Source organism: Polaromonas sp. P1_H6, assembly GCF_056405195.1.
Genome location: NZ_JBFUCN010000001.1, coordinates 281561 through 336080, shown reverse-complemented (window position 1 = coordinate 336080; position 54520 = coordinate 281561). Strand labels below are relative to the sequence as shown.

Here is a 54520-nt window from a genome sequence, read left to right as displayed (position 1 = left end):
GCCACTATGCCGAAAACTTTCTCACTGCGTGACCTGAAACCATGCCTTCCCGCACCGGTTTCAGGCCACGTTTTTTAATGACCAGGGCGCACCACGTCACAAATGTGGTGCAAACTGGCCGCAAGCCCCGCTGCGAAGCAGCATCAACCTCCAAAGGGATCGTCAAATGATTCAGACCAAACCAAGTGCAAGCCGGCTCCGTCCGGTCCAGCGCGCATTGCTGTGCGCCGTCGCCCTGCCAGCGCTGCTGGCACTTTCACCCGTCTCCGCGAAGACGCTGGTGTTCTGCTCTGAAGGCAGCCCCGAAAACTTCTACCCCGGCGTCAACACCACGGGTACGTCGTTTGATGCCAACGAACCCGTCTACAACCGCCTCGTCGAGTTCGAATACGGTGGCACCAAGGTCGTTCCCGGCCTGGCCGAGAAGTGGGACATTTCCGCCGACGGCAAGGAATACACCTTCACGCTGCGCAAGGGCGTGAAATGGCATGCCAGCAACAAGGCCTTCAAGCCGACGCGCGACCTAAACGCCGACGACGTGCTGTTCATGTTCGAGCGCCAGTGGAAGGAAGACAACGCCTTCTTCAAGGTCACCAGCCCCAACCACTCCTACTTCAGCGACATGGGCATGCCCAAGCTGATCAAATCGGTGGAAAAGGTCAACGACCTCACCGTCAAGATCACGCTGAACCAGCCTGAAGCGCCGTTCCTCGCCAACCTGGCCATGCCTTACGCGGCCGTCCAGTCCAAGGAATACGCCGACGCCATGCTGAAAGCCGGCACGCCGGAAAAAATCGACCAGGACCCGGTCGGCACCGGCCCCTTCTACCTGGTGCAGTACCAGAAAGACGCGGTCATCCGCTACAAGGCCTTCCCGCAGTACTGGGGCGGCAAAGCCAAGATCGACGACCTCGTGTACTCGATCACGCCTGACGCATCGGTCCGCTGGGCCAAGCTGCAGAAGAACGAATGCCAGGTCATGCCTTACCCCAACCCCGCCGACCTGGACGCGATCCGCAAGGACTCCAACGTCACGATCGTCGAGCAGGCCGGCCTGAACGTCGGCTACCTCGCCTACAACACGACCAAGAAGCCGTTTGACGACGTGCGCGTGCGCAAGGCCATCAACATGGCCATCAACAAGAAAGCCATTGTTGACGGCGTGTACCTGAGCACCGGCGTCGCCGCCAAGAACCCGATCCCGCCGACCATGGCCGCGTACAACAACGCCATCAAGGACGACGAGTACAACCCCGAAGCCGCCAAGAAATTGCTGGCCCAGGCCGGTTTCCCCAACGGCTTCACCACCGACCTGTGGGCCATGCCCGTGCAGCGCCCGTACAACCCGAATGCCAAGCGCATTGCCGAGTTGATGCAGGCCGACCTGGTCAAGGTCGGTGTGACCGCCGAGATCAAGAGCTTCGAATGGGGCGAGTACCGCAAGCGCCTGCAGGCCGGCGAACACCAGATGGGCATGCTGGGCTGGACCGGCGACAACGGCGATCCTGACAACTTCATGTACACCCTGCTCGGCTGCGCTTCGGCCCAATCGGCCAGCGGTTCCAACATCGCCAAGTTCTGCTACCAGCCGTATGAGGACCTGGTCCTGAAGGCCAAGACCGTGACCAACCCCGCCGAGCGCATCAAGCTCTACCAGCAGGCCCAGGTCATCTTCAAGGAACAGGCTCCCTGGTTCACCATCGCCCACGCGGTGCAGCTCAAGCCCATCCGCAAGAGCGTGATCGGCTACAAGAACAGCCCGTTCGGCCGCCACAACTTCTACGCTGTGGACATCAAGGAGTAATCCTTCATGGCTTGAGGCCGCCTTGTCATGAGGCTGCTTCCCATAAAAAAGGCCGGGTCACCCCGGCCTTTTTTTATGGGAGCTCAGGCAGGTAACAGTGCCGCCACCTGGGCCGGCAAGCCGGCGGGCGCCGTGCAGTGGATGGTCTGCCAGCCCAGTTGCCGGGCCGCGGCGACATTGGCGGCAAGATCGTCGATGAACAGCGTGTCGGCCGGCACCAGCCCATAGCGCCCGGCCAGCAGCTCGAAGATCGCCGGGTCGGGTTTGGCCAATTTCACGTCGCCGGAGAAGATGCCACCGTCGAAATGGCGCAGGAAGTCGTGCCGGCTTTCCAGGACTCGCGCAAAAGGCGATGGCATGTTGGAAAGGTAATAGAGATGCACGTCGCCCCGGCCGCGGCGGCGGCGCTGCAACTGCTCCAGCAAAGCCACAGTGCTGTCAATCGGTAGCAGGCGCTCCCCGATGGGTGCGAGAAACCCATGCAGCAAATCGGCCGGCAGGGCCAGCCGCCGCGCCATGGATGCCACCACATCGGGCAACTCACGCGTACCGCGGTCGAAGGCCGCCCAGTCCTCATGGTGGAACATCTCCGCCGCCAGCTTCCGGGCCGCCTCGGCCGTCGGCGTGACATGGCTCAAGTGGGTGCGTAAAAGCTCAGCCGGTTGCCACTCGAACAGCACCGCGCCAAAATCGAAGACCACGTTCATACCGGTGCTCTTTGCAGTTCGTGGACCAAATCCGCCGGATCAAAGACCCGAGCCGCCGGCGAGCCGCGCAGCGGCCGCAGTGCTGATCGCCGACAGCGTGCCGCGGGTCGTGATGACTTCCGGGTCCAGCGTCACTTCGATCACCGTGCCCTCTTTGCGTTCCAGGGCCGCCAGAAGTTCCGTCTCGAACTCATCCGTGCGCGTGATCCGCACGCCGACATAGCCGTAGGCGCGCGCCAGGCCCGCGAAGTCCGGGTTGTTCAGGCGCGAACCACTTTCGTGCGTCGGGTACTCCCTTTCCTGGTGCATGCGTATGGTGCCGTACATGCCGTTGTTGAGCAGCACGATGATGCTTTTCGCGCCATGCTGCACGGCCGTGGCCAGCTCCTGGCCGTTCATCAAAAAGTCGCCGTCGCCGGCAATCGTAAAAGCCGTGCGGCCCGTCGTGATGGCTGCGGCGATGCCCGCCGGCACGCCATAGCCCATGGCGCCCACCGTAGGCGCCAGCTGCGTCTTGTGGCCCTTGACCAGGCCGTGGTGTTTGAAGAAGCGGTGCACCCAGCTGGCGAAGTTGCCCGCGCCATTGGTCAGCACCGCATCAGCCGGCAAATGTTTTTGCAGCAGGCCGACGATGGCCGGCATGTCGATGTCGCCGGGCAGGTTGGCTGTGGGTGTGGGCTGGAGGTTCTCCAGATAGTCCTCGTTGGCCGATGCCGTCCAGGCCTCCCAGGCCACGTTCACCGGCGCCGTCAGCACCTCCAGCGAACGCGCGGCGGCGTTCATGGTGGCGTTGATGGCCAGGTCGGCCTGGTAGACGCGGTTGAGTTCTTCGGCGCTGGCATGGATGTGCACCAGTTTTTGTTTCGGCCGCGGCGCTTCGAGCAGCGTGTAGTTGCCGGTCGTCATTTCGCCCAGGCGCGGGCCTATGGCGATGATCAGGTCGCTGGCCTTCACGCGCGCGGCCAGCTTGGGGTTCAAGCCTATGCCCACGTCGCCGGCGTAAAGCGGGTGGTGGTTGTCAAAGGTGTCCTGGAAGCGGAAGGCATTGCCCACCGGCAGCTTCCAGTTTTCAGCGAAACGCTGCAGCGCCTGCGCCGACTGCGGTGTCCAGCCCCCGCCACCGGCGATGATCAGCGGGCGCTCGGACTTGAGCAGCATCTCGCGCAAGGTGCGCAGCGATCCCGGGTCGCTCCAGGCCTGCACAGCCTCCACGCGCGGCAGCGGCTGCGCGGCCGTCATGCGGGTCAGCATGTCTTCCGGCAGCACCAGCACCACCGGGCCCGGGCGGCCGTTCATCGCGGTGGCGAAGGCTCGCGCGACGTATTCGGGAATGCGGTCGGCGTGGTCGATGCGTTCCACGCGCTTGGCGAAACCCTTGGTGCTGGGGCCGAAGAAGTTGAAGTAGTCCACCTCCTGGAAGGCCTCGCGGTCGCGGCAGTCGCTGGCTACGTCGCCCACCAGCAGCACCATGGGGGTGGAATCCTGGAAGGCCGTGTGCACGCCGATGGAGGCATTCGTGGCGCCCGGCCCGCGCGTCACCATGCAAACGCCCGGCCGGCCGGTGAGCTTGCCATGGGCCTCGGCCATAAAGGCCGCGCCGCCCTCCTGCCGGCAGGTGACAAACTGGATCTTGCCCCGGCGCGCATGCAGGCCGTCGAGCACGGCCAGGTAGCTTTCACCGGGCACGCCGAATGCGTGGGTAACGCCCTGGGCCAGAAGGCAATCAACGAGAAGGTGGCCGGCAAGTTGAGATGTCATGAGCCTATTGTGCCGTTGGAATAGAGCCCCCACGTTCGCTCACTTCGTGTAACTCTCTGCCCCCCGAGGGGGGTCGCTGCGCCTGCGGCCCGGCAAAGCCGGTTCCGCGGCCCCGGCTTGCATTGAAGAGGGCCCAGCTTCGAGCGCTGTGCTTATTCAGGTGTGGCCGCGTCGCCATCGCTGCCGCCGGCTGCCAGGGCTTGGCGATCGAGCTCTTCATCGCTGAGCGGTGGGGCCGCTTCGAGGGCGGCCAGTTCGTCGAGAAACTCCTGTGTCGGCTCTTCGTGCTCCAGCAGCACCTCCTCGAGCTTTTGCCGGCCGGTTTCCGCGTGCACCGAGGGTGAGACAAGGATGGTGGGCGGAACGGGGAATTTTTCGCCAAGCTCAAACCTGAGTGCTTCAGATTTTTCTTCAACCCAGTGCGCGAAGTCACCGTCTTTGGGGGTGTTCGAATTGCTCATGGTGGGCCTCCTTGGCTTGCGTTGCGGCCTGGGCGCGAATGGCCAAAGCCTGTTTTGATTATGCGGCGATAGCGGTTGCGACGATAGTGTCCATGGCGCGGCCTTCGGCAATTTGGCCCACGGGACTTGCAATAATTCACCAAACAGTTAAATTTGCAACATGGCAGCCACATCCTCCTCCACGCCGGAACCCCGCCCACGCGACGCCGACCGCTCGCAGCAGACCATACTCCTGGCCGCGCGCGACGAGTTCGCGCTCTACGGCCTGGCCGGCGCCCGGGTGGACCGCATCGCCGAGCGCGCCGACATCAACAAGCGCCTGATCTACTACTATTTCAAGAGCAAGGACGACCTCTTCCTCGCGGTGCTGGAGAACACCTACGCCGACATACGCGCGGCCGAGCAGAAGCTGCATCTCGATGAAATGGACCCGGTCGAGGCGATACGCGAACTGGTCTCCTTCACCTGGCACTACTACCTCGAACATCCCGAGTTCATCTCGCTGCTCAACAGTGAAAACCAGCACAATGCGGCGCACCTGAAGAAGTCCTCGCGCATCCAGGAAATGAACTCGCCGCTGGTGCAGATGCTGGACACGGTGCTCGAGCGCGGGCGCCGCCAGGCGCTGTTCCGTGCCGGCATAGACCCCATCCAGCTCTACATCTCGATTGCGTCGATTTGTTACTTCTACCTCTCGAACAACCAGACGCTCTCGACCATCTTCGGGCGTGATCTGCGCGCTCCCAAAGCCATGGCCCAGCGCCTGTCGCACATGACGGACATGGTGCTCGGCTACGTGATGCACTGAGCGCTGGCCTGCCCACCCCCGGAGTTTCCCTAGGGGCCGTTGACAGCCTTCGGCCCAGCCCCAACAATTCACCATATAGTTACATACGGACGTGCCGGCCCGCGGCGCCATGCCGCATGGGCAACCAGGAGACTTATCCGATGCTGCGCAAGTTGCTGCTGTTACCGGCACTTAGGCCCTTCCTGCTGATCATCCTGCTGCTGGTGCTGTGGGACCTGGCCATACGCGGCTTCAAGATCCCGGCCTACCTGATCCCGCGTCCCGAGCAGGTCGTGGAGCAGTTGGTGTCCGAATGGAGCCGCCTGCTGCGCGAAAGCTGGAAGACCACCCAGGCCACGCTGGGCGGCTTCGCGCTCACCATCCTCATCGGCATCCCGCTGGCCATGGTGATCGCCTACTCCCGCGTCGTCGAGTCCTATGTCTACCCCTTGCTGGTGTTTTCGCAAAGCATCCCCAAGGTCGCGATTGCGCCGCTGTTTGTCGTGTGGTTCGGCTTCGGCATCTTTCCCAAGATCATCTCGGCTTTCCTGCTGGGCTTTTTCCCGGTCGTGGTGTCCACCGTCATGGGTTTCAAGTCGGTCGAGCCGGACATGCTGGACCTGGCGCGCTCCATGGGCGCCAGCCGCCTGCAGACCTTTTTCAAGATCAGCCTGCCGCAGGCCCTTCCCGCCATCTTCAGCGGCCTCAAGGTCTCCATCACGCTGGCCGTGGTGGGCGCCGTGGTCGGCGAATTCGTCGGATCGAATTCCGGTATCGGCTACGTGCTGCAAGTGGCCAACGGCAACTTCGACCTGCCCCTGATGTTCGCCGCGCTGGTGGTGCTGTCCTCCATCGGCGTGCTGCTCTTCGCGGCCATAGACCTGGTCGAGCGGCTGATGATTCCCTGGCATGCCTCGCAGCGCCAGGTGTTTTAGGCCGCCGCGCCTCCCCCTCCCTTTTTTTGTTTTTCGTTCCCCTCGTCACTTTCCATCACCGGCAACCCCAGGAGACACATCATGAAGAACCTCATATCCCCTTTGCTCACCGCCATCGCCGGCGCACTGATGCTGGCCATGTCGCCCGCCCAGGCGCAGACCAAGGCCCCCGAAAAAGTCACGCTGATGCTCAACTGGTACCTCTACAGCGAGCACGCGCCCTTCTTCCTCGGCAAGGAACGCGGCTTCTACGCAGAGGAAGGCATAGACCTGGACATCCAGGAGGGCCGCGGCTCGGCCGTCACCGCCCAGGCCGTAGCGGCCAAGTCCGCCACCTTCGGCTACATCGACGTCACCACCATGATCAAGGCTGCCGCCAAGGGCGCGCCGCTCAAGTCCACCGGCGTGCTGTTCCAGCTGAGCCCCATGTCGGTCATGGGCTTTGCCGACAAGAACATCAAGACGCCCAAAGACATCATCGGCAAGACCGTGGCCACCACGCCGGGCGATTCGATGTCGCAGATGTGGCCGCTGTTCCTCAAGGTCAACAACATCCAGGCCGACCAGGTCAAGATCGTCTCGGGCGACGGCCAGACCAAGCTCAATGCCGTGATGAACGGCCAGGCCGACCTGCTGCTCGGTTATGTGATGGACCAGGCCATCAAGCTGCAGGATGCCACCGGCAAGCAGGTCTACCCGATACGCTTCGCCGATTCGGGCATCAACCAGATCAGCTCCGGCATCATCGCCAACAAAAACCTGCTGACAGAGAACCCCGACCTGGTCAAACGCTTTATGCGCGCCTCCACGCGCGCCGCCGAGGCTGCAGAGAAAAGCCCTGAAGCGGCCGTCGACGCGATGCTCAAGGCCAACCCCAAGGCCGGCGTGCGCGACACGCTGATCGTCGGCATGAAACAAAGCGTGGCGCTGTACCACACCAAGGAAACCGCCAGCCAGCGCCCATTCCGCGTCAGCATGAAAAACGTCAGCGACTCGCTGGACCTGCTGGTGCAGTACGGCGGCATGGATGCCTCCACGCGCGGCAAGCCGGAGGACTATGTGAGCCTGGACTTTCTCCCCACGAACTGAAGAAGGCGCGCCGCATCCATGCCCAACGACCACCTGATAGAAGCCCGTGGGGTCTCCAAGATCTACCAGACCAAGGACGGCCCGGTCGAGTCGCTCAAGCCCCTGGATTTTTCGATACGCGAAGGCGAATTCATCTCCGTCGTCGGGCCTTCGGGCTGCGGCAAAAGCACGCTGCTGAAAATGGTGGCCGGCCTGCTGCCCATCTCGGGCGGCACGCTGACCCTGGCGGGCAAGCCCATCAACGGGCCGCAGAAGGACGTGGGCATCGTGTTCCAGAGCGCGGTGCTGCTGGCCTGGCGCACGGTGCTCAAGAACATCCTGCTGCAGGCCGAAATGCGCCATATGCCCAAAGAACAATCGCTGGCCAAGGCAATGCAGCTGATCGAGATGGCCGGCCTCAAGGGCTTTGAGAACAAATACCCCTGGCAGCTGTCGGGCGGCATGCAGCAGCGCGCCTCGATCTGCCGAGCACTGCTGCACGATCCTTCGGTGCTGCTGATGGACGAGCCCTTCGGCGCGCTGGACGCGATGACGCGCGAGAAGATGAACCTGGAGCTGCAGCGCATCTGGTCGGCCTCGAAAAAGACCGTGCTGCTGATCACCCACAGCATTCCCGAGGCCGTGTTCCTGTCCGACCGCGTCATCGTGATGAGCGAGCGGCCGGGATCCATTGCCGCGATCTACGACATAGACCTGCCGCGCCCGCGCACACTGGACATGATGGGCTCGCCCGAGTTCGCGGTCTATGCCAAAAAGGTGCGCGCGCATTTTTATTCGCAGGGCACGCTGGACCACTGAAGCCGCACGCCATGGACGAGCCACTTCGTTTCCGTATCGACGACATCCGCTTTTCCGAGCGCGACGTGGTGCTGCGCCTGCCCTTCCGCTTTGGCGCGGCCACCGTGACTTCCTGCCCCCAGGTCTATGTGCGGGCCCGCATACGCTTCCCCGACGGGTCGACCTCAGAGGGATGCGCGGCGGAAATGATGATCCCGAAGTGGTTCGACAAAAACCCGGCCCTGTCGAACGAAGACAACTTCCAGCAGTTGCGCGATGCGCTCACGGCCGCCCGCGCCGCCTACAGCGCCGATACCTCGGCCCGGACCGCCTGGCAGCACTTCGCGCACCATTACCCCGCGCTGATGGCCAGCGGCGCGGCCGCGGGCCTGAACCCGCTGGCTGCCAGCTACGGCCCCGCCTTGCTGGACCGCGCGATCCTGGACGCACTGCTGCTCAAGCTCAATTGCAGCTTTGCCGCCGGCATGAGCGCCAATGCGGCCGGCATGGACCTGCGCGACAGCGGCCTGGCCGCCGACCTGCGCGATTTCGACATGGCGCGCTTCCTGTCGCTGCAAATGCCGCGCAAACAGATCGCGGCGCGGCATACCGTCGGGCTGGCCGACGCGATCACCCAAGTGGACAAATCGGTCCATGAGCCCACCGACGGCCTGCCGACCTCGCTGGAGTCGGCCGTCACGCGTTACGGCCACCGTCATTTCAAGATCAAGCTCAGCGGCGACACCGAAACCGACATGGCGCGCCTGACGGCCATCAGCCATGTGCTGGAAGGCGTGGCGCGCGTCGTCACGCTGGACGGTAATGAGCAATACGCCAGCGCGGGCGCCTTCGCCGACTTTTTCGCGCAATTCACCGCTGCCCCCCAGCTCGCGCCGTTGCTGGCCTGCACCGCCTTCGTGGAGCAGCCGCTGCGCCGCGACCAGGCGCTGGTGCAGGACGTGTCGGTGCTGGCCAAACACATTCCCCTGCTGGTGGATGAATCCGATGCCACGCTGGATGCCTTCGTCCAGGCCAGGGCGCTGGGCTACACCGGTGTGTCCAGCAAAAGCTGCAAGGGTTTCTACAAGTCGGTCATCAACGCCGCGCGCTGCGCCATGTGGAACCAGGCAACGCCCGGTGCACCCTACTTTCTCTCGGGCGAGGACCTCACCATGCAGGCAGGCCTGGGCGTGCAGCAGGACTTGGCGCTGGTCGGCTGGCTGGGCCTGGCGCACGTGGAGCGCAACGGCCACCACTACGTCAACGGGCTGATGGCCGCCCCCGAGGCCGAGCAGCAAAACCTGCTGCTGGGGCACGACACGCTGTACGAGTACAGCTTTGACGCCGTGCGGCTGCGCATCAAGGGCGGGCAGATTTCGCTGGGCTCACTCGACAGTCCCGGCTTCGCCACCGGCCAGGCCGGCGGCCATATTTCCTGGGACGCGATGCGTTCCGATTACTAAACCTCCGCAACAAGGAAACACACATGAGCACACAACGACTCGGCATCATCATGCACGGCGTGACCGGGCGCATGGGCATGAACCAGCACCTGATCCGCTCCATCGTGGCGATCCGCAAACAGGGCGGCGTCACGCTGTCCAACGGCGGCAAGGCCATGCCCGACCCTATCCTGATAGGCCGCAACGCTGAAAAGATCGAAGCCCTGGCCAAGGCCCACGGCATCTCGCGCTGGGGAACCGACCTCGACGAGGCCTTGAAGAACAAGGACGACACGATCTTCTTCGATGCCGGCACCACGCAGATGCGCCCCACCTTGCTGGCCAAGGCCATCCGCGCCGGCAAACACGTCTACTGCGAAAAACCGATCGCCACCAACCTCAACGAAGCCGTCGAGATCGCCCGCCTGGCTGAAAAGTCCGGCCTGAAACACGGCGCCGTGCAAGACAAACTTTTCCTGCCCGGCCTGCGCAAGCTCGACATGCTGCGCCGCGCCGGCTTCTTCGGCAAGATGCTGTCGGTGCGCCTGGAGTTCGGCTACTGGGTGTTCGAAGGTGACCTGCAGCCGATCCAGCGCCCAAGCTGGAACTACCGCACCGAAGACGGCGGCGGCATGATCCTGGACATGATGTGCCACTGGCGCTACGTGCTGGACAACCTGTTCGGTGAGGTCAAGTCCATCTCCTGCATAGGCGCCACCCACATCCCCCAGCGCTGGGACGAAACCGGCAAGCCTTACAAGGCCACCGCCGACGATGCGGCCTATGCCACGGCCGAACTCACAGGCCACAGCGGCGAGGCAGTGATCGCCCAGATGAACATGTCCTGGGCCACCCGCGTGAACCGCGAAGACCTGGTCACCTTCCACGTCGACGGCACACACGGCTCAGCCGTTGCCGGCCTCTCCTCTTGCAAGGCCCAGTCGCGCGTCAACACGCCACGCCCGGTCTGGAACCCGGACGAGAAGCAGACGATGAATTTCTCTGACCAGTGGCAGGAAGTGCCGGACACCCAGACCTACGACAACGGCTTCAAGATCCAGTGGGAACACTTCATCCGCCACGTGGTGGAAAACGAGCCTTACAAATGGACCTTGCCCGAAGGCGCCAAGGGCGTGCAGCTGGTCGAGGCGGCCCTGCAAAGCTGGAAAGAACGGCGCTGGATCGACGTGCCGCCGCTCAAAGTCTGAAGGAAATTCCCATGGCACTGACACTCTCCTTGCCCGCGGCCGGCGGCGGCCTGCAGCCCTATACCTTGCGCGGCAAAGCGCCGGCCGCGCCCGCGCCCGGCACGCGTTTCAACCGCATCGCCTATTCCGCCGCGCACGTAGTCGCCGACCCGCTGGCGGCGGTAGACCCATGGCTGGCCTGCGCGGTCGACTGGGACGCCACCATCGCCTACCGCCGCCACCTGTGGTCGCTGGGCCTGGGGGTGGCCGAAGCCATGGACACCGCCCAGCGCGGCATGGGCCTGGACTGGCCGACCTCGCTGGAGCTGATACGTCGCTCGCTGGACGCAGCCAAAGACATGCCGGGCGCATTGGTGGCTTCCGGCTGCGGCACCGACCACCTGGTGCTGGAAAACGTCAAGAACGTCGACGAAGTCATCGCCGGCTATGAAGAGCAGATGGCCGCGATTGAAAAACTCGGCGGCAAGCTCATCGTCATGGCCAGCCGCGCACTGGCCCGCGTCGCCAGAAGCCCGGCGGATTACGAACGTGTCTACGACCGCATCCTGAGCCAGGCCAAACAACCGGTCGTGCTGCACTGGCTGGGCGACATGTTCGACCCGGCGCTGGCCGGCTACTGGGGCAGCCCCGATACCGACCGCGCCATGGACACGGCGCTCGGCATCATCGCGGCGCACGCCGGAAAGGTCGACGGCATCAAGATCTCGCTGCTCGACAAGGACAAGGAAATCGCCATGCGCCGAAAGCTGCCCACCGGCGTGCGCATGTACACCGGTGACGACTTCAACTACGCCGAGCTGATCGCCGGTGACGGCTTCGGCAAGGAAGCGACGCACGGCCAGAGCGATGCCTTGCTGGGCATCTTTGATGCCATCGCGCCGGCCGCGAGCGCGGCGCTCGGTGAACTGGCGCAAGGCAATGTGGAGAAATTCCACGCCATCCTCGGCCCCACCGTGCCGCTGTCGCGCCACATCTTCGCCGCGCCCACGCGCTTTTACAAAACCGGCGTGGTCTTCATGGCCTGGCTCAACGGCCACCAGAAGCACTTCACGATGGTGGGTGGACAGCAGAGCACGCGTTCACTGCAGCATTTCGCCGAACTGTTCCGCCTCGCCGATGCGGCCAACCTGCTGGAGCAGCCCGAGTTGGCGGTGCGGCGCATGAAGACTTTACTGGCGCTGCACGGCGTCGAGTAAGCAAGAAGAAGTCGCAAGAGCTTCCCGAGTCTATTTTTACGACCTCTGGAGACAACCATGAAGACACGCTTTTTCCTCAAGGCCAGCCTGGCCGCCGGCCTCGCAGCCGCAGCCTTCGGCGCCGCGGCGCAGGCCTATCCCAGCCGCCCAGTCAAGGTCATCATTCCCTTCCCGCCCGGCGGCACGCTGGATGCGGTGGGCCGGCAGCTGGCGCAGAAACTCGGTGAGCAGATGGGCCAGCCCTTTGTGGTGGAAAACCGTGCGGGCGGCAACGGCACCATCGGTGCGCATGTGGTCGCGCAGGCGCCTGCAGACGGCTACACCCTGCTCTTCAACGCTTCCACTTTCACCACCGCACCCATGACCATGAAGTCCGTGCCCTACGGTGTGGTGAAAGACTTCACGCCCGTCTCGCTCGTTGCCAAGGCGCCCTTGTCGATTGCCATCAACAAGAACCTGCCGATCACCGACGTGAAGTCGCTGATTGCCCACGCCAAGGCCAACCCCGGCAAGATGACGTTTGCGGTCGGCTCCATCGGCTCGGCCGGCCACCTGTCAACCGAATTGCTCAAGCGCGCCGGCGGCATCGAATACACCGTGGTGCCCTACAAGGGTACGGCGCCGGCTTTCCAGGATTTGATTGGCGGCCAGATCGACGGCTTTATCGACCCCATCCTCGGCTCGCTGCAGTACCACAAGAGCGGCCTGTTGCGCGTCGTTGCCATCACCGGCGACAAGCGCGTGCCCAACCTGCCTGATGTGCCGACCGTGGCAGAGACGATTCCCGGCTATGAGTTTTACAGCTGGTACGGCCTGTGGGGCCCGGCAAAATTGCCGGCGGACATCACGCAGAAACTCAACGCCGAAACCAACAAGGCGCTGGCAAGCGACATGCGCGAGAAACTCCTCCAGCAAGGCCTGGTGCTGACGCCCGGTACGCCCGACGATTTCGCGAAATTCCAGAACGCCGATATGGCGCGCTCACAGAAGATCATCACGGAGGGCAACATCCGTGTTGAGTAACAGACACAACCATGGCCACTGAAGACGTGAAACGCGCCCTGGTCACGGGCAGCAGTTCGGGCATAGGCCAGGCCATCGCCCAGGCCTTGCTGGACGGTGGCTGGGACGTGATCGGCCTGGACATCGCGCCCGCGCGCATCGTGCACCCGGCGTTTTCGTCCACCGAGGTCAACCTCTGCCATGCGCAGGCCACGGAGCAGGCCGTGCGCTCGGCGGGTGCCGTGCAGGCCCTGGTCCACGCTGCCGGCGTGCTGCGCGTGGGCCGGCTTGGCGAGCTCTCCAACGAGGATTCGGCGCTGATGTGGCAGCTGCATGTCGATGCTGTCACGCGCATTGCCAACCAGGTCGTCCCCGCCATGGCGCAGGCCGGCGCGGGCCGCGTGGTGCTCATCGGTAGCCGCGTGGCGCTCGGCATGGCAGGCCGCAGCCAGTACGCGGCAACCAAGGCCGCGCTGGTGGCGCTGGCGCGCAGCTGGGCTGCAGAAACCGTGGCTTCGGGTGTCACCGTCAATGTGGTGTCACCGGCCGCCACCGAAACCGCCATGCTCGCCGACCCTGCGCGCACGACGGTCCCGCCGAAGTTACCGCCGCTGGGCCGGCTGATACGGCCGTCGGAGATCGCCGCGCTGGTCGCCTTCCTGCTCTCGCCCGATGCCGCGGCCATCACCGGCCAGGACATCCAGGTCTGTGGAGGCGCGTCGCTCGCGGCGTGACACCATGACGGCGGCAAACTCCATCGGCGTTGTCGGGCTGGGCCTGGTCGGCATGGCGCTGGCACGGCGCTTGATGGCCGCCGGTTTCCAGGTCACCGGGTTCGACCTGCGCGAAGAAGCCCGGGCAGCCCTCACCGCCCAGGGCGGCCGCGCTGCCGGCTCCCTGGCCGAAGTGGCAAATGCGGCTTCCTGCATGGTGCTGGCCGTCTTCAACACCGCCGACGTGCTCAAAGTGGTCGAAGGGCCGGGAGGCCTGCTGTCCGTCTTCGGCGTTCGCAGCATCATCGACTGCTCCACCGGCACACCCCATGAGCTCGAAGCCCTGGCCGCGCGGCTGGGGGCGCGCGGCATCACCTTCATTGAAGCGCCGCTCTCGGGCTCCAGCCAGCAAATAGCCGCCGGTGAAGCCACCCTGCTGCAGGGTGGTGAGGCTGGTGGATTGCAGGCATGCGAGTCCGTGCTGTCCGCCATTTCAGGCAAACGCATCCACGTCGGCGGCGCCGGCATGGGTGCCAAGGCCAAGCTCGCGACCAACCTCGTGCTGGGCCTGAACCGGGCGGCACTGGCTGAAGGCATGGTCTTCGCCGAAAGCCTGGGCATAGGCCCCGAGCAGTTCCTGGCGCTGGTGCTGGCCAGCCCCGCCACGTCCGGTGCGGCCGAGGCCAAGGGCAGGATGATGGTAGAGGGAGACTTTGCGCCGCAGTCGCGCATTCACCAGCATCTCAAGGACGTCACGCTGATGATCCAGGGCGCCGCGGCCGAAGGCCAGAAACTGCCCTTGTCTGAAACCCATGCGGCCCTGTTGCGCGCGGCCATCGACGCCGGTGACGGCGAGCTCGACAACGCGGCCATCATCCGCGAATTGCGCCGGCGCAAAACCGCGCCGCCTTCATCGACCTGATTGAAGTTCCACCCATGAGAAACTTTTCCCAAGACCACCGCTGGCTTTCCATCAACACCGCGACCGTGCGCAAAAGCCGGGGCGTCGAGCAGCCGCTGACGGAGATCCTCGAAGCCTGCGCGGCGCGCGGCATACGCGCGGTCTCGCCCTGGCGCGACCAGGTGGCCGCAGCCGGCCTGCCGGCGATCTCAAAACTCGTCAAAACCCACGGGCTTGAACTCTCGGGTTACTGCCGGGGCGGCATGTTTCCTGCAACCGATGCGGCGGGCATCCAGGCCGCGCACGACGACAACCGCCGCGCCGTCGACGAGGCCTGCGAACTGAACGCCGCCTGCCTGGTGCTGGTAGTGGGCGGCCTGCCCGGCGCGCTGGCCGGCAAGGCGGCGCACAAGGACATCGCCTTGTCGCGCAGCCAGGTGCATGATGGCATCGCCGCATTGCTGGAATACGCCAGGCCCCGCAAGATGCCGCTTGCCATCGAACCGCTGCACCCTATGTATGCCGCCGACCGCGCCTGCATCAACACCCTCGAACATGCGCTGGACGTCTGCGATGCGCTCGACCCTTCAAAGACAGGCGCGCTGGGCGTCGCAGTGGACGTCTACCACGTCTGGTGGGATCCCAAGCTCGAAGCCCAGATCCGGCGCGCCGGCAAGGAGCGGCTGCTGGCCTTTCACGTCTGCGACTGGCTGACGCCGACGACGGATTTGCTCAACGACCGCGGCATGATGGGTGACGGCGTCATCGACATCCCGAAAATCCGCGGCTGGGTGGAAGCCCAGGGCTTCGCCGGCTATAGCGAGGTAGAGATTTTTTCAGCCGGCAACTGGTGGCAGCGCGACACGGGCGAAGTGCTGGATACCTGTATCGCGAGGCACAAGTCGGCGGTTTGACGTAAGCGGTTTATCGGAAACGGTAGGACACCGCGATAAAACCCGTGTCCTGCGTGCGGCGGCTGACCAACGGGCTGTTGCGCACCGACGAATCCAGCCACTTGCGGCGCACTTGCATGGTCAGCGTCCACGGCTCACCCAGCGGCACGTCCACACCCAACCCCAGCACAGGGGACGTCGAAGCGCCCGCGTTGTACACCGAGAAGCCGCTGGCAGCCGACTCCGCCGCGCTGACGCCGTAGAGGTAGTTGTTGTATTTGGCGTTGCTGTATTCCAGCCCCACCTGCGGAAAGAAGGACCAGCTCCCGAGCTTGAACTCCGCCGCGTAGGTGGCCTCCAGCAATGTGCCGTGCGATTTGTTGGCGTCGACAAAGGCGTTCAGGAACAGGGCTCCGTAAGGCGTTTCCTGGAAGGTGCCTATGCCCAGCGGGATCGGTGTCTTGCGGTCTTTCAGGCCCGACAGCGCGGCAGTGTCGGCGCGCCAGCCGTCCTGGCTGACACGGCCGGCGAACTCCAGGTAGCCGTAGCCGAATTTCACGGTCTTCAGGCTCAGGGTGTCCACGCGCACGGCGAGGCGGCCGTAGTCAAAAAAACCGTAGGGCAGCAAACGGGTCTCGTTGCCCTTGCTGCGGATCACGCTTTGTGTGCCGTAGACGGCGCCGCCGACGTCGCCGCTCAGTTCGTACTTCAGCGGCGCGATCTGCGCGCCGGCCAGCACGGGCAGCAGGCACACGGCACCCAGCAGGGCACGGGGTAAAAAGGCCGTCGCATACCGGGTGTGGCTCATGAAAATCAGTATAGGGCTGGCCCCCTGTTCAAGCCATCGGAGCGCGCAAGTTCACCCAAAAACCGTTGCTACCGCGCACACGGGCCGCGGCCTGCCCCTGGGTTTTCTAGACGGCCGTGGGCATCTGCCCCGCGGCCGGCAGCGCGGTGCGGCGAACGCGGCGCACATTGAAGGCGCTGGCGATCAGCACGGCCTGCATCAGCGCCAGGCCCAGCAGCACACCACGGTACTGGCCGTGGTCCATCATCGCGCCGAAAACCAGCGGCGACACGGCCTGACCGATGTCCAGGCCCGCATACACCACGCCGTAAACCCGGCCCGAAGCGTTTTCAGGCGTCGAGCGCTTGACCAACAGGTCGCGCGAAGGCCCGGCAATACCCGAGGCAAAACCCATGACGCCGAACAGCACGGGCACCACCCATGCCGGGTAGCTGCCCAGGGCCAGCAGCAGCGCGAACACGGCCGCCACGCCAAAGCCTATGCCCACGATGCGCTCGCAACGCGCCGGGTCGGACGCGAGAAAGCCGCCGAACACCATGCCGCCGGCGCTGCACACCATGTAGATCGTCAGGCACATGGCGACCAGCGGCAGGGGCACCTCATGCAGGTGGCGCGCAGCTTCCGGCGCGAAAGCCTGCACCACGCTGAGCACGATGGCGTACCAGAAGAAGAAAGCAAAACACATCCAGACCGCGGGGATCTTCAGGAAACCCAGCGAACTGTCGACGGCCGGCACACCCTTGGCCGGGGCCGTCACGGCCAGCGTGAGCTTGTCGCGGTTAAAGACCAGCACCGCCAGCACGACAAAGGCCAGCACACCCGCGCAGGCCAAGGCCACGCGCCAGGAAAACGCGAAGGTCAGCGGCACCAGCATGGCCGGGGCCAGCGCCCAGCCCAGGCTGCCGGTGATGCCGTGCACGCTGTAGGCATGGCCCAGGCGCGGCGCACTGACCTTGCGGTTGAGCAGCGTGTAGTCGACCGGGTGGAAGACGCCGTTGCCGATGCCGGCCATCACGGCAAAGCCGGCCATCATCCAGTAGCTGGTGCTGATGGAATAACCGAAAGCCGCCAGGCCCAGCAGGGTCAGGCCGCCGAACAGGATGGGGCGCGGGCCGAAGCGGTCGACCACAAAACCCGAGAGCGCCTGCACCGCGCACGAAACGACGAAAAAAATCGTCATCAGGAAACCGAGTTCGGCGTAGCTGACGTTGAAGGCTTCCTTGAGCCAGGGAAACAGCGGCGCCAGCAGCAGCTGGCTGAAATGGCTGATCAGGTGGGCCGTGCCGACCAGGCCGATCACACTGGCGTCCTGCTTGAGGGAAATCGCGTTGCCGGCGGGCGCGGCCGCGGTGCTTGAAGTATTCATGGCGCTATCGTAGTATTGGCCCTGCCTGCTGAAATGCGACAAATAGCCATGATTCATCGAATTTCAGACAAAACCACCCGAGTGGTCATTGACCATGCACGTAGCCCCGGCCTTCGCCTCATGCCGGTGGGCGACACCGACAGCTTCACCCCCAGCCCCAGGCGGCCGGTGCGCGTGCGCGCCCGCTCCATGCCGGCCGACACCCACTTCGAACCGCATTCCCACGACTGGGCGCAACTGGCTTATTGCGCCACCGGCGTCGTGCAGGTCACGGCCGAAAGCGACAGCGCCGGCGGCGAAATCACCTACATCGTGCCGCCCTCGCGCGCGGTGTGGATCGCGCCCGGCGCGCAGCACCACATCACCGTGCTGGAGGCCGCCGAGTTCCGCACCCTCTATATCGATGCCAGCGCGACGCCCAAGGGCTGGAGCGGCTGCCGCGTGCTGGTGGTGTCGCCGCTGCTGCGCGAATCCATCAGCGCACTGGACGCCGCTTCGCCCGAACGCCCCTTGGCCCCGTCGCGCGAACAACTGCTGAACGGCCTGGTGCTGGACGAGCTCACGCATGCCGACATCCAGGCGCTGGGCGTGCCCATGCCGCACCCGCAAACCGGCGACAAGCGGCTGCGTGCCCTGTGCGAAGCCGTGCTGCGCGCGCCGGCGCAGCGCGCCACACTGGCCGAATGGGCGGCGGACATCGGCGCCAGCGAACGCACCGTGGCCAGGCTGTTCCGCGACGAGCTGGGCTTGAGCTACCAGCAGTGGCGCCAGCAGGCCATCCTGGCCCACGCCCTGCCCCTGCTCACACGCGGGCAATCGGTCAGCGCCGTGGCGGCGGCCAGCGGTTATGCCAGCGACAGCGCCTTCACCGCGATGTTCAAGGCGGCCATGGGGCAGCCGCCCAGCCATTTCCAGAAATAAACCGCTGGATTAAAGGTCACGGGCCGCCTGCCACAGCGCCTGTTTGCCGACGGTCGCGTACCAGGCCCGGAAGCGCTTGCGCTGGCTTTCAAAAGGCTCGGTTAGCGGCTCCCGCGGGTCCTGGCTCAGCGCATAGGCCATGCCTTCCACGAACCACTGCGGCTTGAACAGGAGGCGCAAGGTGCCTAAGCGCTCGGCCTGCGCACAGTGAATCAATTCATGGCGCACAAAATAAGACTCCCAGGCGCGCGGGCCTATCACCGTGCCCCAGGTACCCAGGGTGACCGCCGCGCGCGCACCAAGGCCGAATGCGTCGGCGCAGGCCTGCGACGCGCAAAAGATGACGCGGGGTTTGCCTTTGAAGGGGCCCAGCAGCTCCGGCACAAAAGCCATGCCCTCGGCGTAGAGGCCGGCGGCCTGCACCAGCCGGGAGGCGTCGTCGACGCAGACCGAAGCGTTCAGGCAGTGCAGGCCCATCAGCCCCGGCGCAACCACCCGCACAGGCTTGACCGCGAACCAGGTGACCAAGGGAACAACCACCAGCATCAGCAGCAGGCGGGCTTTTAGGGAGGGGCGGGCCAGGCGCATGCGATGGAGGTCAGCAATGGCGCCCGGGGTTGCCGCTGTCAGCGGCCCTCAAACGCGGCATTCAAGCGCCGCAGCAAAGGTTTGTTGAGCTCGCGGGTGTGCCTGTTCCAGCGCTCCATGGAGCGCTGCAGTTCGACCTGCAGGCGCGCGCTGGTGGCGGTGTCGCCGCTTGTCGCGGCCCAGATGGCGTATTCGGCGCGGCTTTCAAAGCTGCCGAAACGCTCCACGGCGGATTCAAACTCCGCCCTGGCGTCGCCGCTCCTGCCGGCGCCCGCGTAGGCTTGGGCCAGCAGCAACGAGATTTGCTCCGCCCGGAAGGCGGGATCGGTTTTGCGGATGAACTCCAGGTGGGTGACGGCCTCGGCGTAGCGCTCGCAGGCGAAATAGGCACGCGATGCGCCCAGCCTGATTTCCAGGTCGGACGCGAACGGCCCCTTGAGGCAGGCGTCGTAACTTTGGGCGGCTTCCAGGGGCTTGCCGGCCTCCAGTAGCGCGGCGGCCAGGCGCATCTGGTTCTGGGCGGTCGGCGTGTAGTCGAAGGCGGCGTACGCTTCCTTGAGCTCTCGCGTCGGATTGAGCGTCTTCGCGGCGGCGGCCACCACCTTGCGCGCGCCGCGCTCAAGCCGCGAGTCCGGCAGGTAGATCGCCAGGAAATAGACGATGCTGCCCAGCAGGGGGAAAGAGAACAGGATGATCAGCCAGTAGAGCTGCTGGCCGCTGCGCAGGGCGTGGACGGCAAAAAATACCGCCACAAAAAAATGAAGTCCCAATCCGACAAAAGGCATGGCTCACCCCTCCAGGTTATTTTGGGGGCCATTCTAAGGGGGTGCCAAGACAGCCGCCCCCTGCTTTCGACCGCCGGTGTGGGTTCCGGGGACGACCGGTAGCCGGTGGTTATGACAGGCCGTCGATGCCGCCATCCTTGTGCCAGTAGCCGCTGGCCATCAGGCGCTCCCGCACCATGGCACGCGCGCGGTGCAGGCGGCTCTTGACCGCGTCCACGCCCAGGCCGAGGTGCTGGGCCACCTCGGGCGCCGTGAGTTCATCGACGTCGCGCAGGATCAGCACCTCGCGGTAGGCCTCGGGCAAGGCGGCGATGGCCCGGCTCAGGTCCAGCCGCAGGTCCAGCGGCAGCGCCGGCGCGGCGACAGCTTCCACGTCGGCGCCCTCCTGGGCCCGTGCGGCACCGCGGCCGCGGAACAGGCGAAAGCATTCGCGCTCGACGATGCGAAACAGCCAGACCGCGAAAGTCGCGGCGGTTCGCAGCGCGCCTATCTTGCGGTAGAGCTGCCATAGCGCGGCCTGCACCGCGTCTTCGGCATCCTCGGCCGAAGAACAGGTCCGGCGCGCGAAACGCTTGAGGTCCGGCTGGCACTGTGTGAGCAGTTGGGCGATGGCCTGGGCGTCTCCGCCGCGGGCGGCGTCGACCAGTTGGGGACTGGCCTTCACGGCTTGCCTTTGGCCACAGGCTTGCGACCGACGAGCGCGCAGGCCGGGCAGAACCCGATCATGCCCGTCAGCCCCATGACCAGCGCGCTGCCCAGCGCCAAGGCCACGGGCCAGCCGGCCGGTAGCCATAGCAGGCCGGCGCAGGCCAGCAGCAGCGCGCTGCCCAGGCGAAAAGCCCGTTCCCAGGCGGGAAGATTGCGTTGCAGGAAAAACATCAGGAACTCCTTGTTGGTGGTGGATGCTGACAAAGAGGCCTGCCGGCGTCGAAAGGGTTCATATCTTTTCAAAAAAATATCTTACCGGCCCTGCCTCGGCCCCCGCGCCGGTCCGGTCGTACCGCTGGCTATCATGCAGCCATGCGAACTTCCAGCATGGCGACAAAAGCACGGGGCGCGTGCGCGCGTGCGGCGCTGGCGATCCTGCTGGCCGCCGCCAGCCTGGCGCAGGCGCAGCCGGCGGCACAAGACCATGCCCCGCTGCTGCGCGCGCTCAATGCGCTGCGCCAGCAGGGCTGCGGAAAAGGCGCCCGCCCGGCTGCCCCGCTGCGTGAAGATGCCGCGCTGTCGCGCGCCGCAGCGCTGGTCGCGGGCGGCCGCAAGCTCGATGACGCGCTCAAAGCCAGCGGCTACCGCGCCCAGCGCACCGTGCAGATCACGGTGCGGGGCGCCACCGGGGCCGCGGCACTGACGCAAAAGGCGCTGGGCAGCTCATGCGGCGCGGCCATGCGCAGCGAGTTTCTGGAGGCCGGCTTTTACCAGCGCGGCGCACAAACCTGGGTGGTGTTGGCCGAGCCCTTTGCGCCGCCCGCCGCGGCGCAGGCCGACCAGGTGCAGGCGCGGGTGCTGGCGCTGGTCAACGAGGCGCGTTCCCGGCCGCAGCGCTGCGGCAACCAGGCTTTCGCCGCGGCGCCGCCGCTGCGGCTCAACCCCGCGCTGTACGGCCTGGCCAGCGCCCATGCCGCCGACATGGCGCGTTACGACTACTTCAGCCACACCGGCCGCGACGGCAGCACGGTGGACAGCCGGGCTACGCGTGCCGGTTACCGCTGGCGCGCCATCGGCGAGAACATCGCCGCCGGCCAGGTGGATGCCGACGCGGCCGTGCGCGGCTGGATCAACAGCCCCGGCCATTGCGCCAACATCATGTCGCCCGCTTTCAGGGAGATGGGCGCGGCCTTTGTGGTGAACACCCAGAGCAGCCTGGGAATTTACTGGACGCAGGTGTTTGGGGCCGCGCCTTAGGCAAAGCTCAAAGCAATCGCTTGAGCAAGCCCATCACCTGCTCAAACCGCTTCCCATAAGGCGGATAGAACAAATCCCCGCGCGCCCATTTGGACTGAACCATCACCGGCTTTTGCTGCGTGAGCCGCAGGAAACCGGTCTCACCGTGGTAGGCGCCCCAGCCGCTTTCGCCGACGCCGCCGAAGGGCAGGTTTTCGTGGGCGATGTGCATCAGCGTGTCGTTCACGGTGACGCCGCCGCTCACGGTGCGTGCCAGCACATGGTCGCGCGAACCGGTGTCGGTGCCGAACCAGTAGAGCGCCAGCGGCCGCGGCCTGGCGTTGACGTAGCGGATCGCTTCGTCGATCGACGCATAAGGAATCACCGGCAGGATGGGGCCGAAGATTTCCTCGCCGAGCAGCTTCGAGGTGGCGGGGACATCAAAGGCCAGCACCGGCGCCATCTGCCGGGATGCCGCGCCCACACCGGCCATACCAGGATGTGCGGGTTGGACAGTCTGCAGCCGCGCGCCCTCGCCTTCGGCCTGCGCCAGCAGCGCCTGCAGTCGCTCCAGGTGTCGCGGGCTGATGATGGCCGCGTAGTCGGGGTTGCCGGTGATGGTGGGAAACAGCGTTGCCACGGCGCGGGCAAAAGCCTCGCCGAAAGCCGTTTCGCTGCCCTGCGGCAACAGCACGTAATCGGGCGCGATGCAGGTCTGGCCGGCGTTGAGCAGCTTGCCGTGCGCGATCTTGATGGCGGCCTTGTCGATGTCGCAGGAGGCATCGATGATGCACGGCGACTTGCCGCCCAGCTCGAGCGTGGTCGGCGTGAGGTTGGCGGCGGCGGCCTCGGCCACCTTGCGGCCCACGGCGGTGGAGCCGGTGAAGAACAGGTGGTCGAACGGCAGGCCGGCGAATTCGGCGGCCAGTTGGCCGTCGCCCTGCACCACGCAGAGTTCGTCGGGCGCAAAGGACTGTCCAATCAGCGCGGCCAGCAGGGCCGAGGTGCGCGGCGTGAGTTCGCTGGGCTTGAGCATCACGCGGTTGCCCGCGGCCAGGGCGGTGATGACCGGGCCCAGCGAGAGTTGCACCGGGTAGTTCCAGGGCGAGACCACACCCACCACGCCCAGCGGCTGGCGCTGCAGGAAGGCGCGCGAAGGCTGCAGATACAGCGGTGTGCGCACCTTGACGGGTTTCATCCACTTCGGCAGGTTCTTGAGCGTGCTGGACAGCAGCGAGCGCAGCACAAAGATGTCGGCGATTTCGGTGAGTTGCGGCGAGCGCACGCCGAAGTCGGCGTTGACGGCCTGCGCCAGTTCGGCGCCGTGTTCGTCCAGCAAGGCGCGTATGCGCAACAGGCGGTCGCGGCGCAGCGCCAGCGGTACTTCGACCTGCGCGCGGCTGGCCTGGTGCTGGGCGTCAAACAGGGTGCGCAGGCCGGCACTTTCAGGGGAGAGGGATGGGCTGGAGGTCATCGCTGGATGATAGGGACCGCCACAACCGCCCGGTAGAGGCGCAACTCCAGCGGCGCTGCGGGTTGACCCTGAGGCGGTCGCCCCCATTTACAAGCCTGGTGCAACTGACCTGGTGGCCGGAGCCGCCGGGCCAACCATCCCCGAGGAAGGTTTTTCATGGAATACAAGGACTATTACAAGGCCATGGGCGTGGCGCGCGACGCCACACCCGACGAAATCAAAAAAGCCCACCGCAAGCTGGCACGTAAATACCACCCCGACGTCAGCAAGGAAAAGAACGCCGAGGTGCGCTTCAAGGAGATTTCCGAAGCCTATGAGGTGCTGCGCGACCCTGAAAAGCGCGCGGCTTACGACAGGCTGGGCGCGAACTGGCAGGCCGGCCAGGAATTCCGGCCGCCGCCGGGGTGGCAGGCGCGTGAGGAAGCCGACGGCCAAGCGTTCTTTGGCGAGGCCGGGGGCTTCGATCACAGCGACTTCTTTGACGCCATCTTTCGCAGCATGGGTGCCGACATGGGCGGCAGTATGGGCCGTGCCCGCGGCGGTTTCGACATGGCCGGCGAGGACCAGCACGCGAAGATACAGATCGCCATCGAGGACTCGTACCAGGGCGCCACGCGCACGCTGCAGCTCAGCGAGCCGGGCAGGCGCGGCCAGCCCCGCAGCATCGAATTCACCATTCCCAAGGGCATACGCGCCGGCCAGCACATCCGCCTGGCCGGACAGGGTGCGCCGGGGGCCGGCAAGGGCGGCGCCGGCGACCTCTACCTGGACGTGGAATTCCTGCCGCACAAGCTCTATCGCGCCGACGGCCGCGACGTCTACATGAACCTGCCCGTGGCCCCCTGGGAGGCCGCCCTGGGCGCGCAGGTCGAGGCGGCCACGCCGACGGGCCGGGTCGAGCTCACCATCCCGGCGGGTTCTTCGCCGGGAAACAAGCTCAGGCTCAAGGGCCGGGGCCTGCCGGGCAAGCCGGCGGGCGACTTCTACTTTGTGCTGCAACTGGCGCTGCCGCCCGCCGGCAGCAAGGTGGCCAAAAAGGCTTACGAGGACATGGCCGAGGCCTTCAAGGCGTTTGACCCGCGCGCCGCTCTGGAAGCCTGAAAAACCCTGCGGTGGCAGAATCGGGCGCCATGTCCGACAACGCCGCTCCCGCCCTCAAAAACATCTTCGATCCCGCGCGCTATCGCCACATCGCGGCGGAAACCGCTGCGGTCTATCCGCGTTTTGACGGCAAGAAGTTTCTCGCGCTGGCGCTGCCCGGGCTGGACGAGCTCTCGCTGATGCAGCGCCTGCGGCGTACCAGCGAATGCCTGCACGCCACGCTGCCCGCCGACTACAAAAAAGCCATCGCCATCCTGCGCAAGCTGGCGCCGCGCATCAACAGCGGGTTTGTCACCCTGGTGCTGCCGGACTATGTGGGCCTTTATGGACGCGACGACTTTGACACGTCCATGGAGGCGCTGAGGTTTTTCACCGCTTTCGGCAGCTCTGAATACGCCATCCGCGAGTTCATCCGCCAGGACCCGGCGCGCACGCTGGCCGTGATGAAAACCTGGGCCACGGACGAGAGCGAACACGTGCGGCGCCTGGCCAGCGAAGGCAGCCGCCCTCGCCTGCCCTGGTCTTTCAGGCTTGATGCGCTGATGGCCGACCCGGAACTTGCCGCGCCCATCCTGGAAGCGCTCAAGGCCGACAGCAGCCTCTACGTGCGCAAGTCGGTGGCCAACCACCTCAACGACATCACAAAGCTGCATCCCGAGTGGGTGCTCAAGCGCCTCAAAAGCTGGCCGCTGGACAACCCGCACACCGCGTGGATCGCGCGCCACGCGCTGCGCACCTTGATCAAGCAGGGCGACAGGCAGGCCCTGGGCGTGATTGGCGCCGGTAAAAAGGCGGCGGCCAGCATCAGCGGCTTTTCCGTGAGCCCGAAAAAACTCAGCCTGGGTGAACGGCTGGAGCTGTCGTTCACGCTGCAGTCCACCTCGCGCCAGAGCCAGCGCCTGGTGGTGGACTACACCATCCACTACGTCAAAAAGGCCGGCAGCAGCTCGGCCAAGGTCTTCAAGCTCAAGGAACTGAATCTGGGCACGGGCGAAAGCGTGCGGCTGTCACGCAGCCAGGTGGTGCGCGACTTCACGACGCGTGTGCACCATGCCGGCCGGCATGAGGTAGACATCATGGTCAACGGCGAGCGCCTGGCGAGCGGTTTTTTTGAGCTTTTGAAGCCCTGAGCTGACATTTGCTTGCCCTTCTTGCACCGAGGCGGCTCGCGCGGCGCGTGGGTTTTGTACATTAGAAACCCGGGCCGCGAGAGCCCACGGCATCCAACACATACCAAGAGGGATATTCCATGACCACCCGACACCTTCTGCGCCCCGCGTTCGGCGCGCTCAGCCTGCTCCTGCTCATCTCCGCCTGCGGCGGTGCCGGCGGGGAGGAAATCGGCGCCGTCGACACCGTGTTCAAGTTCATAGGCCCAGACCACAAGATCGTGGTCGATGCCTACGACGATCCCAAGGTCGCAGGTGTGACCTGCTATGTGTCGCGCGCCAAGACCGGCGGCATCAAGGGCGCTTTCGGCCTGGCCGAGGACAAGGCCGAAGCCTCCATCGCCTGCCGGCAGACCGGCGTCATCAGCTTTGGCGCCAAGCCTATGGACAAGCAGGAAGAAATGTTCAGCGAGCGTATTTCGCTGGTCTTCAAGAGACTGCGGGTGGTGCGCATGATAGACACCAAACGCAACACGCTGGTCTACCTGACCTACTCGGACCGGGTCATAGAAGGCTCGCCGCAAAACAGCGTCACGGCCGTTCCGGTGCCGGCCGGCACCGTGATCCCGGTCAAGTAAGACTTACTTCGAAGCGTTGCGCTTGCGGGTGGCCGCGGCCTTTTTGGCAGACGCCGAACGCTCGGCCGCGGTGCGCGAAGCCGCCGCCGCGCCGCCCAGGCGCCCACCCTTGCGTGAAGGCGCGTGGTTTTCCGCCTTGCCGCGGCCCGAGCCGGACTTTTTGCCGCCGCCGGTTTCCTTGTTCACCGTGGCCCAGGCGCGCCGCTCGGCTTCTTCCTTGCCGACGCCGCGGTCCTCATAGCCTTCCTCGATGTGCTCGGCTTTGCGCTTTTGCTTGTCGGAGTAGGAGGATTTGTCACCTCTTGGCATGTCGGCTCCTTTCGTGTTGACAGGTGTCCAAAATTAGCGCCGCTCCACTCCTGCTGTAGCGGGAAGGCGCTGATGTTCGCGTCGGCGCCGTCCTACCGTTGCGGCCGCACCGTATGGGTGTATAACCGGGGACCCCGGTCCTGCGGCGCGTGCTCCGTGCCATGCCGCAGCACCCCCCGAATACAGCAGGCGCGTCAAGCGCGGCAACAGCAAGGAAGAACAGACATGGGCGCGCAGTGGAAAGCAAAAGGCAAGGAACTGGCCGCGAACGCCAGGGGCCGGGTATTCGGCAAACTGGCCAAGGAAATCATGGTCGCGGCGCGCAACGGCGCGGACCCGGCCTCGAACGCACGGCTGCGGCTGGTGGTGGAGCAGGCCCGCAAGGTCTCCATGCCCAAAGATACCTTGGAGCGCGCCATCAAAAAGGGCGCCGGCCTCACGGGTGATGCCGTCCATTTCGAGCATGTGATCTACGAGGGCTTCGCGCCGCACCGCGTTCCCCTGATGGTCGAATGCCTGACAGACAACCTGAACCGCGCGGCCTCGGAAATCCGCGTGCTGTTCCGCAAGGGGCATCTGGGCACTTCGGGCTCGGTCTCCTGGGACTTCGACCATGTGGGCATGATCGAAGCCGAGCCCTTGGCGGCCGGCGCCGATCCCGAACTGGCCGCGATTGAAGCCGGCGCCCAGGATTTCGAGCCAGGCCACGAAGAAGGCACAACCATGTTCCTGACCGACCACGCCGACCTGGACATCGTCAGCCGCGCCCTGCCCGCACAGGGCTTTACCGTGCTGTCGGCCAAGCTCGGCTACAAGGCCAAAAACCCCGTCAGCCCGTCCACCCTGAGTGCCGCGGAACTCGAAGAAGTCGAGGCCTTCCTGGCCGCCATCGATGCGAACGATGACGTGCAGAACATCTTTGTGGGCCTGGGCGACTAGGAAGCAGGACCCGCCTCGTAGCGGGGCCGTATCCGGGTTTTCTGCACGATGCCGGACGGCGTAAACAGGATCACAAACTCGGCGCCCGGTGTTTCGCTTTTGGGCGGCTTCTCCCGGTAAGCCCAGACCTCGTAGCCGCTGTCGAACCTGACCACGGTGGCGAGGCCCAGCGCGGCGGCCACGTCGGCTTTGGTACTGGTTCCGGGGATCACCATCCCCTGCGCACCCTGCATCGACAGGCTGGCATCCCGAAAAGGCGGCCGGGTTTCCTCGACGCCGCCCGGGCCCGCGCAGCCCGCCAGCACCAGGCCGGCACACAAAATGAGCCTGCACGCCAGCATCACCCGCCCTCCATGTAGTCAAACTCGACCAGGGTGTCGTCGGGCCAGCTGCGGTCGCCCAGCGGCAGGAAGTAAGTGCGGTCCACCAGCACCTCGCAGTCGCAATCGGGCAGGTCCCTGTCGAGCTTGGGGTCGTCGCTCGCGGCGGCGTAAAGCATGGCCAGGGGCAGGATTTCGCGGCGCTCGCCGGCCTTCAGCGTGACGCTGAACAACGGGCGCTCCGAAAAGAACAGGTAGAGCGGAGCCGGCTTGTCGCAGTAAGCCGGCGTGTCGAACACGGCGCCGGCGATCCGGTCCACAACACCACCGCTGCGCGAGACCAGCCCGGCCTCCATGCCCACCCTGCACTCCAGCCGCAGGTCGCCCAGGCGCCGGGTATTGGGCGGCAGGCCCGGCGTGCGGATCTCGGTGCGCCAGGTCATGCTCTGGGCCTTGCGATTGGGAATGACCTGCGCATCTTCCGAGAAAGCCTTGGGGTCACGCGGCAGGCTGAAGGTATGGTCGGGCGCGATGGCCAGGGGAAAGGCGACGGTGCTGCCTATGACCTCCATGTCAATCGAGTTCATGTCGGTCTCGCGCCGCCGCGGCAGCAGCTTGAAGCGCAGCGAGGCATTTGGTGCGAGGTTTTTTTCGCGCTCGAACAACTCCATACCCCGGATCATCTTTCGGTAAGACTTCTCGACCGGGTCGCGATTGGCCTTGGCGCTGATGGTCACCGGGGCCAGGGTGCGCGTGCCTGGCTCCTTGCTGCCCGGATCTTGTGCCGCGACCGGCGCGCCAATGGCGAGGCTTGCCGCCAGGCAGGCGGTGCGCAGCGCGGCGCGGGCAAGGCGGTTGGGCATGACAGTTCCGGTGGGGCAGAAGCCCATGGTAGGCCGGGCGGGCCGGTGGAGATGTAGGACGATTCCAGCATTTCCTTCGTGGTGCGGCCATAAAAAAACCCGCCCCGGCGCAAGCCGGAGCGGGCTGTGAGGCTCACCATGAAACCGTTGGTCAGTGAACCGTCGATTCGAACCGGAACACGCCCGGGTCGCGGATGGGATCCACGTCCACCGGTATCGTGCTCTTGGGCGGGAAACGCCCTTCGAGCAGCAGCTTGCTGAGCGGATTTTCGATACGCTGCTGGATGGCCCGTTTGAGCGGCCTGGCGCCGAACACCGGGTCGAAGCCGACCTTGGCGAGTTCGGCGATCGCCGCTTCCGACACGTCCAGCGCGAGGTCCATCTTCTGCAGCCGGGCAACCAACACCTTGAGCTGTATGCGCGCGATGGACTCGATGTTCTTCGCATCGAGCGCGTGGAACACCACGGTCTCGTCGATCCGGTTCAGGAACTCGGGGCGGAAGTAGTTCTTGAGCTCGTCCGTCACCGCGTCCTTGATTTCTTCGGTCGGCTTGCCGACCATGGACTGGATGATGGGCGAGCCGATGTTGCTGGTCATGACGATCACGGTGTTCTTGAAGTCCACCGTGCGGCCCTGCCCGTCCGTCAGGCGGCCGTCGTCCAGCACCTGCAGCAGCACATTGAACACGTCGGGGTGAGCTTTTTCGACCTCGTCGAGCAGCAGCACGCTATAGGGCTTGCGGCGCACGGCCTCGGTCAGGTAGCCGCCCTCCTCATAGCCCACGTAACCCGGAGGCGCGCCTATCAGGCGGGCCACCGAATGCTTTTCCATGAACTCGCTCATGTCGACGCGTATCAGGTGATCCTCGCTGTCGAACAGGAAGCCGGCCAGCGCCTTGCACAGCTCGGTCTTGCCCACGCCGGTGGGGCCCAGGAACAGGAAGGAGCCGGTCGGGCGGTTCGGGTCGCTCAGGCCCGAGCGTGAACGGCGGATCGCGTTGGCCACCGCGCCGATGGCTTCTTCCTGGCCGACCACGCGCTCATGGAGTTTGCCCTCCATCTGCAGCAGCTTGTCGCGCTCGCCCTGCATCAGCTTGCTGACGGGGATGCCGGTGGCGCGCGCCACGACCTCGGCGATCTCTTCGGCGCCGACCTGGGTGCGCAGCAGCGTGGGCGCGTTGGACTTGCCCTTGCTGGCTTCGGTGTCCTGCGCCTCCTTGAGGCGTTTTTCGAGTTCGGGCAGTTTGCCGTATTGCAGCTCGGCGACCTTGTTGAAGTCTCCCTTGCGGGTGAACTCCTCGATCTGGAAGCGGATGCGGTCGATTTCCTCCATCACGTCCTTGGAACCCAGGGCCTGGGCTTTTTCGGCCTGCCAGATTTCGTCGAGGTCGGAGATCTCTTTTTGCAGCTTGACGATTTCTTCCTCGATCAACTCGAAGCGCTTTTTCGAAGATTCATCTTTTTCACGGCGCACGGCTTCGCGCTCGATCTGCAACTGGATCAGGCGGCGGTCAAGTTTGTCCATGACCTCGGGCTTGGAGTCCATCTCGATCTTGATCTTGGCCGCGGCCTCGTCGATCAGGTCGATGGCCTTGTCGGGCAGGAAACGGTCGGTGATGTAACGGTGACTCAGCTCGGCCGCGGCCACGATGGCCGGGTCGGTGATCTGCACGCCGTGATGCACCTCATATTTTTCCTGCAGGCCGCGCAGGATGGCGATGGTCGCCTCCACGGTCGGCTCGCCGACCAGGATTTTCTGGAAGCGGCGCTCCAGCGCGGCGTCTTTTTCGATGTACTTGCGGTATTCGTCGAGCGTGGTGGCGCCCACGCAGTGCAGCTCGCCGCGCGCCAGTGCGGGCTTGAGCATGTTGCCGGCGTCCATTGCGCCTTCGGCCTTGCCGGCGCCCACCATGGTGTGCAGCTCGTCGATGAAGACGATGGTCTGGCCTTCGTCCTTGGCCAGCTCGTTGAGCACGGTTTTCAGGCGCTCTTCAAACTCGCCGCGGAACTTGGCGCCGGCCAGCAATGCGGCCATGTCGAGCGAGAGCACGCGCTTGCCCTTGAGGGAGTCAGGTACTTCGCCCGCCACGATGCGCTGGGCCAGGCCTTCGACGATGGCGGTCTTGCCGACGCCGGGCTCGCCGATCAGCACGGGGTTGTTCTTGGTGCGGCGCTGCAGCACCTGGATGGCGCGGCGGATTTCGTCGTCGCGGCCGATGACCGGGTCGAGCTTGCCCAGGCGGGCGCGCTCGGTCAGGTCCATGCAGTATTTCTTGAGGGCTTCGCGCTGGCCTTCGGCGTCGGCGCTGTTCACGCCCTGGCCGCCGCGCACCGCGTCTATCGCGGCTTCGAGCGCCTTGCGCGTCAAGCCGTTTTCCTTGGCCAGGCGGCCGACGTCGCCCTTGCTGTCGGCCACGGCCAGCAGAAAGAGCTCACCGGCAATGAACTGGTCGTTGCGTTTGATGGCTTCTTTTTCGGTGGCCTGCAGCAGCTTGGCGAGATCGGGGCCGACCTGGATCTGGTCCTGGCCCTGTACCTGCGGCAGCTTTTTGACGGCGGCGTCTGCGGCCTGCGTGAGGCCGCCGACGTTGACGCCGGCTCTTTCCAGCAGCGCGCGCGGGCCGTCGTCCTGGCGCAGCATGGCGGCCAGCAGGTGGACCGGCTCGATATAGCCGTTGTCATTGCCCAGCGCGAGGGATTGCGCGTCGCTCAGGGCTTCCTGGAATTTGGTGGTCAGTTTGTCTTGTCGCATGGATAGGGCTCCGTGGATTCCGGCAGGCCTGGCTCAGGCCCCATCCGGATGGATGTTGCACAGTATCTGGGGGGCTGGGGCTGGTTTTCAAGCATTTTCCCGGCGCCCCTAAAATCGGCCCATGAACATCCACCAGGTCTCGGTGACCTACCACCAGGAGCAGGACAGGCTGCTGGTGCGCATCAGCAGCCATGAAAGCGAGGAACTGCGCCTGTGGCTGACCCGCCGCATGACGCTCTCCCTGGTGCCTGCCCTGACGAAAACCGCCGCCGGCCAGCTGGCCCAGGAAACCAAAGACAGCGACATCGCAACGCCCCAGGACCTGCATCGCCGGCGCATGGTGGAGAACTTCAACAAAGAAGCTCTGGCCCAGGTCAGCGATTTCAAGACGCCCTACCAGGCCGAAAATGCCGCGCTGCCGCTGGGAACAGAACCGCTGTTGGTGACGGAAGTCAAAATGTCCTTGCTGAAATCGGGCAAGCTGGAACTGGCTTTTATCGAAAAGCTGCCCGAACCGGGACGCAATGTGCGAATCGCCATCAGCGCCCGGCTCACCCAGGGATTGCTGCAGCTGCTGAACAAGTGCCTCAAAAAATCCCAGTGGCTCAAATCACCGCCGGTCGCCGGTCTCGAAGAGGCAGCGGACACCCCCGAGCCGCCGGATGCCATGGAAAAGCCCCGCTACCTGAACTAGGGCCTGTGTTCAGGCATTGGGGGCCACAATGCCCCACTTGGCCAGCGCCGCATCATCGGTGACCCGCGCATCAACCCACCGCGCACCTTCCGGCGTCTGCTCTTTTTTCCAGAACGGCGCCTGAGTCTTGAGATAGTCCATCAGGAACTCGCAGGCCTTGAAGCTTTCACCGCGGTGCGCGGAGGTCACTGCCACCAGGACGACCTGGTCCAGCGGCTGCAACAGGCCGACGCGGTGCACCACACGCGCGCCGAAGATGTCAAAGCGCACCATCGCCTCGTCGACCATGGCTTCGATGGCTTTTTCGGTCATGCCGGGATAGTGTTCCAGCTCCATGCTGCTGACGCTCAGGCCGTCGTTGCGGTCCCTGACCGTGCCGGTGAAGGTACAGACGGCGCCGACCCGCTTGTCTCCGGCCCGTAGCGCGGCCACCTCTTCGGCGAGGTTGAAGTCATCGGTGGTGATCAGGACGCGGGGTGAAGCCATAGTGGCAATTTTGCCACTCGCGCCCCCGGAACGCAGTGCCTACGGTAAGATTTGCCGCATGACTGGCCACACCTTCCCCCTCGCCGCCCGGACGCACGACAGTGCCCGCGGCCTTGGGGCGAGCGCCAGCAAATCGAAAAAACCGTTGCTCATTTGACCGGGGCTGCGGTTCCGTCGTCGAATGAGCGATGGAACCGTTGCTTACTTTCCCAGTCTTTTGCGGACACCCATCTCTTGTTCTGATGACGGCCTTTCAAGCCGGTCAGTTTTTTGGGATGTCTCTTCATGCAAACAGCGCTTACTGCCAACCAGGCAAATACCGATTTCTCAGGACTGTGGATTCCACTTGTCACCCCCTTTGACCAGGGTAAGGTCGACCATGCGGCCTTGAAGCGCCTGGTGGCGCATTACTGCGCCAAGGGCATCGCCGGGCTGGTGGTCTGCGGCTCCACCGGCGAGGCCGCCGCCCTGGACGAGGACGAGCAGCTGCAAACGCTGCACACCGTGATGGAACATGCCGACGGCCTGCCGCTGGTCATGGGCCTGTCGGGCTACCACCTGGGCAAGACGGCGGCGCGCATCAAGGCACTGGGCACGCTGGGCCTGGCCGGCATCCTGCTGCCGGCGCCCAGCTATATCCGGCCCTCCCAGGCGGGCCTCATCGAATGGTTCAGCGCCCTGGCCGACGCGAGCACCGTGCCGGTGATCCTCTATGACATCCCCTACCGCACCGGCAGCCGCCTGGAACTCGAAACTCTGCTGACGCTGGCCAGTCATCCGCGCATCCTGGCCCTCAAGGACTGCGGCGGCGACCCGGCCAAGACAAAAGCCCTGATCGCCGATGGGCGGCTGCAGGTGCTGGCGGGCGAAGACGTGAATATCTTGGCCACCATGGCGCAGGGCGGCCGGGGCGCGATTGCGGCGGCAGCCCACCTGCACACGGAACGTTTTGTGGAGGTGCTACGGCGCATCCGGGTGGGTGACCTGGCGGGAGCCGAGGTCTTGTGGGCGCCGCTGCAACCCTTGATAGCCGGCCTGTTTGCCGAGCCCAACCCGGGGCCGCTCAAGGCGCTGATGGCGGAACGCGGCCTGCTTCGCAACGAGCTGCGCAGCCCGATGACACGGGCTTCTACAGAGTTGGCCGAACGCCTTCAGCGGCTGGACGCGCTGGTGGCTTGAGCCGGGCGGGTCAGCCGCCGGTCACGGGCGGGAAGAAAGCGACTTCGCAGCCATCGCTGAGCAGTGCCGCTTCGTCGCTCATGACCTGGTTGAGCGCCATGCGCACAGCCCGGCCGCGCGCCAGGCTGGCGGCATGCGCTGGCGTGGCCGCTAGCAGTTCATCGCGCAGGGCAGCCAGCGTGGTGGCGGCGGTGTCGCGCACCTCGCTGCCCTGCCCTATGGCTTCGCGAATGGACGCAAAATATTTGATGGTGACTTTCATGGGAAGGCCTTTATGCAGCGCCTTAGGCCATCAATGCCGAAAACGGGATGAATTGCACCGCGTCGCCATGGGCAATCGCCTGGCCGGCCGGGTTGTCGATGACGCCGTCGCCCCAGACGGCCGAGGTCAACACACCCGAGCTCTGGTTGCTGAACAAGTCGAGCCCGCCTGCGGCGTTGCGCCTGGCACGCAAAAATTCGCGGCGCTTGTCGGCCTTGGGCCAGTCGAAATGGGCCGGCAGCGCGATGGAAGCGGGAGCCACCTCGGACGCGCCCTGCAGCCTGAGCAAAAAGGGCCGCACCAGCACCAGGAAGGTCACAAAGCTGGACACCGGATTGCCCGGCAGTCCGATGAAGTGCGCGCCGCCGACCTTGCCGCAAGCGAATGGTTTTCCCGGCTTGATCGCGATCTGCCACAGGGCGAGCTCGCCCAGCGCCTGTACGGCGGGCTTGATGTGGTCTTCCTCGCCGACGGAAACGCCGCCGCTGGTGAGGATCAGGTCATGCGCTTCGCCGGCACCCTTGAGCGCGGCGATTGTGGCATCGAGGCGGTCGGGCACGATGCCGAGGTCTGTCACGCTGCAGCCCAGGCGCAGCAGCAAGGCGCGCAAGAAGAAACGGTTGGAGTTGTAGATGGCGCCGGGTTTCATGTCGGCCGGTGCGACCTCGCCGGGCATGACGAGTTCGTCGCCCGTGGAGAACAAGGCCACGCGCACCCGGGGCGCGACCTGCAGTTTGTCAAAGCCGATGCTGGCGGCCAGGCCCAGCGAGGCGGGCGTCAGGCGTTCGCCGCGGTGCAGCACCACGGTGCCGGCGGCCACGTCCTCGCCGCGGCGGCGAATCCATTGGCCGGGCTGGGGCCTGGCCTTGATGCGCACGCCCTCATTCACGGCTTCGCAGTCTTCCTGCATCACCACGGCATCGGCGCCGGGTGGAATGGGCGCGCCGGTGAAGATGCGCGCGGCCGAGGCCGGCGCCAGGGCATGGCCGCTGCTGCCGGCCGGGATGCGCTGGCCGACCGGCAGCACCGCACCTTCGGCCCAATCGGCCGTGCGCAGCGCGTAGCCGTCCATGGAGCTGTTGTCATGGGCCGGCACGTCGAGACTGGAGACCAGGTCCTGGGCCAGCACGCGGCCGTCGGCGTCAAAGGTGGAAACCGTCTCGCCGCCGGGCAAGCTTGCCGCGCGGGCCAGCAACTCGGCCAGCGCCTGGTCCAGAGGCTTCAGGGGTGCGCGGGCTGTGGGTGCGGCGGGAACAGAACTCATGGTCGGGATATCCGGAACAAAGGCATGAACGGAACTGGGCTGGCGTCAGGGCTGGCCTTCACTGCCTCACCCAGGCCTAGCCGAAACGGTCTTCGAAGGAATAGGCAAAGCGCTCTTGATTGTTGACCAGGTAGTCGGCCACGGCGTCGCCGTCGTTCAAATCCAGCACCGGACGCAAGGTTGCTTCGGGCAATTGATCGGGAGTGTCGGTGGCGATGGCGACGATGAAATCGTCGTCCATGTAGCGGGCGGGCTTGCCCGCGTAGTCGGCCGAGGGGCCGCGCCAGACCTCGATCTTGAGCAGGTCACTGCTCTTGAAGCCTTCGACCAGCACCCAGTCGACGCCGCCGTAAAGCTCGGCGATCAGCTGGTGCACCGTCATTTCGGACGGCTTTTCAAACTCGCGCATCAGCGCCAGTCGGTTCTGCGAAGCCACCACCACCTCGAAGGCGCCGGCCACGCGGTGGCGGAAGGTGTCCTTGCCGGGATGGTCGATGTCGAATTTGTGATGCGCATGCTTGACCACCGACACGCGCAGGCCCCTGGCCTTGAGCGCGGGAATCAGCTTTTCCACCAGGGTGGTCTTGCCCGATCCGGAGTAACCGGCGAAACCGACAACGTTCATGGCTGGGCCTTCCAGGCGGTACCGCGGCCCGCGTCAATGCACATGGTCGGCAATGTAGCGCTTGATCACGGCCGCATCGGCGGGCAGCACCTTGACGCGCTTGGGCAGGTCTTCGATGCCCTCGAACTTCGCGGGCCGCGCGGGCGCGTGGCCCAGCGCTTCTTCAATCGTGGCCGCGAACTTGATGGGCAATGCGGTCTCCAGCACCACCATGGGCACGCCGGGCTGGATCTGCTCGCGCGCCACCTTCACGCCGTCGGCGGTGTGGGTGTCTATCGTGGTGCCGAAGCGCTTGTTCGTGTCGCGAATCGTCGCGAGCCGGTCCGCATGGGTGCTCTTGCCGCTCACAAAGCCGTAGCGCTGTGCGGCCGCCTTGAACGCCGCCTCGGCGCTCAGGTCGAACCGGCCCTGGCTGCCGAGCTGGTCGTGGAACAGGGCCTTGGTCTTGGCGCCGTCGCGGCCCAGCAGGTCGAACACAAAACGCTCGAAGTTCGAGGCCTTGGAAATGTCCATGGAGGGGCTGGAGGTTTCATGCGTGTCGGCGCTGCCGCGCACGCGGTAGACACCGGTGCGGAAAAACTCGTCGAGCACGTCGTTTTCGTTGGTGGCCACCACGAGCTTGCCGATCGGCAGGCCCATCATGCGGGCGACATGGCCCGCGCAGACATTGCCGAAGTTGCCCGAGGGCACAGTGAAGTCGACCTTCTCCGCGTTCGAACGGGTCGCTTGAAAGTAACCGGCGAAGTAGTACACCACCTGCGCCATCAGGCGCGCCCAGTTGATGGAGTTGACGGTGCCGATCTTGTACTGGCGCTTGAAAGGCAAATCGTTGGACACAGCCTTGACGATGTCCTGGCAGTCGTCGAACACACCTTCGACCGCGATGTTGTGGATGTTTTCGTCCTGCAGGCTGAACATCTGGGCCTGCTGGAAAGGGCTCATGCGGCCCTTGGGCGAGGTCATGAAAACGCGCACACCCTTCTTGCCGCGCATGGCGTATTCGGCCGCGCTGCCGGTGTCGCCGCTGGTGGCGCCCAGGATGTTGAGCTCTTCGCCGCGGCGCGCCAGCTCGTATTCGAACAGGTTGCCCAGCAGCTGCATGGCCATGTCCTTGAAGGCCAGCGTGGGGCCGTTCGACAGGGCTTCGAGGTAAAGGCCGTCTTCGAGTTTTTTCAGCGGGACGATGGCTTTTGTGCCGAACACTGCTTCGGTATAGGTCTTGTCGCAGATGGCTTTGAGGTCGGCGGCGGGAATGTCATCGACGTACAGCGAAAGGACCTCGAACGCCAGTTCAGCGTAAGACAGGCCGCGCCACTTCTGCAGCGTCGCGGCATCCACTTGCGGATACTGCTCGGGCAGGTAGAGGCCGCCGTCCGGCGCCAGGCCCTCGAGCAGGATTTCGCAGAAGCGCTTGCGGTCGGCATGGCCGCGGGTAGAAAGATAAAACATGTCTGAGTGAACCTGCTGGTAAGACCAGTATTGGGCAACTAAAAGGACAAAGTAAATTCAGTGCGATTTCTTGGGCAACTGAGTGCTTAATTTTTCAATCATTTTTCCAATTTCGGGCAACGCCGAAGTCGTCGCATCGTTCAGCAACTCATCAGCCTTTTTCTGCCATTCGTCAGAAATCGCCTGCTCAATGCCCACCAATTTGGCACCTGCAGGCGTCTGAAAAAAGGCAATCGACTGCTCCAACTCTTTGGCGGTCAGGCCTCGAAGCCTTGACAAGGCCAACTGCCTCAATGGCTCGGTATCGATCGTCACTTTTATTGTGGCCACTTCCACAAGGAACGCCGTGCGTTGAGCCTCGGTGACTTCCGTGGTCTTCATCAACTCGTCAAGCATCAGTGCAGCCGGGAAGACCAAACTGGACGGCACGGACTCCTGGATCGCTTTTTCAGCACGCTTGGCATCACCCGGATAAGCCCGAAGTGTCAGCAACTTTTCAAGTTTCGCTTCACGGCTTGCCGCAGGCACCTGAGCGTGTGCCGTCACTGCGACCCAGCACAGCATGGCTAGAAAAAACCTCACGCCAACTCCTCCTTGCGGATGCGCGTGATGGGGGCCAGCACCGTGGGCAGGGCCTGCATTTGGGCCAGGGCGCCGTTCATCTTGGCTTCCATGCACTCATGCGTGAGGATGATGAGGTCGGTGTGGGTGGAACCCTCGCCGCCGACTTCATCGGCTTCGCGCTGCAGCACGGCATCGATGCTGATGCCTGCGCCGGCGAGTATGCCGGTGACCTTGGCCAGCACGCCGGCCTCATCGGCGACCTTGAGGCGCAGGTAGTAGCTGGTGACGACGTCGGACATCGGGACGACCGGCAGATCGCTCATCGCGTCGGGCTGGAAGGCCAGGTGCGGCACGCGGTGTTCAGGGTCGGCCGTGTGCAGGCGCGCGATATCGACGAGGTCGGCGATCACGGCGCTGGCGGTGGGTTCGCTGCCCGCACCCTTGCCGTAATACAGCGTGGTGCCGACGGCATCACCCTGCACCACCACGGCGTTCATGGCGCCTTCCACATTGGCGATCAGGCGCTTGGCCGGCACCAGGCTGGGGTGCACGCGCAGCTCGATGCCGTTGGCGGCGCGCTTGGTGATGCCCAGCAGCTTGATGCGGTAGCCGAGCTGCTCGGCGTAGCGGATGTCCTGTGCGGCCAGGCCGGTGATGCCCTCGACGTAAGCCTTGTCGAACTGCACCGGGATGCCGAAAGCGATGGCCGACATCAGCGTGACCTTGTGGCCGGCGTCCACACCCTCGATGTCGAAGGTGGGATCGGCTTCGGCGTAGCCCAGGCGCTGCGCTTCTTTCAGCACGACGTCGAAGTCCAGGCCCTTGTCGCGCATCTCGGACAGGATGAAGTTGGTGGTTCCGTTGATGATGCCGGCGATCCACTGGATGCTGTTGGCCGTCAGGCCTTCGCGCAGCGCCTTGATGATGGGAATGCCACCGGCCACGGCCGCCTCGAAAGCCACCATCACGCCCTTTCGGTGGGCTGCGGCAAAGATCTCGGTGCCGTGCACGGCCAGCAGTGCCTTGTTGGCGGTGACCACGTGCTTGCCGGCCTCGATGGCTTCCAGCACCAGCTGTTTGGCGATGCCGTAGCCGCCAATGAGTTCGATCACGATGTCGACGTCGGGGCTGGCCACGACCTTGCGGGCATCGTCCACCACCTGAACGCCTGGGCCGACAGCAGCCTTCGCGCGCGCCACATCGAGGTCGGCGACCATGGTGATCTCAATACCGCGGCCGGCGCGGCGGCGGATTTCTTCCTGGTTGCGCTGCAATACGTTGTAGGTGCCGCTGCCCACGGTGCCTATGCCCAGGAGGCCTACGCGGATGGGGCTCAAATTCGTCGGTTTCATAGTGCTGAAGTCTTGCTTTGGTGTGATCTGGAGGCCTGCCGCCTCAAGGGGCGCAGGGAACTGAAGAGTGAAGGGCCGGGTACAGGGTCAAGTTCGGTTGTTGCGGTAGTTCTCGAGGAATTTCGCAATGCGGCCGATGGCTTCGCGCAGGTCTTCCTCATGCGGCAGGAAGACGATGCGGAAATGGTCCGGTTCGGGCCAGTTGAAGCCGGTGCCCTGTACCAGCATCACCTTGGTCTCCTTGAGGAGCTCCAGGAAAAACTGGCGATCGTCCTTGATCGGGTAGACCTTGGGATCCAGGCGCGGGAACATGTAGAGCGCCGCGCTGGGCTTGACACAGGTGACGCCGGGGATGGCGGTGATGAGCTCGTAGGCCATGTCGCGTTGGCGGCGCAGGCGGCCGCCTTCACAGGTCAGGTCGTTGATGCTCTGGTAGCCGCCCAGCGCCGTCTGTATGGCCCACTGGCCCGGCACGTTGGAGCACAGCTTCATGTTGGCCAGCATGTTCAGGCCCTCGATGTAGTCCTGTGCCTGTTTTTTGGGGCCGGACACCACCATCCAGCCGGCGCGGTAGCCGCAGGAGCGGTAGCTCTTGGAAAGCGAATTGAAGGTCAGCGTGAGCACGTCGGTGGACAGGCTGGCGATGGCCGTGTGCTTGACGCCGTCGTACAGCACCTTGTCGTAGACCTCGTCCGCGAGGATGACCAGGCCGTGCTCGCGCGCGATGTCGATGATGCCTTTGAGCAGCTCGTCGGAATACAGCGCGCCGGTCGGGTTATTGGGATTGATGACCGCGATGGCCTTGGTCCTGGGCGTGATCCGGGCGCGGATGTCGTCGAGGTTGGGCATCCAGCCATTGTTTTCATCGCAACGGTAATGCACCGGCGTGCCGCCCGACAGGCTGGTGGAAGCGGTCCACAGCGGGTAGTCGGGCGCCGGCAGCAGCAGTTCGTCGCCATCGTCGAGCAAAGCGTTGGTGGCCATGGAAATCAGCTCGCTCGCGCCGTTGCCCAGGTAGATGTCGTCCAGCGTGACGCCCTTGATGCCCTGCTTCTGGGTTTCGTGCATCACGGCCTTGCGTGCCGCAAAAATGCCCTTGCTGTCCGAATAACCGGCCGACGCGGGCAGATTGCGGATCATGTCCTGCTGGACTTCCTCCGGTGCATCGAAGCCGAACACGGCCAGGTTGCCGATATTGAGCTTGATGAGCTTTTGGCCCTCTTCCTCCATCTGCTTGGCGGCGTCCATGATCGGGCCGCGGATGTCGTAAAGCACATTGGCAAGCTTGGCGGATTTGGTGATCGATTTCATGAAACGTTCAGAAGCTGTGGACGGGGGCCGCGCCGCTCACCATGCCGGCAACCGGGGAGATGCGACGCGCTGCGGCGGGGAATTCGGGCGGAATCTATAATTTGACCACATAAAAGAGGGTTTTCGCTGGCAAACACCAGCACGCAAAACCCCGCGCACAGCCGCACCACGCCCTCACAACGCCCGGACCCTCCGCATGAAACTTCAGCCAGACCGCCTCGACGTCCAGTCCATCCTCGGCTACGGCCCCGGCTGGGTGGGCCTGGGGCGCGACGGGGTGGCGGAAAAGATCGAGCACAGCGTGGTGATCGGCTCGCGCGGCGAGAAATTCGACTGGAACTGCGCGCGCTTTGAGCAACTGACCGCGGAACATTTCGCCTTGCTGGCCGAAACCCGGCCCGAACTCGTGATTTTCGGCAGCGGCGCTCGCCTGCGCTTTGTGCCCCCGGCGTTTTTGCGCGTCCTGATGGAGCACCGCATCGGCGTTGAGACCATGGACACGCTCGCGGCCTGCCGAACCTACAACATCCTCGCGGGTGAAGGCCGGCAAGTGATTGCCGCCCTGCTGATTGAAACAGAAGGAACAGAAGGCTGAAATGCCCTCTCTTTCAGGGTAAAATCTAGGGTTGCACTTGGCAGCACATCCCGGGATGGAAATCCCGGGCCGTTTGCCAAAAGGCGCGGCTAATTACAACTACTTTCGTCAGGGTCTACTCAGTATGGCAGTCGTCGTCAATAAACCACTCCCCGAATTTGAAGCGATCGCCACCAGCGGCATCAAGGTTTCCAACCAGTCCCACTTGGGCAAAGTCGTCGTGTTGTACTTCTATCCCAAGGACAACACGCCGGGATGCACCACGGAAGCCATGCAGTTCCGTGACCGCTACAAGGACTTCGTCAAGGCCGGCGCCACCGTGTTCGGCGTCTCCCGCGACAACATGAAGTCCCACGACGAGTTCAAGTCCAAGCTTGAGCTCCCTTTCGAGCTGATTGCGGACACCGAAGAAAAAATGTGCCACATGTTCGGCGTGGTCAAAAACAAGATCATGTACGGCAAAAAGGTCAAAGGCATTGAACGCAGCACCTTCCTGGTGGGCGCCGATGGCCAGTTGAAAGAGGAATGGCGCGGCCTGAAAGTGCCCGGCCATGTGGACGACGTGCTGAAAGCCGTCAAAGCTCTCAAAAAAGCCGCCTGAAACTCATTGAGGCCAGTTAGCAACAAAGGATTGCCCTGTCACTTGAGTTGTGCATAATGAACTCATGCTGTTGACCTTCGCAACTGCGCCAAAAGAAAAAGCCGCCCTGGTTTCAAGGCGGCTTTTTCGCTTCTGGAACCCTTCTTTTTTTAGAGAGTCTTAAGCACTATGCCCCTGCCCCCCGCCCCGACCAAACGTGCCGCCCTGCTCTCCCCTGACGCGCTTGACGCGCCAGCCCGCTCACCCTCAAAAGTCGTACGAAAAACGGAAAGTGCTGAATCCGCCCAGAAGCCCCCGGTGATGGACCTGTTTGACAGCCGGGCCGCGGGTGAAGGCAGCCATCCTTCGGCTTTTAAAGGAAAGGAAGCCGCTCACCCCGGAAAACCGGCTCCCACCAGCTATAAAAAAGAGAGCATTGCTCTCCCGCAGCCGGTAACCAAACCCAAAAAGGCGAAGCACACCGGCCCCACCAAGCTGTTCGTGCTCGACACCAACGTGTTGATGCACGACCCGATGTGCCTGTTCCGGTTTGAGGAACATGACATCTTCCTGCCCATGATCGTGCTCGAAGAGCTCGACGGCCACAAAAAGGGCATGACCGAGGTAGCGCGCAATGCCCGCCAGACCAGTCGCACGCTGGACGCGCTGGCAGGCGCCCAGGGCGCCGATATCGCCAAGGGCTTGAAGCTGGACACCACCGGCCATCCCGAGGCCGGCGGTAGCCTGTTTTTCCAGACCAAACCGCTGGACTACACGCTGCCCATGAGCCTGCCGCAGGGCAAGGCCGACAACCAGATCCTGGGCGTGGTCGAGGCCCTGCGCAAGGAATACGCACCGCGCGAAGTAGTCCTGGTGTCCAAGGACATCAATATGCGCGTCAAGGCGCGCGCCCTGGGCCTGGCAACCGACGACTACCAGAACGACAAAACCCTGGAAGACGGCGACCTGCTGTACTCCGGCTCGCTGGCCCTGCCGGCGGACTTCTGGACGCGCCAGAGCAAGACCATCGAAAGCTGGCAGCAAGGCAGCCACACCTTCTACCGCATCACGGGCCCCATCGTGGGCAGCCTGCTGATCAACCAGTTTGTGTTCTTTGAGGCCCCCGGAGAGCCGCCCCTGTATGCCCGTGTGACGGAAATCCGGGCCAAAACCGCCGTCCTGAAGACATTGAAGGACTACAACCACCTCAAAAATGCCGTCTGGGGCGTCACCACGCGCAACCGCGAACAGAACTTCGCCATGAACCTGCTGATGGACCCGGAGGTGGACTTCGTCACCCTGGCGGGCACGGCGGGCACGGGCAAAACGCTGATGGCGCTGGCCAGCGGCCTCACGCAGGTGCTCGACGACCGCCGCTACACCGAAATCATCATGACGCGGGCCACGGTGAGCGTGGGCGAGGACATCGGCTTCCTGCCGGGCACCGAAGAAGAAAAAATGGGCCCGTGGATGGGCGCGCTGGACGATAACCTGGAAGTGCTGGGCAAAACCGACAGCGGCTCGGGTGAATGGGGCCGCGCCGCCACCAACGAGCTGATCCGCTCGCGGATCAAGGTCAAGAGCATGAACTTCATGCGCGGCCGCACCTTCCTGAACAAGTACGTGATCATCGACGAGGCGCAAAACCTGACGCCCAAGCAGATGAAAACGCTGATCACACGGGCCGGCCCGGGCACCAAGATCATCTGCATGGGCAACCTGGCGCAGATCGACACCCCTTACCTTACCGAAGGCTCCTCGGGCATGACCTTTGCCGTCGACCGCTTCAAGGGCTGGCCACATGGCGGGCACATCACGCTGGCACGCGGCGAGCGCTCACGCCTGGCCGATTTCGCGAGCGAAGTCCTCTAAATCCATGAAAAACGGCGCCGATTGGCGCCGCAATGAAAAAAGGCCAAGTCGCAAGACTTGGCCTTTTTGTTCGTCAAATTCTGGTGGGCGGTGCAAGTTTCGAACTTGCGACCCCTGCAGTGTGAATGCAGTGCTCTACCCCTGAGCTAACCGCCCTATCGGTCAGCCTATGATTATATGGTGTTTTGGGCCGATTTTTCGGTCCGCCCCCGGAATGCGCTTCAATTCAGGCAGCCAGGGCGCGCCAGACCGTCTTGCCTTTGCTGGATTTGTCGATATCGGCCAGCAGCTTTTCGTGTTCGGCGGCTTCCTGGTCGTTCGCCGCCAGCAAAGGCAACTCAAACGTGCTCAGGTCTATCTGCGGCGCCGAGACCTGGCCTTCCTGGGCCCTATCGTCCACGTCCATCACCAGCGCATTCTGCCCACGGGTCAGGTTGATGTAGACGTCGGCCAGTAACTCCGCATCCAGCAAGGCGCCGTGCAAGGTCCGACCCGAATTGTCGACCTCCAGCCGGTCGCACAGGGCGTCCAGCGAGTTGCGTTTGCCTGGAAACAGCTCCTTGGCCATCATCAGGCTGTCGGTGACCTTGGCCACGCAATGCTTGATGGGCGGCCTGCCTACGAGTTCGAGCTCCTTGTTGAGGAAGCTGACGTCAAAAGGCGCGTTGTGGATGATGATCTCGGCGTCCTGCAGGTATTCCAGCAGTTCCTCGGCGACGGCCGAAAACTTGGGCTTGTCCTTCAGGAATTCATTGCTGATGCCGTGGACCTTGAGCGCATCCTCATGGCTGTCACGCTCGGGGTTCAGGTAGAAGTGGCGATTGTTGCCGGTGAGCTTGCGAGCCACCAGCTCCACGCAGCCGATTTCGATAATGCGGTCGCCGTTTTCAGCGGAAAGACCGGTGGTTTCGGTGTCAAGAACGATTTGGCGCATGGCTGGATTATCGCCTCCGGAGAAGGCTGACCCCACCCGTTTTCACCCGAAAACTCAGTGGTTTTCCTTTGCGTGGTTGATGGAGTACTTGGGTATCTCCACCGTCACGTCGGACTGGGCCAGGAAGGCCTGGCAGCTCAGGCGCGAATTGGGCTCCAGGCCCCAGGCGCGGTCCAGCAGGTCTTCTTCGCTTTCGTCGAGCTCGTTCAGCGAATTAAAGCCTTCGCGCACAACCACGTGGCAGGTCGTGCAGGCGCAACTCAGGTCGCAGGCATGCTCGATGTTGATCTTGTTGTCGAGCAGGGCTTCGCAGATCGAGGTGCCGGCTGGCGCACTGATTTCAGCACCTTGCGGGCAGTATTCGGGATGAGGCAGTATTTTGATGATGGGCATGGTTGTCAGTCGATTCAGACGGCCTCGATGTTTTTACCGGCCAGGGCTTGCTTGATGCCCCGGTTCATGCGCTGGGCGGCAAAGGCTTCGGTGCCTTTGGCCAGCGCCTGGGTGGCCGCTTCTATCGCGGCCGCGTCGCCGTGCGCGCGCGTGTCGGCCAGGCCGACGATGAGGCCGTCGATCTGCGCACGCTCATTGGGGCTGAGCAGGTCGGCATCCGCCGCCAGGGCGCTTTGCGTGGCCAGGATCATGCGGTCCGCATCGACCCGGGCCTCGGCCAGGGCGCGGGCATTCATGTCTTGCTGGGCGGTGGAAAAGCTGTCCTGCAGCATGCGCGCGATGTCCTCGTCCGACAGGCCGTAGGAAGGCTTCACATCAATGCGCGCCTCGACGCCGCTGACCTGCTCCTTCGCGTTCACGCTGAGCAGGCCGTCGGCATCGACGGTAAAGGTCACGCGGATGCGCGCGGCGCCGGCCACCATGGGCGGGATGCCGCGCAGCTCGAAGCGGGCCAGGCTGCGGCAATCGGCCACCAGGTCGCGCTCGCCTTGCACCACATGCAGGGCCAGGGCGGTCTGGCCGTCCTGGTAGGTGGTGAAGTCCTGCGCCATGGCCGTGGGAATGGTCTGGTTGCGCGGGACGATGCGCTCGACCAGCCCGCCCATAGTCTCAATACCCAGCGACAAAGGAATCACGTCCAGCAACAGCAGCTCATCCCCCGTGTTGTTGCCGGCCAGCTGGTTGGCGGAAATGGCCGCGCCCAGCGCCACTACTTCATCGGGGTTGAGGTTGACCAGCGGCTCACGGCCGAAGAAGCTGGCGACCGCCTTGCGCACCTGGGGCATGCGCGTGGAGCCGCCCACAAGGACCGCTCCCTGGATATCTTCCTTGGCCAGCTTGGCATCGCGCAAGGCCTTGCGAACGGCCGCCAGCGTGCGCTGGGTCAGGTGGGCCGTCGCGGTTTCGAAGTCTTCTGCCTTCATCTCGAAGTTGACGAGGGCCTTGGCCAGTTGCACCGAAAAAGGCACGGGATCGGCGGCGGAGAGGGCTTCCTTGCAGCTGCGCGCGGTGCGTTGCAGGGCCGCCTTGTCGGATGGGGTGAGCGTCTCTGCGGCGAGCCCGGCCTTGGCCAGCACCCAGTCGACCAGCGCGCGGTCGTAATCGTCACCGCCCAGCGCCGAATCGCCGCCGGTGGCCACCACTTCGAAGACGCCTTGCGTCAGGCGCAGGATGGAAATGTCAAAGGTGCCGCCGCCCAGGTCATAGACGGCGTAGACGCCTTCGCTGGCGTTGTCCAGGCCGTAGGCAATCGCGGCCGCTGTGGGTTCATTGAGCAGGCGCAGCACGTTCAGGCCGGCTAGTTGCGCGGCGTCTTTGGTGGCCTGGCGCTGGGCATCGTCGAAGTAGGCCGGCACGGTGATCACGGCGCCGTAGATGTCGTCGTTGAAAGTGTCTTCGGCCCGATAGCGCAGCGTGGCCAGGATCTCGGCGCTGATCTCGACCGGGCTTTTTTCGCCGGCGACGGTCTGCAGCGTGACCATGCCCGGCTTGTCGTTCAGCTCATAGGGCAACTGGGCACGGCTGCCAATGTCATGGATGCCACGGCCCATCAGGCGCTTGACGGAAGAAATGGTGTTGCGCGGATCATCCACCTGCGCCGCCAGGGCCTCATAACCGATCTGGCGTTTGTCGCCCTCAAGATAACGGACCACGCTCGGCAACAACACCCTTCCCTGCTCATCAGGCAGGCATTCGGACACACCATTGCGCACGCTGGCCACCAGCGAGTGCGTGGTGCCCAGGTCAATGCCGATCGCGATGCGCCGCTGGTGCGGGTCAGGCGTCTGGCCGGGTTCGGAGATTTGCAGGAGTGCCATGCGCGGTCGTTGTACTTCTCTGTAATGCTTTTATTGTCCCAGCTGGTCGATGCGCGCATCAACCTCGCTGGCAAAGCGCTCAATAAACATAAGGCTTCTGACTTGCCGGGCGGCTGCGGGGAAATCCCTGTCCACGTCCAGCAGCTGCTCTATCTTTGACAGCTTCTCGCGTCCATTCAACATGGCTTGCGAGGCGATTTTCTCAAAATCTTCCGCGGCTTCGGCTTCATCAAGCGCTTCTCGCCACTGCATTTGCTGCACCAGAAAATCGTGCGGCATGGCAGTGTTGTTTTCGGCGTTGATGGGCGCGCCGTTCAGTTCGCACAGGTAGCTGGCGCGCTTGAGCGGGTCCTTCAGGCGCTGGTAGGCTTCATTGATGCGCACCGACCACTGCATGGCCACCCGCTGTGCCGCCGCGCCCTGGGCGGCGAACTTGTCGGGATGCGCCTCGCGCTGCAGGTCCTTCCAGCGCGTATCCAGCGCGGCGCGATCCTGCGCGAAGCGCTGGGGAACACCGAAAAGCTCGAAGTCATTGGATTGAAGATTCATGCCGAGAAAAAGCCGCCAGCACAATCAGTGGAGGCGGCTTCGGTAAGGGTGCAGCACGCGTAAGACCGCTCGCCCGTCAAACCCGGAAACTTTCGCCGCAGCCGCAACGATCGCGCTCGTTGGGGTTGATGAACTTGAAGCCCTCATTCAGGCCTTCACGGACAAAATCCAGCTTGGTGCCGTCAATGTAGGCCATGCTTTTCGGGTCGACCAGCACCTTGACGCCGTTGTCTTCAAACACAACGTCTTCCGGCGCGATCTCGTCGGCGTATTCGAGCTTGTAAGCCAGACCGGAGCAACCGGTGGTCTTGACACCCAGGCGTACGCCGACACCCTTGCCGCGCTTGGTCATGTAGCGGGTCACGTGCCGGGCGGCTGCATCAGTGAGGGTTACGGACATTTAAATCACTCGAAAATGAAACAGGTGACGGGAATGCGTTGATCAGTGCGCGTGCTTTTGCTTGTAGTCGTTCACGGCGGCCTTGATGGCGTCTTCCGCCAGGATGGAGCAGTGAATCTTGACGGGCGGCAGGGCCAGCTCTTCAGCGATAGCGCTGTTCTTGATGCTGGCCGCTTCGTCCAGCGTCTTGCCCTTGACCCACTCGGTCACGAGCGAACTGGAAGCGATTGCGGAGCCGCAGCCGTAGGTCTTGAAGCGCGCGTCTTCGATCACGCCCGTCAGCGGGTTGACCTTGATCTGCAGCTTCATCACGTCGCCGCAAGCCGGCGCGCCGACCATGCCGGTGCCTACCGATTCGTCGCCCTTTTCAAAAGAGCCGACGTTGCGGGGGTTTTCATAGTGGTCCACCACTTTTTCGCTGTATGCCATTTTGTTTACCTCTTTAAGCTGTTCGACATGCCGCTCAGTGGGCGGCCCACTGGATGGTGGACAAATCAACACCATCCTTGAACATCTCCCACAGGGGAGACAGTTCGCGCAGTTTGGCCACGTTTTCCTTGATGGTGGCGACCGCGTAGTCAATTTCTTCTTCGGTGCTCCAGCGGCCAATCGTCATGCGAAGGCTGCTGTGCGCCAGTTCGTCGCTGCGGCCCAGGGCGCGCAACACATAGCTTGGCTCCAGGCTGGCCGAAGTGCAGGCCGAACCGCTGGAAACCGCCAGGCCCTTGATGCCCATGATCAACGACTCGCCTTCGACGAAATTGAAGCTCATGTTCAGGTTGTGCGGAACGCGCTTGTCGGCGTGGCCATTGAGGAATACCTCTTCCACATCCTTGAGCCCGTTGAGCATGCGCTCGTGCAGGGCGCGGATGCGCTTGTTTTCTTCGTGCATCTCTGCCTTGGCGATGCGGTAGGCCTCGCCCATGCCAACGCACTGGTGCGTGGGCAGCGTGCCCGAACGCATGCCGCGCTCATGGCCGCCGCCGTGCATTTGCGCTTCCAGGCGCACGCGCGGCTTGCGTCGCACGTACAGGGCGCCAATGCCCTTGGGGCCGTAGGTCTTGTGCGAAGTCAGGCTCATCAGGTCGACCGGCAAGGTGGCCAGGTCGATGTCGATGCGGCCGGTTGCCTGGGCGGCATCCACATGGAAGATGATGCCTTTTTCACGACACAGGGCGCCAATGGCCGGGATGTCCTGGACCACGCCGATTTCGTTGTTGACGAACATGACGCTGACCAGAATGGTGTCGGGACGGATGGCGGCCTTGAGCGCGTCCAGGTCCAGCAGGCCGTCGGCTTGCACGTCCATGTAAGTCACTTCAAAACCCTGGCGCTCCAGTTCGCGGCAGGTGTCAAGAACGGCCTTGTGCTCGGTCTTGACCGTGATGATGTGCTTGCCCTTGGTTTTGTAGAAGTGGGCTGCGCCCTTGAGTGCCAGGTTGTTGGACTCGGTGGCGCCGCTGGTCCAGACGATCTCGCGAGGGTCGGCGCCGATGAGGTCGGCGATCTGCCCCCGCGCCTTCTCGACGGCGGCTTCCGCCTCCCAGCCCCAGGCGTGGCTGCGGGAAGCGGGGTTGCCGAAATGTTCGCGCAACCAGGGAATCATCGCGTCCACCACCCGCGGGTCGCAGGGATTCGTGGCGCTGTAGTCCATGTAGATGGGAAAGTGTGGGGTGTCCATGTGGCTAGCTTTTTTAATTCACGGCTGGCTGGCAGCGCGATCAAGGGTCAATGCGTCAATTCACAAAGAGATGAAGCCGGGCGGTTGCCCGGCCTGGATCCATCAGGATTTGGAAAATGCATTGCCCAGGGCAAAGACCGAGTTCGGCGCGTTCACGCGAATCGGCTTGACCGCCGGCGCCGTGAAAATGGCTTTTTTCACCTGGGGGGTGTTCTCGATCACCACGCCCTTGGCAAGCTGGTCTTCCACCAGTTTTTGCAGGGTCACGGAATCCAGGAACTCCACCATGCGGCTGTTCAGCGATGCCCACAGTTCGTGCGTCATGCAACGGCCGCCTTCGCCCAGGCAGTTTTCCTTGCCACCGCACTGGGTAGCATCAATAGGCTCGTCCACCGACACAATGATGTCGGCCACGGTGATCTCGGAAGCCTTGCGACCCAAGGTGTAACCGCCGCCGGGGCCACGGGTGGATTCCACCAGTTCATGGCGGCGCAGCTTGCCAAAGAGCTGTTCGAGGTAAGAAAGGGAAATCTGCTGGCGCTGGCTGATCGCAGCCAGGGTAACCGGGCCGTTGTTCTGGCGCAGTCCCAAATCGATCATCGCGGTGACCGCAAAGCGGCCTTTGGTTGTGAGGCGCATAACAAGCTCCTTTAAATGGCTTGACTGTCGTTTTCACCCTGAAAGCTTGTGGCTTGCAGGGAACTCTTCCTCCAGCCGCCCAGGTCAGTCAACCGGTATCGCGGGGGCTTTTTGTTGTTCTGGTATTGTTCTTGACTGTTTTCGTCAAGTATAACACAAGCAGGGTTTTTCCCGCTGGCGGCGCCAAAAACATGGGGCTAACCCGTAGACCCAGCTCTTCATTGCACCATATTGGTGCAACGAAAGACTTTACTGGCGCCGTTGCGACTCAGAGCCGGGCTTGACCCGCAACGGTCACGGGCGGCACGTTGTCGGTGCCAGGAGCGCCAAAAGCCTGCTCCTTGAGGCTGTGCAGCTGATCCCGGACCCGGGCGGCTTTTTCGAACTCCAGGTTCTTGGCGTGTTCGATCATCTGCTTTTCCAGCTTCTTGATTTCGCGAGCGATGTCTTTTTCGCTCATGTCCTCGACCAACGCCTTCTGCATCTCGAGCTTTTCGGCTTCCTTGCCCGATTTCTCGCTGTAGACGCCGTCGATCAGATCGCGGATGCGCTTGACCACGCTGCGCGGCGTGATGCCGTGCTCGAGGTTGAAGGCGATCTGCTTGTTGCGCCGCCGCTCGGTCTCGCCCATGGCTTTTTTCATGGAATCGGTGATCCGGTCGGCATACAGGATGGCGCGGCCGTTCAGGTTGCGGGCGGCCCGGCCTATGGTCTGGATCAGGCTGCGCTCGGCGCGCAAAAAGCCCTCCTTGTCGGCGTCCAGGATGGCCACCAGCGACACTTCGGGAATATCCAGGCCCTCGCGCAGCAGGTTGATGCCGACCAGCACGTCAAAAGCGCCCAGCCGCAGGTCGCGCAGGATTTCCACGCGCTCGACCGTGTCCACGTCGCTGTGCAGGTAGCGCACCTTGACGCCGTTGTCGCTCAGGTAATCGGTCAGTTGCTCGGCCATGCGCTTGGTCAGCGTGGTGATCAGCACCCGCTCGTTTTTTTCGACCCGGATGCGGATTTCCTGCAGCACGTCGTCGACCTGGTGGGTGGCCGGCCGCACTTCGACCTGCGGGTCGACCAGGCCGGTCGGCCTAACGACCTGCTCCACCACCTTGCCGGCGTGCTCCTGCTCGTAGGCCGCGGGCGTTGCCGAGACAAAGATGGCCTGCCGCATCTTGGCCTCAAACTCCTCGAACTTGAGCGGCCGGTTGTCCAGCGCGCTGGGCAGGCGAAAGCCGTATTCCACCAACGTGGTCTTGCGCGCCCGGTCGCCGTTGTACATGGCGTTGAGCTGGCCGATCATGACGTGGCTTTCGTCCAGGAACATCACCGCGTCCTTGGGCAGGTAGTCGCACAGCGTCGAGGGCGGCGATCCCGGCGGCGAACCGCTCAGGTGGCGGGTGTAGTTCTCGATGCCCTTGCAGTGGCCGATTTCGCTGAGCATTTCCAGGTCGAAACGGGTGCGTTGCTCGATGCGCTGGGCTTCCACCAGCTTGCCGTCGGCGACGAACTGGGCCACGCGTTCGGACAGCTCCAGCTTGATGGTTTCCACCGCCGTCATGACCTTGTCGCGCGGCGTGACGTAGTGGCTCTTGGGGTAGACCACAAAGCGCGGGATTTTCTGGCGGATGCGGCCCGTCAGCGGGTCGAACAGCTGCAACGATTCGATCTCGTCGTCGAACAGCTCGATGCGTATGGCGAGTTCGGAATGCTCGGCCGGGAAGACGTCGATCACATCGCCCCGCACCCGGAAGGTGCCGCGCGCAAAATCCTGCTCGTTGCGCGTGTACTGCATGCGGATCAGCCGCGCGATCACGTCGCGCTGGCCCATCTTGTCGCCTATGCGCGCGATGAAGCGCATCTGCGTGTAATCTTCCGGCGCGCCTATGCCGTAAATCGCGCTGACCGTGCCGACGATGATGGTGTCGCGCCGCTCCAGCACGCTCTTGGTGGCCGACAGGCGCATCTGCTCGATGTGCTCGTTGATGGCTGAGTCCTTTTCAATGAAAAGGTCACGCTGCGGCACATAGGCCTCGGGCTGGTAATAGTCGTAATAGCTGACGAAATATTCGACCGCGTTCTTGGGGAAAAACTCGCGGAATTCGCTGTACAGCTGGGCCGCCAGCGTCTTGTTCGGCGCAAACACGATGGCCGGGCGGCCCAGCCGGGCGATCACGTTGGCCATGGTGAAGGTCTTCCCGGAGCCGGTCACGCCCAGCAGGGTCTGGAACACCTCGCCGTCGTTGATACCTTCCACCAGCTGCTCGATCGCCTGCGGCTGGTCGCCCGCCGGCGGATAGGGCTGGAACAATTCGAACGGCGAATCCGGGAAACGGATGAACTGGCCCTCGCCGGGGGCTGAACCTGCCACCTCGGTTATGACTTCTATAGCTTCTGGCATAAAACCTCGATCAAGCCCCGTTAAAATTCAGGGCAACCAAACAGAATACGACATTCGGCCGAAAATGGGAATTGCAATCCCCATCGTCGCCGGATCGCCTTTTTGATACCTCTTGTAGCCTTTTTTCCGGTCAGCTTGTGACCTAAATCCGTGGCCTGAATCCCCTATCGTCGCTTTCGCCTTCTTTTCACTTCTCTGAGGATATTTCATGTCTTTGTTTACCGCTGTCGAAATGGCCCCGCGTGACCCCATCCTGGGCCTGAACGAGCAGTTCAATGCCGATACCAATCCCGCCAAGGTCAACCTGGGCGTAGGCGTGTACTACGACGACAACGGCAAACTCCCCCTGCTGCAGTGCGTGCAGGCGGCCGAGAAACAGATGATGGCCGACCCCAAGGCCCGCGGCTACCTGCCGATCGACGGCATCGCCGCCTACGACGCCGCCGTCAAGGGCCTGGTGTTCGGCGTTGACAGCGAACCCGTCAAGAGCGGCCGCGTTGCCACCGTGCAAGGCATTGGCGGCACCGGCGGCCTCAAGGTGGGCGCCGACTTCCTCAAGAAGCTCAGCCCCAATGCCAAGGTGCTGATTTCCGACCCGAGCTGGGAAAACCACCGCGCACTTTTCAGCCAGGCCGGTTTTGTCGTTGAAAGCTATCCTTACTACGACGCAGCCAAGCGCGGCATCAACTTCGAGGGCATGCTCGCCGCCCTCAACGCGGCAGCCGAAGGCACCATCGTCGTGCTGCACGCCTGCTGCCACAACCCGACCGGCTACGACATCACCGCCGCCCAGTGGGACCAGGTGATCGCCGCCGTCAAGGCGCGCAAGCTGACGCCTTTCCTCGACATGGCCTACCAGGGCTTTGGCCACGGCATTGCGGAAGACGGCGCCGTCATCGGCAAATTTGTGGCCGCCGGCCTGAGCTTTTTCGTGTCGACGTCCTTCTCCAAGAGCTTCAGCCTCTATGGCGAACGCGTGGGCGCCCTGTCGGTGCTCTGCGAGTCCAAAGAAGAAGCCGACCGCGTGCTGTCGCAGCTCAAGCTGGTCATTCGCACCAATTACAGCAACCCGCAGATCCACGGCGGCATGGTGGTGGCCATGGTGCTCAACACGCCGGCGCTGCGCACCCAATGGGAGCAGGAACTGGGCGAAATGCGTGTTCGCATCAAGGCCATGCGCCAAAAGCTCGTGGACGGCCTGAAGGCCGCCGGCGTCAAGGAAGACATGAGCTTCGTCACCGCCCAGATCGGCATGTTCAGCTATTCCGGCCTCAGCAAGGACCAGATGGTGCGCCTGCGCAACGAGTTCGGCGTCTACGGCACCGACACCGGCCGCATGTGCGTGGCCGCGCTCAACAGCAAGAACATCGACTACGTCTGCGCGTCGATTGCCAAGGTCGTCTGATTCCCCTGACGCCTTCTGAGCCTGCCAGCCCGGATGTCTTCATCCGGGACGTCCTGCAAAACCGCAACAACCAGCGCATCCTGGCGCAGTTACCCGCCCTGGGCCTGCCGGATGCCTGGCTGGTCGCGGGCTGCCTTTTTCAGACTGTCTGGAACCTGCGCTCAGGCAACCCGCCAGAAGCCCACATCAAGGACTACGACCTGTTTTACTTCGACCCCTCAGATCTTTCGGAGGCGGCGGAGGCCCGGGTCAATGAGAGGGTCCTGGCCTGCTTTGCCGGCCAGGGCATCACGGTGGAAGCGAAAAACCAGGCCCGGGTCCATACCTGGTACCAGGACTACTTCGGTTTTCCCTACCCTGCCCTGCGCAGTTCCCGGGACGGCATTGACCGTTTCCTGGTCACCAGCACCTGCGTAGGCCTGAAAGCGGGCGGCTCAGGCCTGGAGCTTTACGCACCCAACAGCCTGGACGATCTGTACCAAGGCCG

57 protein-coding genes and 1 tRNA gene (2 of these 58 cut by a window edge) are annotated in these 54520 nt (G+C 64.0%); 26 read left to right on the top strand and 32 right to left on the bottom strand.

The features are described from left to right. Nucleotides 1–32, top strand: the 3' portion of a protein-coding gene (locus tag AC1D1F_RS01620) for a peptide ABC transporter ATP-binding protein (protein ID WP_477676382.1). The gene continues 982 nt to the left of window position 1, outside the view; only the last 32 of its 1014 coding nucleotides appear in the window; its start codon lies beyond the left edge, outside the window; the stop codon is at nt 30–32. 134 nt (nt 33–166) lie between these two features. Next, complete coding sequence (locus AC1D1F_RS01615; RefSeq protein ID WP_477676381.1) at nt 167–1804, top strand: ABC transporter substrate-binding protein; 1638 nt, start codon at nt 167–169, stop codon at nt 1802–1804. 83 nt (nt 1805–1887) lie between these two features. Here AC1D1F_RS01615 and AC1D1F_RS01610 read toward each other — a convergent pair whose 3' ends face one another. From AC1D1F_RS01610 to AC1D1F_RS01600, 3 genes are all read right to left on the bottom strand, one after another. Further along, the gene (locus tag AC1D1F_RS01610) at nt 1888–2511 is read right to left on the bottom strand and encodes an HAD family hydrolase (protein ID WP_477676380.1); all 624 of its coding nucleotides are present in this window, start codon (nt 2509–2511) and stop codon (nt 1888–1890) included. Between the two features lie 39 nt (nt 2512–2550). Further along, nucleotides 2551–4269: a thiamine pyrophosphate-binding protein gene (locus AC1D1F_RS01605; protein WP_477676379.1), complete on the bottom strand. Its 1719-nt coding sequence runs from the start codon at nt 4267–4269 to the stop codon at nt 2551–2553. Between the two features lie 152 nt (nt 4270–4421). Then, the gene (locus AC1D1F_RS01600) at nt 4422–4730 is read right to left on the bottom strand and encodes a hypothetical protein (RefSeq protein WP_477654712.1); all 309 of its coding nucleotides are present in this window, start codon (nt 4728–4730) and stop codon (nt 4422–4424) included. A 160-nt stretch (nt 4731–4890) separates the two neighbouring features. On the opposite strand from AC1D1F_RS01600, the gene AC1D1F_RS01595 reads away from it, so the two are divergent. From AC1D1F_RS01595 to AC1D1F_RS01545, 11 genes are all read left to right on the top strand, one after another. After that, entirely contained in the window at nt 4891–5538 is a 648-nt protein-coding gene (locus AC1D1F_RS01595) for a TetR/AcrR family transcriptional regulator (protein ID WP_477676378.1), read from the top strand. Between the two features lie 140 nt (nt 5539–5678). Continuing rightward, nucleotides 5679–6452, top strand: a complete 774-nt coding sequence (locus AC1D1F_RS01590) for an ABC transporter permease (protein WP_477696291.1) — start codon at nt 5679–5681, stop codon at nt 6450–6452. Nucleotides 6453–6533: 81 nt separating this feature from the next. Next, on the top strand, nt 6534–7541 hold the full coding sequence (locus AC1D1F_RS01585) for an ABC transporter substrate-binding protein (protein ID WP_477675273.1): 1008 nt from the start codon (nt 6534–6536) through the stop codon (nt 7539–7541). Between the two features lie 18 nt (nt 7542–7559). Continuing rightward, nucleotides 7560–8339: an ABC transporter ATP-binding protein gene (locus tag AC1D1F_RS01580; RefSeq protein WP_477675274.1), complete on the top strand. Its 780-nt coding sequence runs from the start codon at nt 7560–7562 to the stop codon at nt 8337–8339. An 11-nt stretch (nt 8340–8350) separates the two neighbouring features. Next, complete coding sequence (locus tag AC1D1F_RS01575) at nt 8351–9781, top strand: enolase C-terminal domain-like protein (protein ID WP_477675275.1); 1431 nt, start codon at nt 8351–8353, stop codon at nt 9779–9781. 23 nt (nt 9782–9804) lie between these two features. Beyond that, nucleotides 9805–10968: a Gfo/Idh/MocA family protein gene (locus AC1D1F_RS01570; protein ID WP_477675276.1), complete on the top strand. Its 1164-nt coding sequence runs from the start codon at nt 9805–9807 to the stop codon at nt 10966–10968. Nucleotides 10969–10979: 11 nt separating this feature from the next. Continuing rightward, on the top strand, nt 10980–12164 hold the full coding sequence (locus tag AC1D1F_RS01565) for a dihydrodipicolinate synthase family protein (protein ID WP_477675277.1): 1185 nt from the start codon (nt 10980–10982) through the stop codon (nt 12162–12164). Nucleotides 12165–12221: 57 nt separating this feature from the next. Continuing rightward, nucleotides 12222–13187 carry a Bug family tripartite tricarboxylate transporter substrate binding protein gene (locus AC1D1F_RS01560; protein WP_477675278.1) on the top strand — a complete coding sequence of 322 codons (966 nt, stop codon included), beginning with the start codon at nt 12222–12224 and terminating at the stop codon, nt 13185–13187. Nucleotides 13188–13198: 11 nt separating this feature from the next. Next, a complete protein-coding gene (locus AC1D1F_RS01555; RefSeq protein ID WP_477675279.1) occupies nt 13199–13900 on the top strand; it encodes an SDR family NAD(P)-dependent oxidoreductase in 702 nt (233 codons plus the stop codon). A gap of 4 nt (nt 13901–13904) precedes the next feature. Further along, nucleotides 13905–14801 (top strand): NAD(P)-dependent oxidoreductase, encoded by an 897-nt coding sequence (locus tag AC1D1F_RS01550; RefSeq protein WP_477675280.1) that lies wholly within the window; start codon nt 13905–13907, stop codon nt 14799–14801. Between the two features lie 14 nt (nt 14802–14815). Continuing rightward, nucleotides 14816–15694 carry a sugar phosphate isomerase/epimerase family protein gene (locus tag AC1D1F_RS01545; protein WP_477675281.1) on the top strand — a complete coding sequence of 293 codons (879 nt, stop codon included), beginning with the start codon at nt 14816–14818 and terminating at the stop codon, nt 15692–15694. 10 nt (nt 15695–15704) lie between these two features. On the opposite strand, the gene AC1D1F_RS01540 is transcribed toward AC1D1F_RS01545, so the two are convergent. Beyond that, nucleotides 15705–16481, bottom strand: coding sequence for a MipA/OmpV family protein (locus AC1D1F_RS01540; RefSeq protein ID WP_477675282.1), 777 nt, complete (start codon nt 16479–16481; stop codon nt 15705–15707). 106 nt (nt 16482–16587) lie between these two features. Then, the gene (locus AC1D1F_RS01535; RefSeq protein WP_477675283.1) at nt 16588–17847 is read right to left on the bottom strand and encodes an MFS transporter; all 1260 of its coding nucleotides are present in this window, start codon (nt 17845–17847) and stop codon (nt 16588–16590) included. Between the two features lie 48 nt (nt 17848–17895). On the opposite strand from AC1D1F_RS01535, the gene AC1D1F_RS01530 reads away from it, so the two are divergent. Further along, complete coding sequence (locus AC1D1F_RS01530; RefSeq protein WP_477696290.1) at nt 17896–18768, top strand: AraC family transcriptional regulator; 873 nt, start codon at nt 17896–17898, stop codon at nt 18766–18768. A 9-nt stretch (nt 18769–18777) separates the two neighbouring features. On the opposite strand, the gene AC1D1F_RS01525 is transcribed toward AC1D1F_RS01530, so the two are convergent. From AC1D1F_RS01525 to AC1D1F_RS01510, 4 genes are all read right to left on the bottom strand, one after another. Then, entirely contained in the window at nt 18778–19356 is a 579-nt protein-coding gene (locus AC1D1F_RS01525; RefSeq protein ID WP_477675285.1) for a hypothetical protein, read from the bottom strand. 38 nt (nt 19357–19394) lie between these two features. Further along, complete coding sequence (locus tag AC1D1F_RS01520) at nt 19395–20141, bottom strand: hypothetical protein (protein WP_477675286.1); 747 nt, start codon at nt 20139–20141, stop codon at nt 19395–19397. Between the two features lie 109 nt (nt 20142–20250). Beyond that, a complete protein-coding gene (locus AC1D1F_RS01515; protein ID WP_477700635.1) occupies nt 20251–20805 on the bottom strand; it encodes an RNA polymerase sigma factor in 555 nt (184 codons plus the stop codon). Further along, nucleotides 20802–21020: a YgaP-like transmembrane domain gene (locus AC1D1F_RS01510; protein WP_477675288.1), complete on the bottom strand. Its 219-nt coding sequence runs from the start codon at nt 21018–21020 to the stop codon at nt 20802–20804. The genes AC1D1F_RS01515 and AC1D1F_RS01510 overlap by 4 nt, the downstream gene beginning before the upstream one ends. Before the next feature lie 141 nt (nt 21021–21161). Between AC1D1F_RS01510 and AC1D1F_RS01505 the strand changes: the two genes are divergently transcribed. Beyond that, nucleotides 21162–22046: a CAP domain-containing protein gene (locus tag AC1D1F_RS01505; RefSeq protein ID WP_477675289.1), complete on the top strand. Its 885-nt coding sequence runs from the start codon at nt 21162–21164 to the stop codon at nt 22044–22046. A 7-nt stretch (nt 22047–22053) separates the two neighbouring features. On the opposite strand, the gene AC1D1F_RS01500 is transcribed toward AC1D1F_RS01505, so the two are convergent. Further along, nucleotides 22054–23499: a coniferyl aldehyde dehydrogenase gene (locus AC1D1F_RS01500; protein ID WP_477675290.1), complete on the bottom strand. Its 1446-nt coding sequence runs from the start codon at nt 23497–23499 to the stop codon at nt 22054–22056. Nucleotides 23500–23655: 156 nt separating this feature from the next. Here AC1D1F_RS01500 and AC1D1F_RS01495 point away from each other — a divergent pair, with 156 nt between their 5' ends. From AC1D1F_RS01495 to AC1D1F_RS01485, 3 genes are all read left to right on the top strand, one after another. Next, nucleotides 23656–24600 (top strand): DnaJ C-terminal domain-containing protein, encoded by a 945-nt coding sequence (locus tag AC1D1F_RS01495; protein ID WP_477696287.1) that lies wholly within the window; start codon nt 23656–23658, stop codon nt 24598–24600. A 29-nt stretch (nt 24601–24629) separates the two neighbouring features. Beyond that, complete coding sequence (locus tag AC1D1F_RS01490) at nt 24630–25730, top strand: DNA alkylation repair protein (protein ID WP_477675292.1); 1101 nt, start codon at nt 24630–24632, stop codon at nt 25728–25730. 119 nt (nt 25731–25849) lie between these two features. Continuing rightward, nucleotides 25850–26347, top strand: coding sequence for a CreA family protein (locus AC1D1F_RS01485; RefSeq protein ID WP_477675293.1), 498 nt, complete (start codon nt 25850–25852; stop codon nt 26345–26347). A 3-nt stretch (nt 26348–26350) separates the two neighbouring features. On the opposite strand, the gene AC1D1F_RS01480 is transcribed toward AC1D1F_RS01485, so the two are convergent. Continuing rightward, entirely contained in the window at nt 26351–26656 is a 306-nt protein-coding gene (locus tag AC1D1F_RS01480) for a plasmid stabilization protein (protein ID WP_477654687.1), read from the bottom strand. A gap of 225 nt (nt 26657–26881) precedes the next feature. On the opposite strand from AC1D1F_RS01480, the gene AC1D1F_RS01475 reads away from it, so the two are divergent. Further along, nucleotides 26882–27595: a YebC/PmpR family DNA-binding transcriptional regulator gene (locus AC1D1F_RS01475; RefSeq protein WP_477675294.1), complete on the top strand. Its 714-nt coding sequence runs from the start codon at nt 26882–26884 to the stop codon at nt 27593–27595. Here AC1D1F_RS01475 and AC1D1F_RS01470 read toward each other — a convergent pair. The 3 genes from AC1D1F_RS01470 to clpB all read right to left on the bottom strand — a co-directional run bounded on the left by AC1D1F_RS01470 (nt 27592) and on the right by clpB (nt 31530). Beyond that, a complete protein-coding gene (locus AC1D1F_RS01470; protein ID WP_477675295.1) occupies nt 27592–27936 on the bottom strand; it encodes a hypothetical protein in 345 nt (114 codons plus the stop codon). The genes AC1D1F_RS01475 and AC1D1F_RS01470 overlap by 4 nt on opposite strands. Beyond that, nucleotides 27936–28778 (bottom strand): hypothetical protein, encoded by an 843-nt coding sequence (locus AC1D1F_RS01465; protein ID WP_477675296.1) that lies wholly within the window; start codon nt 28776–28778, stop codon nt 27936–27938. The genes AC1D1F_RS01470 and AC1D1F_RS01465 overlap by 1 nt, the downstream gene beginning before the upstream one ends. A gap of 151 nt (nt 28779–28929) precedes the next feature. After that, on the bottom strand, nt 28930–31530 hold the full coding sequence (gene clpB / locus AC1D1F_RS01460) for an ATP-dependent chaperone ClpB (RefSeq protein ID WP_477696285.1): 2601 nt from the start codon (nt 31528–31530) through the stop codon (nt 28930–28932). A gap of 121 nt (nt 31531–31651) precedes the next feature. Here clpB and AC1D1F_RS01455 point away from each other — a divergent pair, with 121 nt between their 5' ends. Beyond that, nucleotides 31652–32224 (top strand): hypothetical protein, encoded by a 573-nt coding sequence (locus AC1D1F_RS01455; RefSeq protein WP_477675298.1) that lies wholly within the window; start codon nt 31652–31654, stop codon nt 32222–32224. Nucleotides 32225–32233: 9 nt separating this feature from the next. Here the strand turns inward: AC1D1F_RS01455 and AC1D1F_RS01450 are convergent, their stop codons facing one another. After that, entirely contained in the window at nt 32234–32710 is a 477-nt protein-coding gene (locus tag AC1D1F_RS01450) for a molybdenum cofactor biosynthesis protein MoaE (protein ID WP_477675299.1), read from the bottom strand. 285 nt (nt 32711–32995) lie between these two features. Between AC1D1F_RS01450 and dapA the strand changes: the two genes are divergently transcribed. Next, nucleotides 32996–33889 carry a 4-hydroxy-tetrahydrodipicolinate synthase gene (gene dapA, locus AC1D1F_RS01445; RefSeq protein ID WP_477675300.1) on the top strand — a complete coding sequence of 298 codons (894 nt, stop codon included), beginning with the start codon at nt 32996–32998 and terminating at the stop codon, nt 33887–33889. Nucleotides 33890–33899: 10 nt separating this feature from the next. Here the strand turns inward: dapA and AC1D1F_RS01440 are convergent, their stop codons facing one another. The 7 genes from AC1D1F_RS01440 to AC1D1F_RS01410 all read right to left on the bottom strand — a co-directional run bounded on the left by AC1D1F_RS01440 (nt 33900) and on the right by AC1D1F_RS01410 (nt 40716). Further along, nucleotides 33900–34151 carry a MoaD/ThiS family protein gene (locus AC1D1F_RS01440; RefSeq protein ID WP_477675301.1) on the bottom strand — a complete coding sequence of 84 codons (252 nt, stop codon included), beginning with the start codon at nt 34149–34151 and terminating at the stop codon, nt 33900–33902. 22 nt (nt 34152–34173) lie between these two features. Beyond that, nucleotides 34174–35415 (bottom strand): molybdopterin molybdotransferase MoeA, encoded by a 1242-nt coding sequence (locus tag AC1D1F_RS01435; protein WP_477675302.1) that lies wholly within the window; start codon nt 35413–35415, stop codon nt 34174–34176. Between the two features lie 76 nt (nt 35416–35491). Beyond that, nucleotides 35492–36040 carry a molybdopterin-guanine dinucleotide biosynthesis protein B gene (mobB, locus tag AC1D1F_RS01430; protein WP_477696284.1) on the bottom strand — a complete coding sequence of 183 codons (549 nt, stop codon included), beginning with the start codon at nt 36038–36040 and terminating at the stop codon, nt 35492–35494. Nucleotides 36041–36073: 33 nt separating this feature from the next. Continuing rightward, on the bottom strand, nt 36074–37489 hold the full coding sequence (thrC, locus tag AC1D1F_RS01425) for a threonine synthase (RefSeq protein ID WP_477696283.1): 1416 nt from the start codon (nt 37487–37489) through the stop codon (nt 36074–36076). A gap of 57 nt (nt 37490–37546) precedes the next feature. Continuing rightward, a complete protein-coding gene (locus AC1D1F_RS01420; RefSeq protein ID WP_477678872.1) occupies nt 37547–38071 on the bottom strand; it encodes a DUF2059 domain-containing protein in 525 nt (174 codons plus the stop codon). Then, entirely contained in the window at nt 38068–39390 is a 1323-nt protein-coding gene (locus tag AC1D1F_RS01415; protein ID WP_477678874.1) for a homoserine dehydrogenase, read from the bottom strand. Before AC1D1F_RS01415 ends, AC1D1F_RS01420 begins: the two co-directional genes overlap by 4 nt. A 102-nt stretch (nt 39391–39492) precedes the next feature. Then, complete coding sequence (locus AC1D1F_RS01410) at nt 39493–40716, bottom strand: pyridoxal phosphate-dependent aminotransferase (RefSeq protein WP_477696282.1); 1224 nt, start codon at nt 40714–40716, stop codon at nt 39493–39495. A 196-nt stretch (nt 40717–40912) separates the two neighbouring features. Between AC1D1F_RS01410 and AC1D1F_RS01405 the strand changes: the two genes are divergently transcribed. From AC1D1F_RS01405 to AC1D1F_RS01395, 3 genes are all read left to right on the top strand, one after another. Beyond that, entirely contained in the window at nt 40913–41311 is a 399-nt protein-coding gene (locus tag AC1D1F_RS01405) for an Mth938-like domain-containing protein (protein WP_477679190.1), read from the top strand. Nucleotides 41312–41435: 124 nt separating this feature from the next. Beyond that, nucleotides 41436–41912 (top strand): peroxiredoxin, encoded by a 477-nt coding sequence (locus AC1D1F_RS01400; RefSeq protein WP_477679189.1) that lies wholly within the window; start codon nt 41436–41438, stop codon nt 41910–41912. Nucleotides 41913–42080: 168 nt separating this feature from the next. Then, nucleotides 42081–43763: a PhoH family protein gene (locus AC1D1F_RS01395; protein ID WP_477700634.1), complete on the top strand. Its 1683-nt coding sequence runs from the start codon at nt 42081–42083 to the stop codon at nt 43761–43763. Between the two features lie 81 nt (nt 43764–43844). On the opposite strand, the gene AC1D1F_RS01390 is transcribed toward AC1D1F_RS01395, so the two are convergent. The 10 genes from AC1D1F_RS01390 to uvrB all read right to left on the bottom strand — a co-directional run bounded on the left by AC1D1F_RS01390 (nt 43845) and on the right by uvrB (nt 52628). After that, nucleotides 43845–43919, bottom strand: a tRNA-Val gene (locus AC1D1F_RS01390). Between the two features lie 70 nt (nt 43920–43989). Further along, on the bottom strand, nt 43990–44697 hold the full coding sequence (gene dnaQ / locus AC1D1F_RS01385; RefSeq protein ID WP_477678673.1) for a DNA polymerase III subunit epsilon: 708 nt from the start codon (nt 44695–44697) through the stop codon (nt 43990–43992). A 54-nt stretch (nt 44698–44751) separates the two neighbouring features. Then, nucleotides 44752–45090: an ISC system 2Fe-2S type ferredoxin gene (gene fdx / locus AC1D1F_RS01380; protein WP_436154118.1), complete on the bottom strand. Its 339-nt coding sequence runs from the start codon at nt 45088–45090 to the stop codon at nt 44752–44754. Nucleotides 45091–45104: 14 nt separating this feature from the next. Beyond that, complete coding sequence (gene hscA, locus AC1D1F_RS01375) at nt 45105–46967, bottom strand: Fe-S protein assembly chaperone HscA (protein ID WP_477696280.1); 1863 nt, start codon at nt 46965–46967, stop codon at nt 45105–45107. Between the two features lie 30 nt (nt 46968–46997). Next, nucleotides 46998–47516, bottom strand: a complete 519-nt coding sequence (gene hscB, locus AC1D1F_RS01370; protein ID WP_477679439.1) for a Fe-S protein assembly co-chaperone HscB — start codon at nt 47514–47516, stop codon at nt 46998–47000. A 76-nt stretch (nt 47517–47592) separates the two neighbouring features. After that, nucleotides 47593–47916: an iron-sulfur cluster assembly protein IscA gene (iscA, locus tag AC1D1F_RS01365; protein WP_074575253.1), complete on the bottom strand. Its 324-nt coding sequence runs from the start codon at nt 47914–47916 to the stop codon at nt 47593–47595. Between the two features lie 42 nt (nt 47917–47958). Further along, nucleotides 47959–48345, bottom strand: a complete 387-nt coding sequence (gene iscU / locus AC1D1F_RS01360) for a Fe-S cluster assembly scaffold IscU (RefSeq protein ID WP_411879498.1) — start codon at nt 48343–48345, stop codon at nt 47959–47961. Nucleotides 48346–48379: 34 nt separating this feature from the next. Further along, the gene (locus AC1D1F_RS01355) at nt 48380–49597 is read right to left on the bottom strand and encodes an IscS subfamily cysteine desulfurase (RefSeq protein ID WP_477678637.1); all 1218 of its coding nucleotides are present in this window, start codon (nt 49595–49597) and stop codon (nt 48380–48382) included. A gap of 102 nt (nt 49598–49699) precedes the next feature. Continuing rightward, nucleotides 49700–50236 carry a Fe-S cluster assembly transcriptional regulator IscR gene (gene iscR / locus AC1D1F_RS01350; RefSeq protein ID WP_092128187.1) on the bottom strand — a complete coding sequence of 179 codons (537 nt, stop codon included), beginning with the start codon at nt 50234–50236 and terminating at the stop codon, nt 49700–49702. Between the two features lie 268 nt (nt 50237–50504). After that, nucleotides 50505–52628, bottom strand: coding sequence for an excinuclease ABC subunit UvrB (gene uvrB, locus AC1D1F_RS01345; protein WP_477696278.1), 2124 nt, complete (start codon nt 52626–52628; stop codon nt 50505–50507). Between the two features lie 208 nt (nt 52629–52836). Here uvrB and AC1D1F_RS01340 point away from each other — a divergent pair, with 208 nt between their 5' ends. Then, on the top strand, nt 52837–54033 hold the full coding sequence (locus AC1D1F_RS01340; protein ID WP_477696277.1) for an amino acid aminotransferase: 1197 nt from the start codon (nt 52837–52839) through the stop codon (nt 54031–54033). Next, on the top strand, nt 54033–54520 hold the 5' portion of the coding sequence (locus tag AC1D1F_RS01335; protein WP_477678531.1) for a nucleotidyltransferase family protein. Its footprint extends 97 nt past the window's final position; only the first 488 of its 585 coding nucleotides appear in the window; the start codon lies at nt 54033–54035; the stop codon falls past the right edge of the window. Before AC1D1F_RS01340 ends, AC1D1F_RS01335 begins: the two co-directional genes overlap by 1 nt.

Excerpts from the sequence above, each read along its gene's own strand:
- AC1D1F_RS01615 (WP_477676381.1), top strand. The coding sequence starts at position 167 with ATGATTCAGACCAAACCAAGTGCAAGCCGGCTCCGTCCGGTCCAGCGC.
- AC1D1F_RS01610 (WP_477676380.1), bottom strand. The coding sequence starts at position 2,511 with ATGAACGTGGTCTTCGATTTTGGCGCGGTGCTGTTCGAGTGGCAACCG.
- AC1D1F_RS01605 (WP_477676379.1), bottom strand. The coding sequence starts at position 4,269 with ATGACATCTCAACTTGCCGGCCACCTTCTCGTTGATTGCCTTCTGGCC.
- AC1D1F_RS01600 (WP_477654712.1), bottom strand. The coding sequence starts at position 4,730 with ATGAGCAATTCGAACACCCCCAAAGACGGTGACTTCGCGCACTGGGTT.
- AC1D1F_RS01595 (WP_477676378.1), top strand. The coding sequence starts at position 4,891 with ATGGCAGCCACATCCTCCTCCACGCCGGAACCCCGCCCACGCGACGCC.
- AC1D1F_RS01590 (WP_477696291.1), top strand. The coding sequence starts at position 5,679 with ATGCTGCGCAAGTTGCTGCTGTTACCGGCACTTAGGCCCTTCCTGCTG.
- AC1D1F_RS01585 (WP_477675273.1), top strand. The coding sequence starts at position 6,534 with ATGAAGAACCTCATATCCCCTTTGCTCACCGCCATCGCCGGCGCACTG.
- AC1D1F_RS01580 (WP_477675274.1), top strand. The coding sequence starts at position 7,560 with ATGCCCAACGACCACCTGATAGAAGCCCGTGGGGTCTCCAAGATCTAC.
- AC1D1F_RS01575 (WP_477675275.1), top strand. The coding sequence starts at position 8,351 with ATGGACGAGCCACTTCGTTTCCGTATCGACGACATCCGCTTTTCCGAG.
- AC1D1F_RS01570 (WP_477675276.1), top strand. The coding sequence starts at position 9,805 with ATGAGCACACAACGACTCGGCATCATCATGCACGGCGTGACCGGGCGC.
- AC1D1F_RS01565 (WP_477675277.1), top strand. The coding sequence starts at position 10,980 with ATGGCACTGACACTCTCCTTGCCCGCGGCCGGCGGCGGCCTGCAGCCC.
- AC1D1F_RS01560 (WP_477675278.1), top strand. The coding sequence starts at position 12,222 with ATGAAGACACGCTTTTTCCTCAAGGCCAGCCTGGCCGCCGGCCTCGCA.
- AC1D1F_RS01555 (WP_477675279.1), top strand. The coding sequence starts at position 13,199 with ATGGCCACTGAAGACGTGAAACGCGCCCTGGTCACGGGCAGCAGTTCG.
- AC1D1F_RS01550 (WP_477675280.1), top strand. The coding sequence starts at position 13,905 with ATGACGGCGGCAAACTCCATCGGCGTTGTCGGGCTGGGCCTGGTCGGC.
- AC1D1F_RS01545 (WP_477675281.1), top strand. The coding sequence starts at position 14,816 with ATGAGAAACTTTTCCCAAGACCACCGCTGGCTTTCCATCAACACCGCG.
- AC1D1F_RS01540 (WP_477675282.1), bottom strand. The coding sequence starts at position 16,481 with ATGAGCCACACCCGGTATGCGACGGCCTTTTTACCCCGTGCCCTGCTG.
- AC1D1F_RS01535 (WP_477675283.1), bottom strand. The coding sequence starts at position 17,847 with ATGAATACTTCAAGCACCGCGGCCGCGCCCGCCGGCAACGCGATTTCC.
- AC1D1F_RS01530 (WP_477696290.1), top strand. The coding sequence starts at position 17,896 with ATGATTCATCGAATTTCAGACAAAACCACCCGAGTGGTCATTGACCAT.
- AC1D1F_RS01525 (WP_477675285.1), bottom strand. The coding sequence starts at position 19,356 with ATGCGCCTGGCCCGCCCCTCCCTAAAAGCCCGCCTGCTGCTGATGCTG.
- AC1D1F_RS01520 (WP_477675286.1), bottom strand. The coding sequence starts at position 20,141 with ATGCCTTTTGTCGGATTGGGACTTCATTTTTTTGTGGCGGTATTTTTT.
- AC1D1F_RS01510 (WP_477675288.1), bottom strand. The coding sequence starts at position 21,020 with ATGTTTTTCCTGCAACGCAATCTTCCCGCCTGGGAACGGGCTTTTCGC.
- AC1D1F_RS01505 (WP_477675289.1), top strand. The coding sequence starts at position 21,162 with ATGCGAACTTCCAGCATGGCGACAAAAGCACGGGGCGCGTGCGCGCGT.
- AC1D1F_RS01500 (WP_477675290.1), bottom strand. The coding sequence starts at position 23,499 with ATGACCTCCAGCCCATCCCTCTCCCCTGAAAGTGCCGGCCTGCGCACC.
- AC1D1F_RS01495 (WP_477696287.1), top strand. The coding sequence starts at position 23,656 with ATGGAATACAAGGACTATTACAAGGCCATGGGCGTGGCGCGCGACGCC.
- AC1D1F_RS01490 (WP_477675292.1), top strand. The coding sequence starts at position 24,630 with ATGTCCGACAACGCCGCTCCCGCCCTCAAAAACATCTTCGATCCCGCG.
- AC1D1F_RS01485 (WP_477675293.1), top strand. The coding sequence starts at position 25,850 with ATGACCACCCGACACCTTCTGCGCCCCGCGTTCGGCGCGCTCAGCCTG.
- AC1D1F_RS01480 (WP_477654687.1), bottom strand. The coding sequence starts at position 26,656 with ATGCCAAGAGGTGACAAATCCTCCTACTCCGACAAGCAAAAGCGCAAA.
- AC1D1F_RS01475 (WP_477675294.1), top strand. The coding sequence starts at position 26,882 with ATGGGCGCGCAGTGGAAAGCAAAAGGCAAGGAACTGGCCGCGAACGCC.
- AC1D1F_RS01470 (WP_477675295.1), bottom strand. The coding sequence starts at position 27,936 with ATGCTGGCGTGCAGGCTCATTTTGTGTGCCGGCCTGGTGCTGGCGGGC.
- AC1D1F_RS01465 (WP_477675296.1), bottom strand. The coding sequence starts at position 28,778 with ATGCCCAACCGCCTTGCCCGCGCCGCGCTGCGCACCGCCTGCCTGGCG.
- clpB (WP_477696285.1), bottom strand. The coding sequence starts at position 31,530 with ATGCGACAAGACAAACTGACCACCAAATTCCAGGAAGCCCTGAGCGAC.
- AC1D1F_RS01455 (WP_477675298.1), top strand. The coding sequence starts at position 31,652 with ATGAACATCCACCAGGTCTCGGTGACCTACCACCAGGAGCAGGACAGG.
- AC1D1F_RS01450 (WP_477675299.1), bottom strand. The coding sequence starts at position 32,710 with ATGGCTTCACCCCGCGTCCTGATCACCACCGATGACTTCAACCTCGCC.
- dapA (WP_477675300.1), top strand. The coding sequence starts at position 32,996 with ATGCAAACAGCGCTTACTGCCAACCAGGCAAATACCGATTTCTCAGGA.
- AC1D1F_RS01440 (WP_477675301.1), bottom strand. The coding sequence starts at position 34,151 with ATGAAAGTCACCATCAAATATTTTGCGTCCATTCGCGAAGCCATAGGG.
- AC1D1F_RS01435 (WP_477675302.1), bottom strand. The coding sequence starts at position 35,415 with ATGAGTTCTGTTCCCGCCGCACCCACAGCCCGCGCACCCCTGAAGCCT.
- mobB (WP_477696284.1), bottom strand. The coding sequence starts at position 36,040 with ATGAACGTTGTCGGTTTCGCCGGTTACTCCGGATCGGGCAAGACCACC.
- thrC (WP_477696283.1), bottom strand. The coding sequence starts at position 37,489 with ATGTTTTATCTTTCTACCCGCGGCCATGCCGACCGCAAGCGCTTCTGC.
- AC1D1F_RS01410 (WP_477696282.1), bottom strand. The coding sequence starts at position 40,716 with ATGAAATCGATCACCAAATCCGCCAAGCTTGCCAATGTGCTTTACGAC.
- AC1D1F_RS01405 (WP_477679190.1), top strand. The coding sequence starts at position 40,913 with ATGAAACTTCAGCCAGACCGCCTCGACGTCCAGTCCATCCTCGGCTAC.
- AC1D1F_RS01400 (WP_477679189.1), top strand. The coding sequence starts at position 41,436 with ATGGCAGTCGTCGTCAATAAACCACTCCCCGAATTTGAAGCGATCGCC.
- AC1D1F_RS01395 (WP_477700634.1), top strand. The coding sequence starts at position 42,081 with ATGCCCCTGCCCCCCGCCCCGACCAAACGTGCCGCCCTGCTCTCCCCT.
- dnaQ (WP_477678673.1), bottom strand. The coding sequence starts at position 44,697 with ATGCGCCAAATCGTTCTTGACACCGAAACCACCGGTCTTTCCGCTGAA.
- fdx (WP_436154118.1), bottom strand. The coding sequence starts at position 45,090 with ATGCCCATCATCAAAATACTGCCTCATCCCGAATACTGCCCGCAAGGT.
- hscA (WP_477696280.1), bottom strand. The coding sequence starts at position 46,967 with ATGGCACTCCTGCAAATCTCCGAACCCGGCCAGACGCCTGACCCGCAC.
- hscB (WP_477679439.1), bottom strand. The coding sequence starts at position 47,516 with ATGAATCTTCAATCCAATGACTTCGAGCTTTTCGGTGTTCCCCAGCGC.
- iscA (WP_074575253.1), bottom strand. The coding sequence starts at position 47,916 with ATGTCCGTAACCCTCACTGATGCAGCCGCCCGGCACGTGACCCGCTAC.
- iscU (WP_411879498.1), bottom strand. The coding sequence starts at position 48,345 with ATGGCATACAGCGAAAAAGTGGTGGACCACTATGAAAACCCCCGCAAC.
- AC1D1F_RS01355 (WP_477678637.1), bottom strand. The coding sequence starts at position 49,597 with ATGGACACCCCACACTTTCCCATCTACATGGACTACAGCGCCACGAAT.
- iscR (WP_092128187.1), bottom strand. The coding sequence starts at position 50,236 with ATGCGCCTCACAACCAAAGGCCGCTTTGCGGTCACCGCGATGATCGAT.
- uvrB (WP_477696278.1), bottom strand. The coding sequence starts at position 52,628 with ATGCCAGAAGCTATAGAAGTCATAACCGAGGTGGCAGGTTCAGCCCCC.
- AC1D1F_RS01340 (WP_477696277.1), top strand. The coding sequence starts at position 52,837 with ATGTCTTTGTTTACCGCTGTCGAAATGGCCCCGCGTGACCCCATCCTG.